Below are 57,671 nucleotides of genomic sequence, written 5' to 3' on the forward strand. Positions count from 1 at the left end.
TTCGACTGTCTGAGACACTGTGTCCATTCTCCCCAGTTTGTGGACACTGTCGGTCACTCGTGCCCGTTGCGGCCAATGATTGCATCTTCTACGCGGAACGTGGCGACGGTACAGATCGAACGCTTACGGCTGCATTCCATTCCCGTGCTGCAGTCTCGGCACGAGTGCGAAGGTGGACCCGATAGCCGATGTGCAATACATACGTCGGCCGCAGCAGCGCACCGGCAAACAGCTGCGAAGTCATGCGCTCACCGCGTACCGTGGTAACGTCACGTTTCACCGAGTCGAACAGACGCCGGCCCTGAACAGCCGGTTACTTCGTGCCAAATAGTGGAGACGTGCTGTGACTTTCCTTGGAATCGACCTCGGCACATCCGAGGTAAAAGCAATTCTGACCGATGACGCGTCGACGACGCTCGCTACCAGCGGCGTCCGTCTCGAAGTTTCGCAGCCTCATCCGCATTGGTCCGAGCAGAATCCGCAGGCCTGGTGGCAGGCGACGCTCGACGCCGTGGCCGCCCTGCGCGGCGCGAATCCAACGGCATTTGCAGCGCTGCGCGGCATCGGGCTCTCGGGACAGATGCACGGCGCGACATTGCTCGATCAGAGCGGCGATGTACTGAGACCCGCGATCCTTTGGAACGACACACGTGCATTTGCCGAGTGCGCAGAACTCGAGGCACTCGTGCCGCAATCCCGCGACATTACCGGCAATCTCGCGATGCCCGGTTTTACCGCACCAAAACTGCTTTGGCTGGCCAGGCACGAGCCCGATGTGTTTCGTGCCGCGTCCAAGGTGCTGCCACCGAAGGACTATATTGCCTGGCGGCTCTCCGGCGATTTCATATCTGACATGTCAGATGCTTCAGGTACGCTCTGGCTCGATGTCGCAAAGCGCGACTGGTCCGATCGGATGCTCGCAGCGACGGGTTTGACGCGCGCGCACATGCCTCGCCTCGTCGAAGGCAGCGCGCTCGCTGCACAGCTGAGCGACACATTGCGCCGCGATTGGGGCATTACAGGTGCCGTCGCGCTATGCGGTGGTGCGGGCGATAACGCGGCAAGCGCGATCGGCATGGGCGTTGCCGAGGCAGGAAGTGCTTTTCTTTCTCTCGGCACATCAGGCGTGCTGTTCGCAGGCACCGATCGCTTCGCGCCGAATCCCGCGCAAGGCGTGCACGCGTTCTGTCATTGTCTGCCGGATCGTTGGCATCAGATGAGCGTGATTCTGTCAGCGGCGTCGAGTCTCGGGTGGCTGTCGAAAGTCGTGGACCGTGAAGTCGGCAGCTTGCCTGATCTGGCGAGCGCGGCCAATCCCGCTACGGCGCCCATCTTCCTGCCGTATCTGAGTGGCGAGCGCACGCCGCACAACGATGCAAATGCGCGCGGCGTATTCTGGGGGCTGACGGGCGCGCATACGACCGGCGACCTCGCGTACAGCGTGATGGAGGGCGTTGCATTCGCGATGGCCGACGGCTACGCCGCGCTGCAAAGTGCCGGTACGACATTGAAGAGTGCATCGTTTATCGGCGGCGGCTCGCGCAGTCCGTTCTGGGCGAATCTATGCGCGTCGGCGACGGATATCACGATGCATCGGCATGAAGGCAGCGACGTGGGCGCTGCGTTGGGCGCGGCGCGTCTCGCGCGACTTGCGGTGACGGGCGAAGCCATCAAGGACGTATGCCTGGCGCCACCGACGCTCGAATCGTGCGAACCTGATCGTACGCTCGCACCGCTGCTAGCAGAGAGGCTCGCGCGTTATCGCAGCATTTATCTGGCGCTCAAAGCGGGGTTTGCAGCCGCGGTATGACTGCAGTAGCAGTACTGCGCGGCGCACAGCACCGTGTGCCGCGCAAGATCTTCTCAACTCAGATCATGCAGATCTTTTTGCAGCGGCGTTCCCACAGCGAAGCTCGAAAATTCGACGTTGAGTCCGCCGCGTTCCGGCGTGCAGCATACAGGTCCGACAAAATAACTGGCCGCAGCCGGAAAAGGCGCGAGCCGCAGTAGTGGCCACGTCTTCCCATCGATCGAGTACTGCATGCGCAATACGCCTCGAATGACGGTTGCCCGCATCCAGAAGCCGTCGACGCCTGCAATCGGAGAGCCGATCGCCCAGTCCGACTGACCAGCCGTCAATACGCTGCTCATCATCAGCACATCGTCGGTGAATTCGACGCCTGCTTTCATCCACTTCGATTCGTCGATGCGCACCATCAGGCCGGCCTGATCGTATAGCGCATGAAACTGCCCGCGTATACACACCTGCGCGGTGAAGTCGCCTTGCGTGCGCATGCCGAAGCAGTGGCCCGAATCGCGCATAAAGCCGTAGTGCGTCTTGCGCCAGAAGTCGGTCTTCGGATCGGTCGTCACTCGAAGCGTGTCGCCATCGAGCGACCACACCGACGGCTCATTGAACCACTCGCATTGTTCGAACACGCGATGTCTCCTTGCGGGGTCTTTGTTGTGTCGCGTGATGCTGCCGGCGTGCGCACAGGATGCCTAGCGTTCTCCGCGAGCCATGCTGGAGAATACGCCGTCGCGGCGGATCAGTCCATGAAACAGAGCCGCGGCAATGTGCACGAGTACTGTCGCAAACAATGCGAACGCGAACCACGTATGCAGCGCACGCAATAGCGCGAATAGGTCGACGTTTTGCGGCACGATTGCGGGCAAGTGATATCCATCGAACAGTGTGATCGGATATCCGCCCGCAGAGAGCATCGCCCAACCGATCAACGGCATCGCGATGAATAGCGCGTAGAGAACGAAATGCGAAGCCTTGGCCGCGAATTGCTGCCATGCAGGCATGTCCGAAGGCAGCGCCGGACTGCCGTTCTTCATACGTACGCCGACACGAATCAGCGCTAGCACGAGCAACGCAACGCCAAGCGGCCGATGCAATGCAATCAGCGTGTCATGCGCGTGCGAAACAGTGGCGACCATGCCGATGCCGATGAACAGCATCGCGAGTATCAGCACGGCCATCGTCCAGTGCAGCAGACGCGCAAGCGCAGAGAAATGGCGAGTCGAATTCGTCATGACGGGTTCCGTTCGGGTTTCGGAGTAGCGGGCGCCGCATGCAACGCTTCTTCACGCGTGCGTCGCTGATATGACACGGCATAGGCGGCCGAACGCGCAGCAAGCAGTGGATCGTCCGATGGTTTGATGCCGTCCGGCAATGCGGTCGGATCGAAGTTCACGTCGCGGCATACGCCATCGGCTTGAGGCGCGCTGCGTTCCAGTACGACGGTGCCGGCATCGATTTGTTGGCGATCGGCGGGCCATTGCAGCGTCGCATCGTTGGTCGGATCCCCCGCATTGGCGACCGTCACGATCAGATGCCAGCGCACGTTACCGTGCTTGAGCTGCTCATCGAGTTGCTTCGAAAGAAAGTCGGGATCGCTTTTTTCTTGCGGATTCACCGGAGAGTACGGCGTTTCTGGTTCGACCGACCAGCGCACTGCGTGCTCGTTTCCGTTTGCGTCGATGAAGCGGAACGCGTTGATGCTGTAGTACGCGGCATTCGCGAGACCGGACGACGCGGGGTGCGTCTTCACCCATTCCTGAAACGGCCGCGTTTCCGGATGCGCCGCATAGAACGCCCTCATCTTCGCAGGATCGGGTTTGCCCGTTTTCGGATCGGGCTTTGCGGCGAGAAGTTGCTGATAGAACTGTTCTGGCGTATGCACGGCGAACAGAGGCGTCGAGTTCATTCCTGTACGCCATTGCTGGCCGTCGCGCTGCATGAAAACCAGCGCCATGCTGCGGATCGGCACGCTTGCATCGGGTGCCGACGGATTGCTGCCCGGAATGGCGAAGCGGCCGATGACAGGCGTGCGTCCCGATGCGAGTACTTGTGCACGTGATATCGAGGCTGCGTTGCCGTTGCTGTCGAAATAGCCTTCGACGCAAAGGCCCTTTGCGTGATTGCGGCGATAGCCCGGATGCGGGCCTGCGTTGGCCTGGAACTGATCGATGATGCGGTAAGTGGTGAGGCGCGCAGGTGTCAGCCAGCCGGCTGTATAGGCGAAACCGCCGGCGAGCGCCAGGACAGCCACGCCTATCGCACCGAATCTGCACGGAATGCAACGAGGCGCTTCCGCTGGGGATTTGGGGTTCATCACAGATGCTCCTTTTCCTGTTTACGACATCGCATAAACGGTCAACAGGAACAGAGGGTGTTTATTCCACTGGGTGCGCAAAAATTTTAGTCGTGGAGAGGAATCAGATAACGGGAATAGATCCGACGGTCCGTTTGTTCATCACAGTGAAAGCGCAGCACACACCATGACGCATCGTCGTCATCTCATCTGAAGGAGCTGGAAATGAAAAAGCTTGCACTGTTGACCGTTTCGATCGCCGCACTGGTTTCGACGGCCTTCGCGTCCACCGCATTCGCTCAGGATAAGACACGCGCAGAAGTCCGTCAGGAACTGATTCAGGCCGAGCAGAACGGCTCGCCGTTCGTGACTGACGCTTCCTATCCCGACGTCGCGCCGATCTATCAGCAACAGGTCGCACATCAAAAGGCTGCTCAGGATGCCGAAGGCGTGGGCGAGGGCATGTCGGGCACGCATTCGGCCGGATCGCGCATGCCCATGACGGGCGCAGGCAAGGGTATGAATTCGTGTGTCGGGCCTGTCAGCTATTGCAGCGTCTACTTCGGCAGTTGAGCGCGATGAGGAAACGCGGGTGGCGCTTCCACGTCGACGAAATGCCGCCCATGCTTCATCCGCACAATACGTCGGTCGCGATATGCGAAGCCGGCACCGCATCGATCAGAATGACATCGCCGATCGAATTCCCGGTGCGCAACGGCAGGATCGCCTGATACGCATCGGATCGATACCATGCACGCGCGAGATCGCGATTCGGAAACTCGATGGCGATCAGGTCGCCGCGCCAGTCTCCTTCGAGCCGTTCATAGCGGCCGCCATGCAACACGAAATGACCGCAAAAAGGTGCAAGTGTCGCGTCGATACGCTTCAGGTACTCGACGATCTCAACGCCCATCTTTACTTCGTGCAAGTGTGCTACCGCAAATGTCGACATGCCGATCTCCACGCCGTTGACCAATGGGATCAGCATATCGACATCGGCACGGTGAATCGATTACCTCTGAGGTAATGCAGCGCGGTGCGGATGTTTCGCACACGAAACGTTGCTGCGTTTTGGATTCATGCGTAGATCGCGAACCATCGCCCGGCGAACAAAGCGCGATGCGGTTCTCAAGGACATTGGATGATTTTCGTGGCCCGGTGGTACGAAATGTGCATCGGCAGCGGAAAGCCATTCCAATCCACGCATCGATAACAAGGCCTTCCCAACGATGGATGCTCGCCACTCTACCGCCGCGAATTCGGGCAATGAAACGATCTCCCGCGTGACCAAGAACATCGCTCGCGATGCGCAAGCGCCACGCGAACTGAACAACCTCGAGCGCCGCGTGAGCGACGGCCTGCTGGCGAGCGAATTTCCACTCGCGTTTCAGGGCATTTACGATGTGAAGACGGGCAGGCTCGTGCGCGTCGAAGCATTGATTCGCTGGATGCATCCGGACTACGGAATGCTACTGCCCGATGCCTTTCTCGTGGCACTCGATCATCCGCTGATCGCTCTGCAACTGACCTGTTACGTGATCGACGGTGTATGCAGTGCGCTTGCAAATGCGCGGCGTCTGGGGCAACCGGTATGTCCCGTCGCTGTGAACGTGCCACCCAGCGTCGTGGCCGACGAGGCCTTTGCGGCGACTGTCGTGCAGATCGCACAACTGCACGGCATCGAACTGGACCTGATCGAACTCGAACTCGTCGAGACGGAAGACGCGGCCCATCTGCTGGCTGCGAGATCTTTGACGAGACCTTTACGGGAAGCGGGCATGCGGCTCGCCATCGACGACTTCGGCACCGGCTATTCATCGCTTGCGCTGCTGAGTACGATTGACGTCGATACCGTGAAGGTCGCGCGCGAAGTGCTCAAAGGCGTGCCGGAATGCCCGCGCGCGTCGGCGGTGGCGTCTGGCGTGCTATCGATGCTCGAACGTCTCGACGTGACGGTGGTGGCCGAGGGCGTCGAAACACAGGCGCTAGCGCAATGGCTCGCGCAATGGCCGAAGGTACTCGCGCAAGGCTTTTTCTACGCGCGCCCGACTTTCGACTATTCGAGTGTCCCTCTCCAGGAACGATGCGCTGCTTGATACGGAGTCATCCATCACACCGTGTCAATACGCGCTCTTCACGCGCGACTCACTGCTGACGTCGTTCAGAAATGCAACAATTTGCGCGCAGGATCGCGCGTGGCTAGCGTGAGAAAATCACTTGTTTTGCGAGGGAAAATGCTTGCGCGTGCAAGCAGAGACACAAATGAATGTGCAGTCGCCGACAGTTCGGCGCTGCAAATGTGCGGCAAGAGACAGCCAGTGAGGTCAGCTTGAGACACGGCGGCGCAGCCTTGCAAGCAACGCATGCGGCACATAAGAGAACGTCGCTTTGCGTATCGCGTTCGATAGGGCATTTGCGCGGTGTTTGCCGCGCCCGCCGGGCGGACCTATGTGCGCACCATGCGTGACATTCGTGAGGCACGCCGGCGGCCCAACCCCTGATGAACCGCTTGCCGCGCACGTTGCGCAGCGACGCGGATTTCTGGTCGCTGCGCATCGTCGGTGAGCACGTCGACGATCACGCGGTACGCAACCATGTCGCGCTGCCGCTGCGCATATCGAGCGATCGCGGCGCGATGCTGGTGGCGTGGTGCGGCGCGGGTGCGGGCCAGGTGGCAACGGCTGATCTGTCTGGGAGCGGTCTGCAAGCTGCGCTCGATATCGCCACTCAGCGCGCGAAGGCGAGCGCAGAAGTGTCGCTAATGGATCATCGGCAAATCGGCTGGCCGTCGAGAGCGGCAGCTACGAATCGCCTGCTATCGAGCGACCTTTGCTCACGCGGCGCGAATGCGGCGAACGTTTGCGGCATGAATGTGCGGCGACGAACATCGATAGCCGTATCGTCGAGAGAACGGCTGCGATGCAGATCACGCAAACGGATCAGATGTGCTTGACGAGCGATGGCATTCGCATCGAACAGCGTTTTCGCTTCATGCGGCCGCAGATTTCCGTTACGCTACACGCGCAAGTCGTGACTCAGGTGCGTACGCTCGGCGGCGATTATGGCATGCTCGCGCAAGGCGGCCTCGGCGTGCTCGCGCGGTTTGGCTTCGACGACGGGTCGTCTCAACATCGGCGAAATGTCGCTCGATCCGCGCATCATGTTGATGGAAGATCTCGCGCTCGACATCATGCTTCGCTTCAACGACGACGGCTATCGTCGCGAAACCGTGCAACTGATCAATGCCGGGCGCGGCGCGCATCAATTGACCTGCGCGCATACGGGCCGCGAACACGGCCTCGTGCCAAATGTCGCGACGCCGGAAGAAGTGCCGTCCGCGCTGCCGATGCGAGCCGGCGATCTAGCGCAAGCCGATGTGCTCTTCGCGCTCAATACGCGGCTCTACATCGGCAACCTCTGGTAAGTGAACTCCTCCCCGCATGAACTGCTGCCTGACGGGCATGACCCGCTTCGCGACGTTCTGGGTCGAAGGCGGCCGCATCGTCACGCCCGTCGACGCGACGCGCTTCGTCGACAGCCCATATCGCGTGCTTGGCAGCGAGCTAGAGCGGATCAGGGACGAGGCCGAGTTGCTGCTCAACGACTGGACATGGGGCGAGCGCGCGACGGGCGGCATGAGCCTACCCGGTCTGCTCGTGCGTTCTTTCGAACGGACGCTATGACCCGAACTTCGCCGATTGCGTGCGTCGCGGCGTGAGAGAAGGGGACGTTGCGCACACGCGCAGCGTCCGCTCTCTTCGGTCGGAAGAATTCATCGATTACCCCGTTGTGGATTATTTTGCATCGCTAATCAGATGACGATGCAATTGTCGCGGTACCCGACACGGTTCGCGCTGGTCTTCGTCTTCATTGTGCAGCGTGACAATACCCGAGTCCTGGCGCCGCGCTCCGTGCGCTGGCGCACATCGAATGAATACGCGCTTATGTGCGCCAGCGCACACTCGCGCGAAATCGCGGGCGCGTTTCATTGCGCATTCTCATGCGTTGCATTCGCGGATAAGGCTGTCGATACAACATGTCGATTCAGTCATGTGCATGCCGTTTCAGCTTTGAATCAAAGCGCTAACTGTTGCGACGCACAAGCTCAGTGCTTGCTGCGCGTGGCTTTGCATCGAATACACGCGATTGTTTCGCAGTGTCATATGCATGCGTGAAATTGATTCGCATTGCTTGGCGAGTTCAGCGCTGAAACGTTTTTGACGATTTACGTTCCGCTCGCGACTCGCTTTTTGCGGCAAGCCTTTTCAGCAGAAGGTTTAGCGGGGTGCTGGTACGGACTTCGCTATAAGCCTGCCCGCGCAAAGGACCGAGGCTGGTGCGCGATGCAAATAACCGGCCCTCGAAATGAGACGCTGAACTACAAGCTGCTCGCCAGGCTCGCGACCGTTGTTGCTCTCCATGCGCCATTCGCATGGAGCAGGGGTTCGCTTTGTCTGGAGATCGGCACCGACAAGCGAGGAACCATGAAAACCAAACGCTCTAGCCGACACAAGCACGCCGCAGTCAAGGCGACCGCCTTGCTGATGGTTCTGCTTGCGCGCGACTACTGCGCCGCGCAGCCGACCACTGCGTCCGGAACCACGGGGAAAGTCGCAGAAGGACAAGTCGCAGAAGGCAAGATCGACACGGAGCGCGACCAGCTCCGCAAACGCATTTTCGCGGAAGCCGGCGCAGGCGCGCCGCAGCTTGCATTGCAAGAGGCACGCGCGAGCCGCGATGCGTTCTCCGGGCACGACCTGTTGCAGATCGAAGCACTCGTCGTCGAAACGGAAGTGCACTGGGGCCGGCAGCAATCGCTCGCTTCCGATGAATCCGACCGCCTCGCGCAGACCCGATCGGCGCTCGCGCACATCGACGACGTGCTGGCGCGCACGCCATCGACGGATGAATACGCCGACGTGCGCCGTGCTGTGCTCGTCGAAAAAGTCGCCGCATTGCAGGGGCTTGGCCGCATGAAGGAAGCGACTGCGCTCTACGAAAACCTGTCGCGCTCGAACGAGCCGATGCCCGCGCGCACCTATGCAGCGGCAGGCGATGCCTACACGTATCTCGACGAGCCGCGCAAGGCCGCGCCCGCGTACGAGCATGCATTGCAGACGCCCGTCGAGCCGCTCGTGCCTTCCGTCGAACCGCATGCGTTGAAGCGCATCGACGTGCAGGAAGGGCTCTTTTTCGCGTACCTTGATTCGGGCCGCTACGACAACGCGCAGCAACTGCTGAAGCAGATTTCGGCGAGCACGCCGATTCGTGCGGATCTCGCCGATCATCCCGAGGACGTCAACGAGGACTATGGCCGCGTGAAGAAGCTGCAGGCGCAGTACCTGCTCTACACGGATCGCACGCGCGAAGGCGTCGCCGCGCTCGACGAGCTGCGCCACGAAGCGCCGTTCGATCCCGCGCTGATCAGCGCGCGCTCGGATGCATCGCTCGTGCAGCAGCGTCCGCGCGAAGCGCAAAAGGTCTATGAAGGCACGCTCGTCGATCATCCCGGCGACATCGAAACGCTCGCGGGCCTCGGCCGCACTGCGCTCGAACTGAATCAGTACGACCGCGCAGCGGAAGTGAACGCGACCTTCGGCGACCGCTTTCCCGACAACAACACGGTAAAGACGTTCCAGCGCGATTACGCGGCCTACAAGAGCCCGCAACTGATCATCGCGGCGAATGGGCAGAAGGGCAACTCGGTTCTCGCCGACAACAACTGGGGCATCGATACGCAGCTCTATTCGATGCCGCTCGCCGACTACTGGCGCGTGTTCGCGCATCAGTTCAGCGGCCGTGCGGATACGGGCGACGGCAACAGCGTGAGCCGCGTGCGCAACGGCATCGGCGGCGACTTCCGGTTTCGCGGTATCGACGCGGCGGCGGAAATCGATCGCTCGACGGGACCGCAAGCGAAAACAGGCGGCGCCGGCAGCGTGAGCTATGCGCCCGACGACCGCTGGCGCTTTTCAGCGGGCGTCGACAGCAACGTCAACACGTTGCCGTGGAAGGCCTATCAGGCAGGCGTGACGGGCCGCGCGGCGACGGGCAGCGTGCGCTACAGCGTCGACGACTACCGGTACTTCGATCTGACCTACGGCGCGTCGCGCTATAGCGACACGAACCTGAACCAGTCGTGGGTCGGCACGTGGTACGAGCGCCTCATCAACACGCCGAGCCATCTCGTGGCGACGTGGGTCGAGTTGAACACGAGCAGCAACACGCTCGCCAACACCGCGTATTTCGCACCGCACCGCGACATGACGGCACAGCTGACAGCGATGTACCAGTGGACGTCATGGCGCAACGCCGACCAGTCGCTCGCGAATCGTGCGTATGCAACGGTCGGCGGCTATCGGCAAACGGATATCGGCAACAGCATGCTGTGGGAAGTGCGTCTCGAACAGCAGTGGCAGTTCAGCGCGCACGCGTCGCTCGCGTATGGCATCGGCGTCGCGAGCCAGCGCATGGACCATACGCGCGAGACCAGCAAGCTCATTTACCTGAATCTGAACATTCCTCTGTAGACGACCATGGACAAGCTCAATCGCAGACGTTTTCTCGCATTCGCCGCGGGTCTTGCCGCGGTGCCCGCCGCACACGCACGCCTCGCGCTCGACCGGCTGCCGCCGCAGGATGCCGACGACGGCCTCACGTTTCGCGTGCTCGCAATCCACGACATCCGCGACGACCTGCATGCGGATGTCGCGACGGTCGCCGATACGTGCGCGATCAGCACAGCGACGCTCAACACGATCTTCGCGTGGCTGAAGGCGAAGGACTATCGCCCGGTGAGCGTCGATCAGATCGTCGCATCGCGCAACGGCGGGCCGCGCCTGCCGCCGCGCGCCGTGCTGCTGACGTTCGACGACGCGTACAAGAGCCAGTTCACGCGCGCATTCCCGCTGCTGCAGCAATACGGCTATCCCGCGCTGATCGGCGTCGTCACGCGCTGGACCGACACGCCCGCGGGCGACCCCGTGCGCATCAGCCACAAGTCGGTGATGCCGGCGGGCTATTTCATGAGCTGGGACGATCTGCGCGAGATGTCGCAATCCGGGCTCGTCGAAGTGGCGTCGCATACGCACGACCTGCATCACGGCGCGCTCGCGAACCCGCAAGGCAATGAGCTGCCCGCTGCGAGCGCGCATCTGTATCTGCCGCAACTGCAACGCTACGAAACCGACGAAGAGTATCAGGCGCGCGTGCACGACGATCTGAAGCAGAGCGTCGACCTGATCCAGGCACGCACGGGCGTGACGGTGCGCTCGGCCGTGTGGCCGTATGGCATGTATAACGCGGCGCTCATCAAGGCGTCGCAGGCGCTCGGCATGTCGGTGCATTTCACGCTCGACGACGGCCCGAACACGCCCGATGTCCCGCTCACGCAGATTCGCCGTTTGCTTGTCTCATACGATTGGGACGTCGGCACGCTGATCGCGCAGATGCGTTCGTCGCGCGCGTATCGCGGCGAGCACAATCCGGTGGAGCGCGTCGTCAACGTGTCGCTCGACGAGATGTACGACATCGATCCGAAGAGGAGCGAAGACAAGCTCGGCCGCCTGCTCGACCGCATCAAGGATCTCGAACCGAAGTCGGTGTACCTGAAGGCGTACTGGGACCCGGACAACACGGGCGTCGCGCGCGCGATGTACTACCCGAACCGTCACATGCCGATGCGCGCCGATCTGTTCAACCGCGTCGCGTGGCAACTGATCACGCGCGCAGGCGTGCAGGTGTATGCGCACATGCCGCTGCTCGCATTCGATCTGCCGACGGGCCATGCGGCGGCGGGCCGCCTCGTCGAAGTGGCCGCGAACAGCCCGATCGATGCGCAGCGTGGTCGCGGCGCGCGCCTGAGCCCGTTCGATCCGCTCGCGCGTCAGACCATCCAGGATCTGTACGACGACCTCACGCGCTATTCGAGTTTTAACGGCGTCGTGTTCGGCGCGGACGCGACGTTGAACGCATACGAGGACACGAGCGCGCCCGCATTGGACGTCTATCGCTCGTGGGGCCTGCCTGGCGACGTCGCGCAGATTCACGCATCCGATGAGCTGATGCAGCGTTGGGCGAAGAACAAGACAGCGTATCTGACCGCATTCACGAACCAGCTTGCCGAACGCGTGCGCGCGTATCAGGGCGGCGGCAATGTGCTGACGGCGCGCACGGTGTCCGCCGAGGCCGCGCTCGATCCGAACGCCGAGCGTAACTTCTCGCTCTCGGTTGCGGCAGCGCTCGCGAATTATGACTTCGTCGCGCTGACGGCAGCGCCACGGGCCGCCAACGGGCGCGTGAGCGACGCATGGCTCGATCGCCTTCAGCAGACCGTGATGAAGCAGCCGGGCGCGGCCGCGAAGACCGTGTTCGAGTTGCCCGCCGTCGATGCGCAGACGCAGCAGCCTGTCGAAGCCGCCGTCCTGCGCGCGCAGATGAAGCGGCTCAACGCGGCAGGCGTCGTGCATCTGGGCTATGGGCCGGACGACTTCCTGAAGAACCGGCCGGACACGACGGTGCTGCGCGATGTGATGTCGGTGCAAAGCACGCTGCGAACGAATCAGGGGATGTTGGGCTGAGCGTCGCGCGATGGTTTCGAACGCGAAGAACGAAACCCGCGCGATGCCGGCCCAGACCAGGGGACCACAATGAAAAACGTCATGAGCGTTATCTCGAACTTTGTCTTTTACTACCCGCTGTTGATGGCCTATCTGTGGATGGTGGGCGGACTGCTTCATTACGTGCTCGTCGAGCGCCGGGACGCGGGGCGCAAGTCGGCGCCGCCATTGATGTCGTATCCGAAGGTATCGGTCGTCGTGCCTTGCTACAACGAAGCGGACAACGTGCGTGAAGTGATCGCGTGTCTGGATAAGCTGAACTATCCGAACTACAACATCATCGCGATCAACGACGGCAGCCGCGACGAAACGGGCACGATCCTGAACCAGCTGGTGAGTGTCTATCCGAAGCTCGTCGTCGTGCATCAGCATCAGAACGAGGGCAAGGCGATCGGTCTCACGACGGCCGCGATGCTGTCGGATGCCGAGTACCTGATGTGCATCGATGGCGATTCGCTGCTCGACAAGGAAGCGATCGGCTGGATGCTGCGCCACTTCCTCGACGACGCATCCGTCGGCGCGGTGACGGGCAATCCGCGCATCCGCACGCGCTCGACGCTGCTCGGACGCATGCAGGTCGGCGAGTTCTCGTCGATCGTCGGTCTCATCAAGCGCACGCAGCATATGTATGGGCGGCTGCTGACAGTGTCGGGCGTGGTGTCGATGTTCAGCAAGCGCGCGCTGCAGGAAGTGGGCTACTGGAGTTCCGACATGCTGACGGAAGACATCGACATCAGCTGGAAGCTCCAGGTGCAGGGCTGGGCCGTGCATTTCGAATCGCGTGCGCTGAGTTGGATATTGATGCCGGAGACGTTTCGCGGCCTCTACAAGCAGCGTCTGCGCTGGGCCAAGGGCGGCATCCAGGTGCTCTTCAAATACGCGGGCGCGGTGCTGTCACGCCGCAACATGATGATGTGGCCGATCTTCATCGAGTACGCGGTCAGCATCGTGTGGGCGTATTGCATGCTCTTCACGCTAGTGATGATGGCAGCCACCGCGATGTTCACGCTGTCCGAAAGCTGGCGCTTCGGATTCGTGCCGCGCGGCACAGGCGTGCTGCTCTTCGCGACCTGCTGCGCGCAGATCCTGCTCGGCTGCGTGATCGACCGGCGCTACGACAAGAACCTGATGCGCTATTTCATCGATACGGTCTGGTATCCCGCAGCGTTCTGGGCGATCAGCATGATCGCTTCCGTCATCGCGTTGCCCGGCGTGGTCGTCCAGCGCCGCAGAAAGCGCGCGCGCTGGGTGAGCCCGGATCGCGGCATCCGCTCGTATGGCGGCGCATTGGCGAACGATGAGCCCATCGAGCCTCGCTTCAATGCATCGCTCGAAGCGCCGCAGACGGAGTAACACGTCGACATCAGCCAGTCGTCATCAAGCATTCGACGTGAAGCATTCGAATTGACATCTCGGAGTCAACATTCTCGACAGGGGAAAACAACATGGAATTTCCGATCATCGATGTTTCGAAGCAGTCCGTCTCGCAGTTCGCAACGGAGTGCAGCAAGGCGAAGGCCGTGCGCTACGTCGCGTGGTATCGCTTCGTGCGGCCCGTGCTCGTGCTCGGCACGTGGTTGCTGGCGGCCGTTTATATCCGCTGGTGTCTCGCGAACGCGAGCGAAGAGGAGCTGTCGCTCGATGCGTTCATGCCCGGCATCATGGGCATCGGCATTGTCGCGCTGTCGATGATCCTGTGGACCTTCGGCCGGCAGATGGACGCGATGAACACGAATCGCGTGCGCCGGATGCCCGAGACGAGCGACGTGCCGCAACCGGCGACGACGCATGAAATTCCCGAAGGCGATGCGGGCCGCTGTCTCGTTGCGTATCACGACGACGACGGCATGATCTCGCACGTCGTGACGATGCCCGAGTTCGAACGCCAGGCCGCGTGAGCGCCTGCGTCTGCATCGAAAGGACAGATACACAACATACGCACCACGGAGACCACCATGTGCGGAATTGTAGGAGCAGTGGCACAACGCGACATCGTCGGCGTTCTCACGGAGGGCCTGCGCCGGCTCGAATATCGCGGTTATGACTCGTGCGGCGTCGCCGTCTTGCAACACGGCGCGCCGCGCCGCGTGCGCAGCATCGAGCGCGTCGCGAACCTCGCGGAGCAGGTCGAAGACGCGCGGCTGTCGGGCACGATCGGTGTCGCGCACACGCGCTGGGCGACGCACGGCGCGCCCGTCACCGACAACGCGCACCCGATCTTCTCGCGCGACGAGATCGCGCTCGTGCACAACGGCATCATCGAAAATCATGAGTCGCTGCGCGACGAACTGAAAGCGCTCGGCTACGCGTTCGAATCGGATACCGACACGGAAGTGATCGCGCATCTGATTCATCACACGCGCGAGCAGGATGCGTCGCGCGATCTGCTGACGGCTGTGCAGCGTGCGTTGCAGCGGCTGCGCGGCGCGTATGCGATCGCCGTGTTCGCGAAGAACGAACCGGATCACGTGATCGGCGCGCGCGCGGGCTCGCCCCTCGTTGTCGGCGTGGGCGAGCGCGGCAACTATCTGGCGTCGGATGCCATGGCGCTGTCGGGCACGGCCGAGCACTTCATCTTCCTCGAAGAAGGCGACGTCGCGGTGCTGTCGTGCGAACGCGTGCATATCGTCGATCGCGACGGCGCAACCGCGCGCCGCGAAGTGCAGGCGCAGCACGCGAGCCACTACGCGACCGAGCTCGGTCCGTATCGCCATTACATGCAGAAGGAAATTTTCGAGCAGCCCGACGTGGTCGCCGATGCGACGGAGCGCGTGCGTTCGATCACGCCCGCGTTGTTCGGTGCGAACGCGCAGCGCGCGTTCAGCGAGATCGATTCGTTGCTGCTGCTCGCGTGCGGCACCAGCTACTATTCGGCGCTGACGGCGAAATACTGGTTCGAGTCGATCGCGGGTATTCCGACGCAAGTGGAGATCGCAAGCGAGTACCGCTATCGCGAGAGCGTCGTGAATCCGTGCGCGATGGTCGTCGTCGTGTCGCAATCGGGCGAGACGGCCGATACGCTCGCGGCATTGAAGCACGCGCAAGAGATCGGCCATCACCATACGCTCGCGATCTGCAACGTGCCGCATAGCACGATGATGCGGCTCACCGAGCTGCAATATTCGACGGGCGCGGGGCCGGAAATCGGCGTGGCGTCGACGAAGGCGTTCACGACGCAACTCGTCGCGCTGTTCGTGCTCGCCCTCACGCTCGGCAAGGAGCGCGGCCGCGTCAGCACCGACGACGAAGCGCACGCATTGCGCCAGTTGCATCATCTGCCCGCCGCGCTCAACAGCGTGCTCGCGCTGGAGCCGCAGCTCGTCGCATGGGCGCAAGCGCTCGCGCGCAAGGATCATGCGCTCTTCCTCGGACGCGGCGTGCATTATCCGATCGCGCTCGAAGGCGCGCTGAAGCTCAAGGAAATCTCGTACGTGCACTCGGAAGCGTATCCCGCCGGCGAACTGAAGCACGGGCCGCTTGCCATCGTCACGAGCGAGATGCCCGTCATCACGATCGCGCCGAACGATACGCTGCTGGAAAAGCTCAAGTCGAACATGCAGGAAGTGCGCGCGCGCGGCGGCCAGCTGTATGTGCTCGCCGATGCGGGCACGAAAATCGAAAGCAGCGATGGCGTCCGCGTGATCCAGCTTCCCGAGCACTATGGGCCGCTGTCGCCGATCCTGCATGTCGTGCCGCTGCAATTGCTCGCGTATCACACGGCCTGCGTGCGCGGCACCGATGTCGACAAGCCGCGCAATCTCGCGAAGTCAGTGACGGTCGAGTGAGCGACGAGCATGCGGATGACGTTTGCAGTGCTCGCCGTGGTGGCCGCGTGCGGCTTCGTTCCCGTTGCGTTAGCGGCGGCGGGAGCCAAGACCGGGACACATGCGGGTGCGAAGGCGGGAACGAAGGCCGCGAGCGCATCGAGCGCCCGCGCGCCGACGGGCGACTTGCGCGCCTATATGCACGGCATCGGCGCGACGACGGACGCGCGCGGCGTGACAACGGTGTTCTTCAGCAGTTCGGGCCTGCCGCCGCGCGGCGCGGGCCGCGACCGCAACTGGACACACGATGTCTACGTCGCGCGCTGGACGCCGCAGCAGGCCGCGCTCGAGCGTTCGCGCATCTTCATCAGCCGGCCTGAAGCGCAGGAGCCCGTGTCGGTCGCGCAGAACGACACGGGCCGCGTGATGGTGTCGTTCGAGGACGGCTGGAACACGCCGAATCAGGTGAGCCAGCGTTACGGCGTCTACACGTCGGACCTGAAAAGCGTGAAGCCGTATCCGAGCGACGTGCTGTCGGGCGGGCACTCGGGTCACGTCGCGGGCGTCGGCTCGCGGTTCGTCGTGTTCTATTCGAACGACTGGATCGACGGCGGCGGCGTCGACAATCTCGGCACGGGCGACGGCGTCTATGTGAAGACCTACGATGCCGACGGCGCGCTGCTGCAGGCAATCGACGTCGCGCCGCGCGTGCGCGAATGGTGGCCGATGATCGCCGGCTCGCCGACGCGCGCGCTGCTCGTGTGGCAACAGTATGTGAGCGGCGAGACCTACGCGCGGCTCAAGGTCGCGACGCTCGACCCCGCGACGGGCGCGCTCAGCGAGCCGCATGTGATCGCGGAGCGCTTGCAGTACTACACGTACGCGGCGGCCTGGGTGCCTGCGGTTGACCGCTTCGTCGTGGTGGCTACTGATGATAAGGGCAGAGGCTTCGCGCAACTCATCGACGCGAACGGCCAGACGACGGCGACGCTCGGCTGCATGCCGGCCTCGGTGCGCGAAGCGGGCATTGCCGTGGTCGGCGAGCGCGCGTTCACGCCGTCGCAGGACGGACGGCTGCTGCATCTGAAGCTCACGTCTTCGTCGATCGAACTCGCGGGCACGCAGCCTTCGCCGATCAAATGGACCTATACGGGCAGCATCGGGCTCGTGCGCTCACCGTCGGCTTTGCATTGGGTCGCGACGAGCCCCAAAGGGCTTCAGGAAGCGGACTTCGATCTGAATACCGCAACCGCGCCCGGTGACAAGGATCAGTGCCGGGAGTAATGGGCGTTGAACCGTTCTGCGACGGCATGCAACGTGTCGGGCGGAACGGTTCTGCGTTTCGGCAGCGCGGCGAGGCATCATCGGCAAAGTCGCCGCCCAGCCGTTGTGTATCGCCGTACCCGCCAGATACATTGGGACACAAAGCAGGAGAGACGTTACGGTATAAAGTCGGCATTGCAATCAGGAGCAACGCCATGACCTCCAACCTTCATCACGGCTCGTGTCACTGCGGCGCCGTCACCTTCGAAGTCGAAACCCCCGTCACGCCCGCCGCGCGCTGCAACTGCAGTCTGTGCCGGCGCAGGGGCGCGCTGATGTCGCCGTTCTTTCCCGCAGGCGCGCTGCGCATCCTTTCCGGCGAGGACAGCCTCACGCTGTACCAGTTCAACACGCACGTCGCGAAGCACTACTTCTGCAAGCACTGCGGCATCTATCCTTTTCATCAGACGCGCAAGGACCCGAACCTGTGGCGCGTGAACCTGGGCTGTCTGGACGGCGTCGATCCGTATGCGCTCGAAGCGTCCGTATCGGACGGCGCGAGCCTGTCCGTGGTCGACGACGCATAATAGCGACGACAACGGCGGGCTAAGGAGCCTCGTGTGGAAAAAACGGATCACGTTCTGATCGTCGACGACGACCGCGACATCCGCGAACTGGTCGGCACCTATCTCAACAAGAACGGCGTGCGCGCGACGCTCGCTTCGGGCGGGCGGCAGATGCGCGCGGCGCTCGCCAGCGAGCGGCCGGACCTGATCGTGCTCGACCTGATGCTGCAGGGCGAAAGCGGTCTCGACCTGTGCCGCGAACTGCGCGCGGGCGAGTTCCAGACCATCCCCATTCTGATGCTGACGGCGCTGAGCGAAGAGACCGACCGCGTCGTCGGCCTCGAGATGGGCGCCGACGATTACCTCGCGAAGCCCTTCGCCGTGCGCGAGCTGCTCGCCCGCATCCGCGCGATCCTGCGCCGCGCGCGCATGATGCCGCCCGGCAACGAACAGACGAGCACGTCGCATTTCCTGTGCTTCGGCGACTGGCGGCTCGATACGATCGGCCGCAATCTGATCGACAGCGAAGGGACGATGGTCGCGCTGAGCGGCGCCGAGTACCGGCTGCTGCGCGTGTTCCTCGATCATCCGCAGCGCGTGCTCACGCGCGATCAGCTCCTGACGCTCACGCAAGGGCGGCAGACGGAGCCGTTCGACCGCTCGATCGATCTGCTCGTGAGCCGCGTGCGCCAGCGTTTGCGCGACGATGCGCGCGAGCCGCGCTACATCAAGACGCTGCGCAACGAGGGCTATGTGTTCTCGTCGCTCGTCACGCCGGAGGACAGCGCCTGATGAACGATGCAGCCGGCCGCCTGCGCGGTCTATGGCCGCCGCGCACGCTGTTCGTGCGCCTGTCGCTGATCTTCTTCGCGGGACTGATCGCCGCGCAGACGCTGTCGTTCTGGCTGACGATGACCGAGCGCAACGAGTCGATGACGCATGTGATGGTCGGCTACATCGGCCAGGAAGTGACGAGTTCGGTCGCGCTGCTCGACCGGCTGACGCCCGCCGAGCGCGTCGAATGGCTGCCGAAGCTCGCGCGGCGCAGCTATCGCTTCGTGCTCGGTCCGGGCACGAGCGGCATGCCGCCGGATGCGACGCTGTCCCGGCAGATCGGCGCATCGATTGCCAGGGACATCGGCGCGCGCTACAACGTGACGGCCAATGCGGTGCCGGGCGAGCGCGAGCATCTCGAAGTGCATATGACGTTGAGCGACGGCTCGCCGCTCACGATCGACATGCATCCCGTGCACGGAACGCCGCTGTCGCCGTGGCTGCCGCTCGTGCTCGTCGCGCAACTGGCGTTGCTCGGCGGTTGCGCGTGGCTCGCGGTGCGTCTCGCGACGCGGCCGCTCGAACGTCTCGCGCAGGCGGCCGACACGCTCGGCCCCGACCTCGCGCCCGCCGCGCTGCCGGAGGACGGGCCCGAAGAAGTCGCGCGCGCGTCGAAGGCGTTCAATGCGATGCAGACGCGCATTGGCATCTATATGCGCGAGCGTCTGCAGATTCTCGCGGCCGTTTCGCACGATCTGCAAACGCCCATCACGCGCATGCGCCTGCGCGCCGACCTGCTCGACGACGAAGCGGAGCGCGCGCGTCTGCAAAAGGATCTGAAGGAGATGGAGCTGCTCGTGCGCGAAGGGGTCGCGTATGCGCGCACGCTGCATGGCGCCGACGAAAAGCCCTGTCGCATCGATCCCGACGCGCTGATCGAGAGCATCGTCAGCGATTATGCGGACGCGGGCGACCGCGTATCGTTGACAGGGCGCGTCGGCGAGCCGGTGACGACGCGGCCGCAGGCGTTGCGCCGGATTCTCGGCAATCTGATCGACAACGCGCTGAAGTACTCGGGCGGCGACGAAGTGACCGTCGAAATGAGCGGCGAAATGAGCGGCGAAATAAGTGCCGACCCCGCGCGCGCGCGGCATGTGTCGATCGCCGTGCTCGATCGCGGCCCCGGCATTCCGCAGTCGCAACTCGACGCAGTGTTCCAGCCGTTCTATCGCGTCGAGACGTCGCGCAATCGCGAGACGGGTGGCACGGGTCTCGGGCTCGCGATTGCGAAGCAGCTCGCGCAATCGATGGGCGCGACGCTGACGCTGCGCAATCGCGAAAGCGGCGGCCTCGAAGCGCGGCTCACGCTCTGAGGGCACGCTTCTTTTTAACGCGCGCTTCGAGCGCGTTTGAGGCGCTTCGCGGGCGCTTCCAGGACCTCGCAGACACCATAGACCTCGCAGGTGCTAAGCGGGGCGCTTCATCGACGCCCGCACGTAATCGACGAAGCGCGTCACGACGGGATCGTCGCGCTTTGTCTGCCATGCGAGACCGACGCGCCATTGCGCGGACGCATCCTTCAGCCGCAACACGCGCGCGTCGCGCAGCAGATGCTCCGCGCGCGAAGGCACGAACGCCGTGCCGACACCCGCTGCAACGGCGGCCAGCACCGACTGGATATCGTCCGCCTGCTGGATCACGCGCGGCACGAAGCCGCGCTCCGCGCACCATGCGTCGATCATGCCCGACAGCCCCGGGCCCCGGCTGCGCACGAGCGCAATGAAGCCGAGCTCGTTGAGTTCGTCGAGGTTCGCGGGCACGCGCTTCCACGTCGCGTGCGGCGGCACGGCCAGCGCAAGGGATTCTTCGACGACGGGAAACGCCGACAGTCCCGCGCTCGCGGGCATCCGGACAAAGCCCACGTCGAGCTTGCCGGTGAACATGCGCCGCGTCTGCTCCGCCGACGAAAGATCGTTCAGCGTGACACCGATGTCGGGATTGAGGCTGCGATACGCGGCGATCATGGCCGGCGCAAGCGTGAGCGCCGACAGACATAGCCCGATGCGCAGATGGCCGCGCCGGCCGCTGCTCGCTTCGCGCGCGCGGGCGAGCACGTCGTCGGCGTCGCGCACGAGCGTTTCGGCATCGGGCAGAAACGCGGTGCCGAAGGCCGTCAGGTCCGCGCCGTGACGCCCCCGCTCGAAAAGCCGCGCGCCGAGGCTTTCCTCGAGCGCGACGATCTGCTTGCTGAGCGCCGGCTGGCTCAGATGCAGCGCCTGCGCCGCACGGCCGAAATGGCGCAGGTTGGCGACCGTCAGGAACGCGCGCAGCAAGCGGATTTCCATTCTTCACCGTTATCGTTCCGATCGAATTATTCATTTTACGTATCGAATCGCCGAGGGTCCAATGGAGGCGTTCCGTCGATTCTTATCGGGTCCATCATGTCCTCTTTGCCGACGAAGACGCTGCGCGTTGCGTCGATGCTGTTCAAGTCGCGCCGTGGCGCGACAGCCAACAACGTTGCAGCCGTCGTTGCCGCGATCGAGCGGGCCGCGCGCAACGGCGTCGAGCTCGCGGTGTTTCCGGAAGCGTGTCTGACGGGCGGCATCGAAGAAATCGCTTCATCGGGTGAGCACAAGACGCGCCGCGCGGCACTCCGGGCGCTCGCGCAGGGCATCGACAGCGCGCCTATGCATGCCGTCGCGGATGCCGTCGAGCGCGCGGGCGTCGCCGCGGGTGTCGGCCTGATCGAAGCCGCACCGAACGGGGATCTGTTCAGCAGCTATGTCGTGTGCCTGCCCGGTGGCGAGCGGCACGTGCATCGCAAGCTGCAACCGGACGGCGAGCGTTATCTCGCGCGCGGCGAGCGCTTCACGGTCTTCGACACGCACTGGGGATGGCGGCTCGCGGTGCTGATCGGCGGTGACAACTATGTGGTCGAAAACGCTCGGATGGTGGCGCTGCTCGGCGCGCGGCTGCTCGTCGCGCCGCATGCGTGCACCGGGGCCAGCGACGCCGCGAGCAACGAATGGATGCGCCGCGCGTTGCCGGCGCGCGCGATCGACAACGGCATGTTCGTCGTCTACAGCAGCGGCGTTCAAGACGCGATTCAGACGGATGAAGATGCAGGCGAGGGCGGGGCGGCCGCGATCGTCGATCCGTACGGCCATCTGATCGCGCAAAACGGGCAGCGCACGCGCGGCGACGACATGATCGTTGCGGATCTCGACCCGGCGTCGATCGGCGCGAGCCCCGGGCATCGCTGGCTCGATGCGAGGCGCCCCGATCTCTATGCGCGGCTCGCAACGGGACGCGTGTGCGAGATGCCGCTAGACGCACGCGCATTCGAGCCGCGCACGGCCGGCGCGCGCGGCTCGGTGCCCGTGAGCTTCGCGATGGTGAGACGCGAGCGGCCGCACGGCTGACCGGACGCGACGCCTGCTTTCGTGATCGCATGTCGATGCAGGCTTGCGATGCATGCAAGAGGACCAACATACACACATCGATAACAGAGCGTTTTTTTCGCGCCCTATACTTAGCCGATGAATCCTCTTCGAAAGCAGGCCATGCGTCGTTTATCCGTCAGGCGGTCGCCCATTCATGGCAGGGGCGTGTTCGCGCTGTGCGCGCTCGCAGCCGGCGAGCGCATCATCGAATACAAAGGCGAAGTGACGTCATGGCGGCGCGCCGCGCGGCGCATCGAGCGCGGCGGCGACTATGGACATACGTTCGTGTTCGGCCTGTCGGATGGGCGTGTGATTGACGGCAGCGTCGGCGGCAATAGCGCGCGCTGGCTCAACCACGCGTGCAAGGCCAATTGCGAGGCGGTCGAAATCGATGGACGCGTTTTTATCGAAGCCGCCGTCGATATCCAGTGCGGCGAAGAACTGCTGATCTCGTACGGTCTGTCCGTCGACGATCCGCAAGACGAAGAAACGCGCCGCCAATACATATGCCGGTGCGGATCGTCCGCATGCCGCGGCACGATGCTCGCCGTTGCCGACGACGCGCGCGCATGACGCAGCCGCGCTTTCCTGCATTCACCTGTCGATAAAGCTGGCTGGCGATCGTTGACCATGCGTGTGCGCGCTTGGGTCCGGGGTCGCACGCATCGCCTGGGTGAACCTGTCGCCGGGCTGTCTCATCGGGCCGTCTCACCGGGCAGTCTCGCCGGGCTGTGATACAGTGCCCGCAGCGTTCCAGAGAGGCGTCCATGACAGAACGACCACGGAAGACCACGCAGTCCCCGGCTCCGACCTTGCCGGCGTTGCTCATCGAACTGGAAGCGTCGCTGCCGTGCCTGATGGCGCAGCCTGCCGCTTTCTCATCCGCGCTGGTCCGCGTGTACCGCTGCCTTGACCGCGCGAGCGCCCCGATCCGTCAGCGCGCGCCGCGAGCCGAACGGCCCGCGCGAGATAAAGCGCCGCGCGCCGACATGCCGATGTCGCTGCCGCTCTTTCCCTGAAGCCTGAACCCCCGTGCTTTTCAGCGTTCAGCTGGACACACGGGCCCGCATCGTATCTCTTTGCACCTGCGCCGCATCGATTCGGGTCGCGTTTATGGCCTGAGCGGTTCGACCGCCTGGCCAGCGGCACGCGCGCGCTGCACGCGAGGAAACGCAATCTGCACCGCGAGTCCGCGCCGCCCGATCCCCGAGCCGATGTGAATCCGCGCGTCGAAATGCGCGGCGATGCGCGCGACGATCGACAGCCCGAGTCCGCTGCCATTGCCGCTCGCCGTGGCCGCCGAGCCGCGAAAGAAGCGGTCGGTCAGCCGCAGGCGCTCTTCGTCGGAAACGCCAGGGCCGTTGTCGGAGACCGTCAACGCGACGCTTTGCGCATCGGCCAGCACGCTGATATGAACGCGCCCGCCCACGTCGCCGTATTTGATCGCGTTATCAAGCAGATTGTCGATCAGCGTGCGCGCGAGCACGCGGTCCGCATACACTTCGGCGTCGCGGTCCCCGGCCAGCACGATGGCCATCGACTTTTCTTCGGCATGAGGCGCGCGGAACGCGATCGCTTCGCCCGCGACCTCATGCAGTTTGACGGGCAGCGTCGTGACCGTCTCGCGTTCGTCGAGCCGCGCGAGCAGCAGCAGTTGCTCGGCGAGACGCGCGCTGCGGTCGACGCCCTGGACCACCCGATGCATCGCCTGTTGACGCTGCGCGCCGTCCTGCGCGGCCAGCGCCACTTGCGCCTGGACCTTGATCGCGGCGAGCGGCGTCTTCAGTTCGTGTGCGGCGTCGGCCGTGAACGCGCGCTCGCGCATGATCGAGTGTTGCAGCCGCGCGAGCAGCTGATTGATCGCGTCGACGAGCGGCTTCACTTCGGCGGGCGACGGATTGACGTGGATCGGATCGAGGTTGCGCGCGTCGCGCGTACGCACCGCCTTGGAGATCGTCGACAGCGGCCTGAAGCTATGCCCGATGCTGAACCAGACGAAGAGCGCGAGCACGGGCAGGGCGATGGCCATCGGACGCGCGATGCGGCTCGCGACGCCCGTCGTCAGATCGCTGCGCATATTGGCCGGCTCGAGCACGCGCACGGTGCGGCCCGTCGCGCTGTCGCGCAGCGCGTAGGCGAGCCACTTGTGACCGCCGATCGTCAGCCGGTGCACGCCTTCTGCCGTCTCTCCCGGTTCGATGGACGTTTTCAGCGCCACGAGGCCGGGGCTCTCGACGATCAGCTGGGCGGCCGCATCGCGCAACTCGAACAGCGCATAGCGCGGCTGCGCATCGGTGTCGTCGTAGACGGCAGGCGACGCGCGCGTGTATTCGTTGCGCACGTCGATGCCCGTCGCGGCCAGTTTCGCGAGATTGGCCGCATCGAGCTGGATCAGCAGATGCGCGAGCTGGATCAGGCGCGCGTCGTCCCATTCGTCGACTTCGCGCGTCGCGTTCGTGAAGCTCCACGCGAACATCACCGCCCAGACCGCGCCGACGCTGACGAGAATCAGCCACATCAGCCGGCGGCGGATCGACGTCGAGCGTGTTCCCGTCATGCTTTGTCCACGACGTAGCCGAAGCCGCGCACGGTGCGGATCACGTCGCCGCCGAGTTTCTTGCGCAGGTTCGACACGTGCACTTCGATCGCGTTGCTCTCGACTTCCTCGTGCCACCCGTACAGGCTTTCCTCGATCCGCGAGCGCGGCTGCGGCACGCCCGCATGCGTGAGCAGGTGGATCAGCACGGCCCACTCGCGCGCGGTGAGCGGCACGCGCGCGCCGTCCTTCGAGACCGTTTGCGCGACCGGATCCACGGTCAGGCCGCGCCACGCGATGACATCGGTGCTGCGGCCCTGCGAGCGGCGGATCAGCGCGCGGCAGCGTGACACCAGTTCGGCGAGATCGAATGGCTTGCCGATGTAGTCGTCGGCGCCGGCGTCGAGGCCGCGCACCTTGTCGGCGGCCGTGTCTCTCGCCGTCAGCACGAGCACGGGAATGTCATTGCCGCGCAGGCGCAGCCCCTTGAGCAGATCCATGCCGGAGAGCTTCGGCAATCCCAGGTCGAGGATCAGCAGCACATAGGGCGTAGTCGCGAGCGCGACTTCCGCATGCTGGCCATCGCGCGCCCAGTCGACCGTAAAGCCGGCGTTACGCAACGCGACTTCGAGTCCGCTGCCAATCAGGTCGTCGTCTTCGACGAGAAGGATGCGCATAGATGTCAAATCTGTTTTCGGTCTGTTTGATGACAGTCTATCGCGTATGGCATATGTATACGTGGCCGGCGCGGCATCGGCGGGGCTTAAGCATTTCTTCAGATTCAGCCGTTAGCATCGCCGCGTACCCGCTTGCGGCAACGGCACCGCTCCATCACGACGAGGTAGACGATGAACCTGAACGCTTTGACGCAACGCCGCGCCTACGACGGCATCGCGCGTCTGCTGCACTGGCTGGTGGCGCTTTTGATCGCCGCGCAGTTCGTGCTCGGCTGGACGATGCCGGACGTGCATCGCGATACCGTGCCCGACGGGCTGATCGCATGGCATCTCGGCGTGGGCGCGGCAATCGTCGCGGCCGTCGCGTGCCGGATTCTCTGGCGCGTCACGCACCAGCCGCCGCCTGCCGATCTGTCGCCCACGCTCGGCTTCATCTCTCGCGCGACGCATGCGCTGCTGTACGTCACGCTCGTCGCGGTGCCGCTCGCCGGCTGGGCGAATGCGTCGTCGCGCGGCTGGGCGGTCAAGCTGTTCGGCATCGTCCGCTTTCCCGACCTGACGCAGAACGGCTCGCAGACGGGCCACGCGCTCGGCGACGTGCACGGGTGGCTGGCCTGGGTGCTGTTCGCGCTGATCGTGCTGCACATCGGCGGGGCGCTCTTTCATCGCATCGTCCTGAAAGACGACGTGCTGCAACGCATGCTGCCGTAGATCCTGCCGTTAACCCGCAGTCAACCGTAAGCCGCAGGCAATATGACGCAAGGTATCTGAAACGGCTACCGCACTGAAGGGGCTTAATATTCCCTTCAGATTCGGGTCGCTACCATCGGGGTGCCATGTCCGGCGGGCTCGGGCGTGTTCGAATTCGGCGCACCGTCACGCGAACTTCACATGAGGGAGTCGGCACAGCGGGCCGGTGCGCGTCATGTAGGGCTGGCTGTGTGATGAAGCAAACAACTGTAGAGATGATCCGGGCACACGTCGTCACGGCTTCCGTTGCTGCGACGGCCATTGATGTGGCCGTCGTCAGCCTGCTTTTCTTCTGCAAATTTCCGGAGTCGATGTTCGAGACGGCCTCGTTCCGTGTGCTTACGTTCACCTTGTTGCTCGCTGTCGTTCTCGCAACGCGCCACGCGGCGCATATCGCGTTCCGCGCGGCCGTCCGGCGGCGTCATGCGCGCTTCGTCGGGCCGCAGGAGGACGCGGTTTGTGTGTCGTCCGTGTGCCCCGCGCGCAGACTTGTCATTCTTCATCTACATTTCACCGGCATGCCTTACGTTCCCGTCAACCGGACGGGTTGGTGACCGCGATCCGTGACGCGTGTCATCCGTTTATGCGCGGCTGTCGACGAGACAGCCAGCTTCTGAAGTCTGTTTGCCGGAGCAATTGAAATCATGCAGGACGCGCTGCTGCACATCTACTGGCTGCCGACGGCGCTTGCGCTCGCGGCCGCGGTGTATGCCGTCATCGCGGTGGTGGCCTCGATCGTTTCGACGTCGCGCGTCGCGGCGGCCGAACGGCGCGTCGCGCCGTCGCCCGTGAGCGTGCTGAAGCCGCTATGCGGTGCCGAGCCCAGGCTCTTCGAGAATCTCGCCACGTTTTGCGAGCAGACGCATCCGTGCTTCGAGCTGATCTGCGGCGTATCGCGCGCGGACGATGCCGCCGTCGCGATCGTCCATCGCTTGCAGACCGTTTATCCTGAACGCCAGATTTCGCTCGTGATCGATCCGCGCATCCACGGCACGAATCTGAAGGTGAGCAACCTGATCAACATGGCCGAATGGGCGCGGCACGACGTGTTCGTGATCGCTGATAGCGATATCGCGGTCGAAGCCGACTATCTGGAGCGCGTATGCGCGCCGCTCGACGATCCGCAGGTCGGTATCGTCACGTGTCTGTATCGCGCGAAGGGCATCGCCGGGTTCTGGTCGCGCGTGGGCGCGCAGTTCATCAACGAATGGTTCGTGCCTTCCGTGCGCGTCGCGCATATGTTCGGTTCGACGCGCTTCGGCTTCGGCGCGACGCTCGCGTTGACGCGCGCGACGCTCGAGCGTATCGGCGGCTTCGAGCGCCTGAGAAACACGCTCGCCGACGACTATTGGCTCGCCGGGCACGTGCGCGAGCTGGGCCTGGAAACGGCGCTGTCGCCCGTCGTCGTCGAAACGGATGTGACGGAATGCACGCTGCCCGCGCTCTGGGATCGCGAGACGCGCTGGCTGCGCACGATCCGCTCGGTGAACCGCGCGGGCTTCACGTTCCTGTTCGTGACGATCACGCTGCCGTGGATGCTGTGCAGCGCGTGGCTCGCGTTCGCGCTGCACGGCGGCGCACATTCGTCCGGCCTCGCGCATGGCGCGCTTGCGCATCCCGCTGTGTCGATCGCGCTGATCGTCGCGACGGTGACGGGAATTTCGGCGCGCGTCATCCTGCATGCGATGATGAGCGCCGAGCGCAACATTTTCTGGCGCGATCTCGCGCTGACGCCGGTGCGCGACGCGTTGATGTTCGCGCAGTGGCTCGCGGGATCGTTCGGCTCGACCGTGGTGTGGCGCGGCGTGCGCATGCCCGTCGAGGAAAAGGACAACGCGGCGGCCGTGTTCCGGCCTGAGCCCGTCAAGGCACTCGAAGTATCCGACGGCCGCTGAACGCGCTGTATCCGCAGCAGTGGCGCGTTCGGCTCAATTGAAACTCGTGGAAAACGACTATGAAGAAGACGTTATTTTTGCAGGCACCGTCGTATGACGGTTTCGATGGCGGCGCGGGGTCGCGCTATCAGGCGAAGCGCGAAATCCGCTCGTTCTGGTATCCGACGTGGCTCGCGCAGCCGGCCGCGCTCGTGCCGGGCAGCCGCGTGATCGATGCACCCGCCGATGGGCTGTCGGTGGAAGCGACGCTTGCGATCGCGGCGGAATACGAGATGGTCGTCATTCATACGAGCACGCCGTCGTTCCCGACGGATGCGCTCTTCGCCGAACAACTGAAGGCGCGCGCGCCGAAGGTGATGGTCGGCATGGTCGGCGCGAAGGTGGCCGTCGATCCGCATAATTCGCTGACGGCGAGCGACGCGATCGACTTCGTCTGCCGCGAAGAATTCGATTTCACCTGCAAGGAGCTCGCCGAAGGGCTGCCGCTCGCGCAGATCAAAGGCCTGAGCTATCGCGCCGCCGACGGTTCGATCGAGCACAACGAAGCGCGCCCGATCCTCGAAAACATGGACGAACTGCCGTTCGTCGCGCCCGTCTATCAACGCGACCTGAAGATCGACAACTACTTCATCGGCTATCTGAAGCATCCGTATGTGTCGATCTACACGGGACGCGGCTGCCGCTCGCGCTGCACGTTCTGCCTGTGGCCGCAGACGGTGGGCGGCCATCGCTATCGCACGCGCTCCGTCGAGAACGTGCTGGAAGAAGTGAAGTGGATTCGCGACAACATGCCCGAAGTGAAGGAGATCATGTTCGACGACGACACGTTCACCGACTTCAAGCCGCGCGTCGAAGAGATCGCCCGCGGTCTCGGCAAGCTGGGCGTCACGTGGTCGTGCAACGCGAAGGCCAACGTGCCGTATTCGACGCTGAAGATCATGAAGGAAAACGGTCTGCGTCTGCTGCTCGTCGGCTATGAATCCGGCGACGACCAGATCCTGCTGAACATCAAGAAGGGCCTGCGCACCGACATCGCGCGCCGCTTCTCCGATGACTGCCGCAAGCTCGGCATCAAGATTCACGGCACCTTCATTCTCGGCCTGCCCGGCGAGACGCAAGAGACGATCAGGAAGACGATCGAGTACGCGAAGGAGATCAATCCGCACACGATTCAGGTGTCGCTCGCGGCGCCGTATCCCGGCACGACGCTCTACCAGCAGGCCGTCGAAAACGGCTGGCTCGAAGAGAACAAGGTCATCAACCTCGTCAGCAAGGAAGGCGTGCAGCTTGCTGCGATCGGCTATCCGCATCTTTCGCGCGAAGAGATCTATCACCATCTCGAACAGTTCTATCGTCAGTTCTATTTCCGGCCGTCGAAGATCTGGGAAATCGTGCGCGAGATGCTGATGAGCTGGGACATGATGAAGCGGCGTCTGCGCGAAGGCGTCGAATTCTTCCGCTTCCTGCGGGCTCACGAGGCATGACGCAGCCGGGCAGGCCGCGACGCGCACTGATCGTTACTGCCGACGACTTCGGCCTGCATACGCGCATCAACGAAGCCGTCGAGCGCGCGCATCAATGCGGCGTGCTCACGGCGGCGAGCCTGATGGTGTCGGCGCCCGCCGCCGCCGATGCCGTGCGGCGCGCGCAGCGCAATCCGACCTTGCGCGTCGGCCTGCATATCGTGCTGGCCGACGGCGCGCCGATGCTCGCGACGCATCTCGTCCCGGCGCTCGTCGACAGGCACGGACGATTCGGTGACCGGATGGTGCGCGACGGCTTTCGCTTTTTCCTGCTGCCGGAAGTGCGCCGTCAGTTGAAGGCGGAAATCCGCGCGCAGTTCCAGGCGTTCGCGCACACCGGGCTGAAGCTCGATCACGTGAATACGCACAAGCACTTTCACCTGCATCCGACCGTGCTTGCGCTGATCATCGAGGTCGGCAGCGACTTCGGGTTGAACGCGATGCGTCTGCCGTATGAACCCGGCGCGCCGGCGTGGATCAGACCTTGGATAGCTCGCGTGCGCCAGCAGTTGGATAATGCAGGCATCGCGCACAACGATTACGTGATCGGCATGTCGCAGACAGGGCGACTCGACGAAGCGGCGCTGCTCGCGGCGCTCGCGCGGCTGCCGGAAGGGGTCGGAGAGATATACGGTCATCCGGCTGTGGCCGGAGACGGGGCGATCACGCCCACCATGCAGACGTACCGGCACAGCGACGAATTCGACGCGCTGGTGTCCGGGCGAGTCGCATCGGCAATTGCCTCGAGCGGGGCCATCACGGGCGGTTTCGCCGATGTGTTCTCGCAGCAGACTTACGTATGATCTAGTGATGAAGTGGCTCAAATGGTTGGGGTTGCCCGCGGGCATCGCGGTGCTGATCGCGCTGGCGCTGCACGGCGGGATGGACGATGTGCTGCGCGCGATCGGCGCGGCAGGGTTTGCGCTGTTGTGGCTCGTGCCGCTGCACGCGCTGCCGCTGCTGCTCGATGCCCAGGCATGGCGGCTGCTACTCGGCAAGCGCGCGCCGCTCGCGTATCTGTGGTGGGTCGCGACGGTGCGCGAGGCGGTCAGCCGGCTGTTGCCTGTGGCGAGCATCGGCGGCGAGTTCGTCGGCGTAAGGCTCGCGCGCTGGCGGACGAATGACGCGAGTGTCGTCGGCGCGTCGGTGATCGTCGAGGTGCTGGTGACGATGGCCGTCCAATACGTGTTCGCGGCCATCGGTCTCGTGACGATCGTCGCGCAGACGGGGCGCGACGCGATGCTCGTGACGGTCGGCGCGGCGCTCGTGCTGTCGCTGCCGTTGCCCGTCGTCGTGTTCGTGCTGCTGCGGCGCGGCGGGCTTTTTCACGCGATCGAGCGATGGTCGGCGCGTCTGCCGATGAGCGAGCATTGGGGCGTCGAGCGCATAGGCGGCGCGCGGCTCGATGCCGCCATCGACGCATTGCTGCGCGAACCCGGCCTGCTGCTGCACGCGTTTCTGTGGCAGTTCGCGGGGTATGTGCTGGGCGCGTCCGAGGTGTATCTCGCGCTGTGGATGCTCGGGCACCCCGTGTCGATCGGCGGCGCGATCGCCGTCGAGGCGCTCACGCAAGCCGCGCGCCATGCGGCGTTTTTCGTGCCGTCGGGGCTCGGCGTACAGGAGGCCGTCGTCGTGCTGCTCGCGCGGATGTTCGGCGTCGATGAGCAGACGGCGTTTTCGCTTGCGCTCATCAAGCGGATGCGCGAGGTCGTGTTCGGCTGCGTCGCGCTCGCGTCGTGGCAGGCGGCGGAGCTCGTTCGCAACCGCGTCGGCAATCGCCAGGACGCGTGGCGCAATAACCCGTCGCTCAGACCGGCCGAGCATCGCGTGCCGTCTCGCGAGTCCGTCGACCGCGAGCGTTCTTCGCGCTGATTTGACTCTGCGGATCGGCGGCGCGCAATTCGTTCGATTCGCGCAGTGGTTCAAATGGACCGAACGCGCAGCGCGCTTTCCCGAATGCGAATCGCAATCAACGAAATTCCGGAAATGTGCGAGCCGATGACGTAGGCTGGAAGCCGACTCCTTCAAATCGATACCGAACGGCTGCGCATGCCGCCTCGTTCCCCATCCCCGACACATCCCCTCGACGCGCTCAGGCGCGCCGGCCTCGCAGGCACGGCTGCGCAGGCCACCGTGCTCGATTGTCTGCAGCATGCGGAGCACGGCCACTACAGCGCGGAAGCTATTCATCGGCGTATTTCGGCGAGTGGCGAGCGGATGAATCTGTCGACTACGTATCGCGTGCTCAATCAGCTCGTCGACGCCGAACTCGTCGCGAGCGTGCCGCTCGGCAAGCATCACAGTCTCTACGAACTGAAGACGGGCGAGGCGCACGATCATCTCGTATGCGTCGTGTGCGGCCGGGTCGAGGAATTCTCCGACCCGGCGTTCGATCGCCGGCGCAACGCGATCGCAAAGAAGTTCGGGATGCGCTTCGTCGGCAAGACGCTCGCGTTGCAGGGCGTCTGCGCCAAGTGCGCGGCGCGCGCGCATCCGCCTCGCACGCGGACGTAGTCGTGCAGGGCAGGCGATGAGTCTTTCCCGCGCTGGCACGCTTGCTCACTCAGGAAAGGACTGTTCTCGCCGGGTGGATTAATCCGCGGCGTGGGAACGGCTAAAGTGATTCGTGTGCGCGGGGTCCCTTCGCGCGCGAGAGAGCTTCCCCCGGTCTCCGGCACCCGGAGACCGGGGTTTTTTTCGATTGATCCGGTATTTTGATGCGGGTAATGTGAGATCGCCTCTTGAGAACAGGCGAGCTTTTGTCGAGCCCCGCGCCGCTCCGATCACGTCCGGCCGGGGCTTTTTTTCTGCCCCGCGTTTCTGACTTGCGCATCCGCCTGCACTTTTTTCCTGCGGCATCGTGCATCGCGCATTGCTCATCGCGCTACCGCGTTGTCCCGCCTGCCTCTGTGCGCGCCTGTCCGCCGGCTGATGCCAACCCGTCGTACACTCTTCCTTCAATCATCATCGAGGCGCACCGCGAAGGGGACCACTTCATGCCGGACGATCTGCTCAACACGAAGCGCCTTCGCGATCCGGCGAACTCGGATCTGCTGCATCTGCTCGATGGCGTCGAGCAGTTCAGCGACCAGGTGTTTCCCGCCACCCAGGCGCTCTTCGAGAGTCTCGCGCTGGGCCAGGCGCCGCATACGCTGTTCATCACGTGCGCCGATTCGCGCGTGTCGCCGGAGATGATCACGCAGACACATCCCGGCGAGCTGTTCGTGTGCCGCAACATCGGTAATATCGTCCCGGCTTACGGCGAGATGCTGGGCGGCGTGTCGGCCGTCGTCGAATATGCGGTGCTCGCGCTGAACGTGCGGCAGATCGTCGTGTGCGGACACAGCGATTGCGGCGCGATGCGCGGCCTCGCAGGCACGGCCCCGATGACTGCGGAAGACATGCCGACCGTGAACGCCTGGCTGCGCAACGCGGAGACGGCGCGCAGCGTCGTGCAGGCGCGTAACGTGGGCCGCGATCAGCTCGTGCAGGCGCTCGTCGAGGAGAACATCCGGCTGCAACTGATGCATCTGCGCACGCATCCATCAGTCGCGGGGCGGCTCGCGCAACGGCGCCTCGACGTGCAGGGCTGGGTATACGACATCGGGCACGGCCGCATCACCGTCTTCAACGACGAGGACGACACATTCGAGACCGTACGTGAAGCGCGTGAGCGGCTCCAGCGGCTTGCGCGGCAGCAGGGCGGTTGAATCTGCCTGGCCTTCGATTTTCGCTGCCGCCGGCGCCCGCTTGTCCATTTACCCGCCGAGCGCCGCCGCGCGCCGTAGAAATCCCATCGCGCGCTCGTTGTCGAGATATGCGGTGTTGAAGCGGACCCAAGGCGTCGGCTCGCCGTGCGGCCGGTAGTAGCTGCCGGGCTGCACGGTGATGCCCGAGCGCGCCGCCTCGGAGACGAACACATCCGAATTCGGCACGCCGGGCACGCGCGCCCACACGAGCGTGCCGCCGCAAGGCTCGTCGAACACCTGCCAGCCTACGCTCGCGAGCAGTTCCACCGCCGTCGCGATCGCGCCGTTCACGCGCCGGCGCAGCCGCTCCAGATGCTTGCGATACGTCCCGCGTTCGAGCAGCGCGGCCACTACGCGCTCGCTGAAACGCGTGCCGCCGAGGCTCGTCAGTGCTTTGACTTCGACGAAATGCTTGACAAGCCCCGCTTCGGCCGCGATGTAGCCAAGCCTCAGCGATGACGACAGGCTCTTCGAAAACCCGCCGATGTACACGACGCGCGTCAGCCGGTCGAGTGACGCGAGACGTTGCGTCGGGATGGCCTGGAAATCGGCGTAGACATCGTCTTCTACGATCATGAAGTCGTGCTCCTGCGCGAGCTGCAGCAGCCTGAAGCCGACATGCGGCGCGACGTTCGTGCCCGTCGGATTGTGAAAGACGGTGTTGAGGAAAAAGAGCTTGGGCCGGTGCGCTTTCAACAGCGCTTCGACGGCTTCGACGTCCGGCCCCGTCGACAGACGCGGCACGCCGACCAGCTCGATGCCTTGCAGCTTGAGCAGGCCGAACAGGTTGAAGTAGCCCGGATCTTCGACGAACACCGTGTCGCCGGGTTTGAGCAGCATCCGCACGACGAGATCGAGCGCTTCGCTCGCGCTGTTCGTCACCATGATGTTCTGCGGCTCTGCCGCCACGCCGACAAACGCCAGCCGCTGCCCGATCTGCAGACGCAATTGCGGGTCGCCTTGCGGAATCGCGTAGTCGATCAGGCTGCGGGCGTCCGTGCGCGATGCCTGGCGGATCGCCTGCGCGATCCCTTCGACGTCGCGCCACGCTTCGGGAATGAAGCCGATCGACAGATTCAGCACTTCGTCGGGCCGCTCGAACTGGCGCAGGATCTGATCGGACTCGGGCGTCGCGCGGATCGCGTCCAGCCCGCGCGCGGCGCGCGGCGTCCTGTCGAACTGCTCGGCGACGTAATAGCCGGAGCCGTGCTTCGGCTGGAGCAGGCCGCGCGTGGCGAGGCGGTCGTAGGCCTCGATGACGGGAAAGCGGCTGATGTTGTGCTCGGCCGCGAATTTGCGGATGGACGGCAAACGCATGCCGACGCGCAACTCACGCGACAGGATCAGTGCCTCGACCTGCCCGACGATCTGCTCCGTGAGTGGGGTGGACGTTGCGGCGTCGAGGGTAATTTTCATTTGCCTCCCGTTCCAGGTGTTCGCGTGAATTCGCCGAACACTTTACGTAAATTGATCGAAAGTGTTCATTCCAGTCCGCGAAGTTTACCGGAACAATAGGTTCGACGAACAGAATTGTTCGCGCAGGTTGTTAGCTAAACATCGTGTTAAATCAATAGTTTGAATAGCATGCGGCGAATCCGCCAACAGCCGGTGAACACCGCCGAACACTTCGAGTGATCGTACGAAAGCAGAACTGTATTGAGAAAACTTCCGAGGCCGTGCGATACGACATGGCCCAGCAGGACCTGAGAGAAACGGCGGCCGCTAACGAGACTCCAACCGGGACCGGGCAGTCTGAAATCGACCTTTGAGCGCGCTCCCCACCGCGGGAGCGCCTGTTTTGCGTGTCGAACGTTCAGTCTGCGGCCTCGGTGCGACACTCGGGCGCGCACTCGATCACGGCGCGATCTGCCACAAGCGTTGCGCCGCAATTGCCTTGCCGCGACCTACGGCATCGGGCCGATAAACACCACGTCTGAGCCGCGACGGAGAACGGGGCTACATCTATAAGCCTGTTGCACTCATCGATGCTGCCCGCAAGATGGCTCCGGATTTCTGAGTTCCGGTGCGAAGAGCTGTTCACCTCTAGTGGGCAGCCTGTTAAGTAGTGCAAATGTGAACCGCTAAACGAAAGCGGGCTCGTGCCGCTGTCGGCCGTGCTGCTGAACGACGGCGACTTCGACGCCGTGTTCGGCGCGCCCGGCAAGGCGAAAGAAAGGGCAGGGCTCGACGTTCGGCGGCAACCGACGAGGCGCTACAGGAATGAACGCACACAACCGGAAGTACAAGGAAGGCGCCGGCTACCCTGCGCTGCTCGTGGCGCTGTGCTGGTGGGGATTGATGCCGCTGTACTACTGGCATCTGAAGGAAGTGAGCGCGCCGGAGATGCTCGCGCATCGCGTGTTGTGGTCGTTCGCGGTGCTGTCCGTGATGATCGGGCTCCGGCCCGCGTTGAGGCGGCAGCCAGGCGGTTGGCGTTCGTTCGCGCTCGCGCTGTTGCCGGCCATGCTGCTGTCGGCGAACTGGGTCGTGTATATCCTCGCGTCGGTGACGGGCAATGCGTTGCAGGCGAGTCTCGGCTATTTCCTGAATCCTCTGCTGTCGGCGGCGCTGGGCATCGTATTTCTGAACGAACGGCTTAACGGTCTGAAGTCTGCGGCGCTTGCACTCGGGCTGGCCGGCACACTCGTGCAGTGCTACGCGCACGGCGGCGTGCCCGTGTTCGCCGTGATGCTCGCGGTGACGTTCTCGCTGCTCGGCCTGGTCCGCAAGGTGTGGCCGACGAAGAACGCGATCGTCAGCACCTGGCGCGAGACCGTCGTCATGATGCCGTTTGCGCTCGGCTACCTTGCGTTCCTGTCGTCGGGTCATGCGCTCGCGTTCACGTCGTTCGGCGCGGGTGCTGCGATGCTGATGATGCTCGCGGGCCCGCTGACAGTCGTGCCGCTCGCGCTTTACGCGTACGCCATGCCGCTCGTGTCGCTGACCGAGTCCGCCGTGATGCAATACGTGACGCCGACCGTGACCTTCATCCTCGCACTCACTGTTTTCCACGAACGGCTGACGACGGTCGATCTGACGGGCTACGGGCTGATCTGGTGCGGGCTCGCGCTGGCGACGTATGCGATGGTGCGGCGGCGTCCCGTGAGGGCATCGCAGACGGCCCGCCAAGGGGCAGAGACGGGAGCACGGAACGTGTCCATTCTCGCTGCGCACAAAAAGACGCCAGCTTCCGCTGGCGTGAATAGGTTCTGGCATTCCGAGGGCCGTCCAGAACCTGAGAGACGGTGTGAAAAGTCCGATGCATGATCGCGTGAGCGGGGCGCCGGATGCGGCGCGAAACGGACTCGTCATTATCGAATCTGACCGCATCGACAGCGCGGTCAACACAGCGCCAGTCTACCCCAGTTCACGAAACAAACCCTGAAAATATGCGAATTGGGTATGGGATCCGCGTGCGCTCCCGCACTCGGATCGCGTGAATCGAATGCCGTTGTCGCGGGCGCGAATTCGTGATGTGTGCCCCGTGCCGCGCGTCGCAAACAGGCATTTAGCGGCGTCTGAGCGATCCGGGAAAAGGTAATATAATCAACTGTTAAACAGGTCGCGACCGTGGCGGCGACGGCTGCTCGCGGCGGACGGGAGAACAATGAGCCGCGGGCGAAGCAGTATCGGGAGGGCGTGGCTGCCATTGGCGTGCTGTTCGGTTCGGGCTTGCCGTTCTTGCGTCGGATGGCCACGTGCGGATCGTCCCTTTGATCGTTCTGGCGCTGGTCCCGCTGATCGTTTTGGCCGGCTATCGTTGGTTCCCAATCAGGCTTGCATCGAAGAACATGTCGCGCGCCGCGCCGCGTGCCCTCGCAACGCGTGCCCGCGAACCGATCGAGTCTTCCGCCGTGCTGCTGCCGTCACTGGCACTACTGGCATCACGTTTTGCATCGCAAATTTCATCCGGATATCACAAGGCTCGCGCTGAGCCAGGCTATTTCATGACAAGTTCTCCCGGCTCATACGACGACGAGCCGTTTGCATCGATGACCGAAGCCGGCACGCACGCCGATGCTTACCGCATCCGGCCCGCGCCCGGCGGCGTGCGGCCGTCTGCGCATGCATCCGTGCGTTCGTCCGCGCGCTGGATCGCGCCCGGCGAGCACGTGGAGCTCGGCGGCATCGCGGTCGAGGGAGGCTTTTTCTACGCAGGCGACGTGCAGCGCTCGCACGCCGATTCGATTGAAGCATGCGTGATCGACGCGCGCTTCGATTTCGCTCGCGAGGGCGCGGACCCGAGCGAGAGCCTCGGCAGCACCGCGCTCAGCTACGGCGGCCTCACGCCGGCGCAGCGCCGCACGTATGTCGAATGGCTCGCGTCGGACCGGCGGAAATCGGACGTCCACACCGGCTATCTGTTCTTCTATCTGTACGGGCTGGAGCGGCGCGTGCTCGTCGACGGCGCGGCGGGCAAGGTGCGCGGCGACGAATTCAACGCAATCGCGAAAGAACTGCGACGCCTGCTGAATCTCGACGCGAACTACGCATGGCAAAAACACGTGCGCGGTCTGCTCGATGCGCTTTCGCTGATGGCGTCGCGTCATACGCGGATGTATCTGCAGCCCGCGCCGGACGGCCTGGCGACGGGTTATCAGGTGCCGCTGAACGTGCGCGTCGCGTTCGGCCAGGCGGCGCTCGACCAGCATCCGCTGCCTGCTGACTGGGCGCTCGCGTGGGTCAAGCTCGATCCGATGATGGTGCGGCGTACGGCCGTCGCGCGCTGTCCCGAGGAATTCGATCGCGTGTTCATGTGCCAGTATCGCGAGCGTTTCGGCGACGGCATGATCCTGCCCGCGAACCGGACGAAGCTGGACGCGTCGCCGCAGCCGTCGTTCCGCGCGCTGAAGAGCGTGCCCGTGCCGGGCTTTCTGGTGGGCCTGCCCGATATCGCGGCCGTCAACGGCACGCGCAACAAGCTGCAACTGCTGATGCACGAGAGCGCTGCGACGCTCGATGCGTACAGCCGCTATCTCGGTCGCTATCCCGAAGCGCAGGGCACGCTCGAAGCGACGCTGATGCTGCCCGCGAACATGTGGCCGCAAGCGACGCACGATGCGATCGACGCGCTCGCCGACGAAATCGAGCATGAGACCGCCGTCAGCACATTCGGCGCGGTGCTCGCGCGTTTCAGATCGGGTGGCAAGATGACACGCGACAAGGCCGTCGTGTTCACGACGGCGCTCGCCGAAGCGGGCATCGCCGTCGAACCCGACGTGCGCCTCGGCGCGCGCACGCCGAAACCGACGGACGCCGTCGCGCTGTTTGCAATCGAGCCCGACGCGGCCCCGCTGCATACCGACGACGCGTATGACGTCGCAACGATCATCGTCGATCTGGCCGCGACGGTCGCACGCGCGGACGGCGATGCGACGCAGCGCGAGACGGCCGTGATCGAATGGCAGATCGAGCAGTGGCCGCACCTGTCAGCGCAGCAGCGCGCGCGGCTGAAAGCGCGTAATCTCGTGCAACTTGCGCAACCGACGGCCGCTGCCGGGCTGAAGAAAAAGCTGGAGCCGCTGTCGCTGGACGTGAAGGCGACGATCGCATCGTTTCTGGTGCATACGGCGAACGCGGACGGCGTCGTGTCGCGAGACGAAGTCAGGCTGCTGGAAAAGGTGTACCGGATGCTCGACATCGATCCGCAGCGCCTTTATACGGATCTGCATCAGCACGCGAGCGGCGCGCCGGCATCGGCGGGGACCGCGAACGCGAGGGCACATAGGCACGCCGATACGCAGAAGCACGCCGCGCCAAAGCCGGCGTTCGCGCTCGACGCGGCGCGTATCGCCGCGCTGAAGGAGGAAACGGCGCGCGTATCGTCGATGCTGGCGGACGTATTCGTCGAAGAGGCGCATGGAACTGCCGCAGCGGCGCACAGCCAGGCTATGGAAGCGAAGCCGCCCGTACCCGTCGAAGTGAACCGGGAGCAAACCGTCCGCGAAGAGGAACGCGAAATGCTGGCCGAACCGGCAGCGTCGGCGCCTGATGTGCGGCAAACGTCTGAAGCAATGCGGTCTGAAGCAACGACGTCCGAAGCAACGCGCAACGACGACGAAACGCAAGCCCCACTTCTCGGCCTCGACGACGCGCACTCGTCCTTCCTGCGCCTGCTCGTGACGCGAGCATCGTGGACGCGCGCCGATCTCGCCGCCGCCGCGTCGCATCTCGAACTGATGCTGGATGGCGCGATCGAACAGGTAAACGAGGCGTCGCTCGACCGTTGGGACGAGCCGCTCACGGACGGGGACGATCCCGTCGAAATCAATCAGGAAGTCGCACAAAGGTTGGCTGCATGACAACGATTCGCCCCAGGGACCGCGACGCGGTCCTGCAATCCCTGCGCGCCGGCGTCGTGCCGCGCATCGGGCAGCATCTGATCCAGGTCGGCCGCGCGCGCGAACTCGAGGCGCTGCTGAAGGATGTCGAACGCGTTGCGGACGGCGGCTCGGCGTTTCGCATCGTCGTCGGCGAATATGGCGCGGGCAAGACGTTTTTCCTGAATCTCGTGCGCGCGATCGCGCTCGAAAAAAAGCTCGTCACCGTTCATGGCGATCTGAATCCGGACCGGCGTCTGCATGCGTCGGGCGGCCAGGCGCGCTCGCTGTACGCGGAGCTCGTGAAGAACATGGCGACGCGCACGAAGCCCGAAGGCGGCGCGCTCGCGGGCGTGGTCGAGAAGTTCATCGGCCAGGCGAAGACGGAAGCGAAGGCGACGGGCCGCACCAGCGACGAAGTGATCCGCGCGCAGCTTTCGCAGTTGACGGAGATGGTCAACGGCTACGATTTCGCCGACGTGATCGCCGCATACTGCCGCGGCTTCGACGAAGGCAACGAGAAGCTGAAGAGCGATGCCGTGCGCTGGCTGCGCGGCGAGTTCACGACCCGAACCGACGCGCGCCAGGCGCTCGGCGTGCGCACGATCGTCGACGACGCGAACATGTACGACCAGCTGAAGCTGCTCGGCCGCTTCGTGCGGCTCGCGGGCTATAGCGGCCTGATGGTGTGCCTCGACGAAATGGTGAACCTGTACAAGCTCGCAAATCTCCAGGCGCGCAACGCGAACTACGAACAGCTGCTGCGCATCCTCAACGATTCGCTGCAAGGCACGGCGGAAGGGCTCGGCTTCGTGCTCGGCGGCACGCCGGAGTTTCTGCTCGATACGCGCCGCGGCCTGTACAGCTATGCGGCGCTGCAATCGCGTCTCGCGGAGAACGCGTTCGCGACGAACGGGCTCGTCGACTACAGCGGCCCCGTGATCCGCCTCGCCGCGCTCACGCCGGAAGACTTCTACGTGCTGCTCGACAAGCTGCGCGTCGTCTACGCATTCGGCGACGCGAGCAAGGCGCTCGTGCCCGAGGAAGCGATTCCCGCGTTCATGGCGCACTGCGCGACGCGTCTGGGCGAAGCGTACTTCCGCACGCCGCGCACGACGATCACCGCGTTCATCAATTTTCTCGCCGTGCTGGAGCAGAATCCGTCGGCGGATTGGCGCGAACTGATAGGCAGCATGGAGATCGAGCGCGACACGGGCGGCGCGGCCGACATCGTCAACGACGCCGCTCCCGACAGCGACGATGAGCTCGCCAGCTTCCGGCTCAACTGATTCGCGCAGCTTCGATCTGCTCGACGAGCGCATTCGCCGCTGGATCTGGCGCGAAGGCTGGACCGAACTGCGCGACGCGCAGGAACGCGCGGTGCCCGCGCTGATCGACGCCGATCGCGACGTGATCATCGCGGCGGCCACGGCGGCAGGCAAGACGGAAGCCGCGTTTCTCCCCATTCTTTCGAACCTGCTGCGCGACGAACCGTGCAGCGGGTCGGTGCTCTACATCAGTCCGCTGAAGGCGCTGATCAACGATCAGTGGTCGCGGCTCGACGATCTGTGCGAAGCGCTGGAGATTCCCGTCACCGGCTGGCATGGCGATGTATCGTCGGGCCGCAAGCAGCGCTTTGTGAAGAAGCCCACAGGCGTGCTGCTGATCACGCCCGAATCGCTCGAAGCGATGTTCGTCACGCGCGGCGCATCGCTGGCCGCGACATTCGGCGCGCTGCGCTATGTCGTCGTCGACGAGCTGCACGCGTTCATCGGCTCCGAGCGTGGCATGCAGTTGCAGTCGCTGATGCAGCGTGTCGAGCGCGTGTCCGCGCGCAGCGTGCCGCGCGTCGGCCTGTCGGCGACGCTTGGCGACATGCGCCTCGCCGCCGAATTTTTGCGGCCACGCGCGGCGCAGAACGTGCAGATCATCGAATCGGGCAGCGCGGGCCAGGAACTGAAGATTCTGATCAAGGGCTATGTCGAGAAGCCGCCGCGCATTCACTTCGAGCCCGATATTGAGCATCCCGGTCTCGAAGACGTCGTGCCCGGCAGCACCGTCGATGTCGCGAATCACATGTATAAGGCGCTGCGCGGCTCGAACAATCTGATCTTTCCGAACAGCCGCCGGCAGGTCGAGCTTTACGCCGACCTGTTGCGCCGCGCGTGCGAACGCGACGGCTATCCGAACGAGTTCTGGCCGCATCACGGCAGCCTGTCGAAGGAATTGCGCGAGCAGACGGAACAGGCGCTGAAAGCGGGCGACCGGCCCGCGAGCGCCGTCTGCACGACGACGCTCGAACTGGGCATCGACATCGGCGCGGTAAAGAGCGTCGTGCAGGCGGGCGCGCCGCCGTCGGTGGCGAGCTTGCGGCAGCGGCTCGGACGCTCGGGGCGCCGTAAGGGCGAAGCGGCGATTCTGCGCTGCTATTGCGTCGAAGCCGAATTGCACAGCGGCGCCGATCTGTCGGACCGGTTGCGCGAAAGCCTCGTGCAGTCGGTGGCGATGGTGAATCTGCTGCTGCGCGGCTGGTTCGAGCCGCCGCGCGCGGGCGGCATGCATCCGTCGACGCTCGTGCAGCAGGTGCTGTCGATCATCGCCGAACGCGGCGGCGCGACGGCGAGCGAACTGTGGGACATGCTGGTCGCGAACGGCCCGTTCGGTTCGATCGACAAGGCGACGTTCGCTGCCATCCTGCGCAGCCTCGGCGCGAAGGATCTGCTCGTGCAGGAAGCGGGCGGCTTGCTGTTGCACGGCGTGGCGGGCGAGCGGCTCGTCAACCACTACGAGTTCTATGCGTCGTTCACGACCGACGACGAGTTCCGCATCGTCGCCGGCGCGAAGGTGCTGGGCTCGCTGCCCGTGTCGCGACCGTTGACGGCGGGCCAGGGCATCGTGTTCGGCGGTCAGCGCTGGCGCGTGCAGGAAGTCGACGCGGGCAAGAAAACCGTCTACGTAAAGCCGGATCAGGGCGGCGTGCCGCCCGTGTTCGACGGAGGCGGCTCGCTCGTGCACGACGAGGTTCGGCGCGAGATGTTCAATGTGCTCAACGATGCAGAGCCCGTCGTGTTCGTCGATGCGACGGGCCGCGAATTGCTCGAAGAGGCGCGGCGCTTTTTCGCGTCGAACGAACTGGCCTCGCGAGTCGTCTTCACACACGGCGGCAGCACGATACTCGCCACATGGTCCGGCGACTGGATCAACGATGCGCTCGTCGTGCTATTGCGCGCCGAAGGACTCGACGCATGGAACCAGGGGCCGACGGTCAGCGTGCGCACGTCGGGCGCGGAGCCGGTGAAGGACGCGCTGCAACGCATCGCCGCGCTGACGCCCGCGCAGACCCGCGACGCGTTGCGCGCAATCGGCAACATCGACAACGAGAAGTGGGACTGGACCCTGCCCGACGATGTGAAGCGCAGCGCGTATGCATCACTGCGTCTCGACATGCCGGGCGCGCAGACGTTGGCGCGTCGGCTTGCGGCGGGATGTACATGACGCTCCTGAGCCTCGCGCCTTGCGAGACTTGCGAGCGGAGCAAAGACGCAAGAAAGAACGCCTGGATGCACGCACAACCAAGTGCAAGAAACCGAATTAAGCGGTAGCATACTTTTCTTTGCCCGCACCGTATGGCTTGCGCAGAATCCGTGTTTCAGCGGAGTTTCAGCCGGCTTGCGGTTTTTGTGTGCGCGGCGCACTCCACATCATCGCTCCCCATGTCGAATCATCCTCAGACGAGGCGTCCCCTCGTCATCGCGTCCGTGATGGCGTCGATGGCGATGGTGGCTATCGAAGCCACCATCGTATCGACGGCCATGCCGCAGATCGTCACGCAACTCGGCGGATTGCGCCTCTATAGCTGGGTCTTCTCGTCCTTCCTGCTCGCGCAGACGGCGATGACCGTCGTGTTCGGCAAGCTCGCCGATCTGTACGGCCGCAAGCCGACCGTGCTCGTGGGCATCGCGATCTTCCTGATCGGCTCGCTCGGCGCGGGCTTCGCATGGTCGATGCCCGCGATGATCGTGTTCCGCCTGATCCAGGGGCTCGGCGCGGGCGCGATCCAGCCGGTGACGCTGACCATCGTCGGCGACCTGTATCCGGCGCGCGAACGCGGCAAGATCCAGGGCTATCTCGCGAGCGTATGGGCGATCTCCGCGGTGATCGGGCCGATGGCGGGCGGTCTGCTGATCCGCGATCTGTCGTGGTCGTGGATCTTCTGGATCAACGTGCCGATCGGCGTTCTCGCGGCATATGGTTTCTTCTCGTACCTGCATGAGGAGAAGCGCCACCAGCGTCCATCGATCGACATGCTGGGCGCGTTGCTTTTCACCGTCGCGATCGGCGCGCTGATGATGGCGCTCACGGATGCCGGCTCGGAGAACGACGGCCGCGCGCTGTTCGAAGTGGCGCTCTTCGTCGTGAGCAGCGCGTTCTTCGTGTGGCACGAGCGGCGCGTTCCCGAACCGATGATTTCGTTCGCGCTGTGGAGCCATCGTCCCATCGCCGCGTGCAATGTCGCGACCGTGCTGTCGGGCATGGCGCTGATGGGGCTCACCACGTTCCTGCCGATGTACGTGCAGGGCGTGCTGAACCAGTCGCCCGTCGTCGCGGGTCTCGCGCTGACGATGATGATGGTCGGCTGGCCGTCGGGCGCGACCTTCGCCGCGAAGGCGTTTCATCGGCTCGGGCTGCGGCGCACGCTGGTCGGCGGCAGCTTCTTTCTGCCGCTCGGCGCGATAGCGTTCGCGGTGCTCAATCCGCAAAGCTCGCCGGTGCTGGCGGGCGTCGGCTCGCTCGTGATGGGCCTTGGAATGGGGATGGTCAGCGTCAGCTCGCTGATGCTGATCCAGGAGATCGTGCAGCCGATGCAGCGCGGCTCGGCGACCGCGTCGAACCTGTTCGCGCGCAATCTGGGCAGCACGCTCGGCGCGGCCATTTTCGGCGCGGTGCTGAACTTCGGGCTGAGCCATTTCAAAGGCATGTCGATCACATCCGACCAGTTGCGCTCGCTGCTCGACGCGACGCCCGGCGCGGCGCAGGCGGCGCTCGCGGGCAACGAGATGGTGCGCTCGGCGCTGCATCACTCGCTGCATCTGACGTTTCTCTCGATCTTCGTGATCTGTCTGGGCGCGGTGCTGTCGGTGATGGTGGTGCCGCCCATCAAGCTCGGCGGACAGCCGCGCGAAACGTCGGCGGCTGCGCATCTGACGGAGATGTGATTTTCTTTGGCTTTGCGCTTGGTGGCCTGGCCGTTTTGTCAGGCGTTCTGTCACGCGTCGTCACGATGCATCGGTGGAGCGGGGCGTTTGCCCGACGGCATCGAGCGCTGCGGCCATCTGCATGAAGCCGTCGTCAGGCGGCCGGCTCGTTTCGCCCGCGGCCTGCACAATCCATTGATTGAACGCGCGCATCGCGGGTGTTGCCGGCTTGCCTTTTTGCCACGTGAGCCAGTAGCTGCCCGCCTGCACGTCGATGTCGAATGGACGCACGAGACGGCCCATCGCCAGATCGCGCTCGAACATCGACGCCGGCGCGAGCGCGACGCCGGCGCTTTGCATCGCCGCTTCGACCATCAGCCGCGACGAATCGAACACCGGCCCGCGCACGGGACGCGGCGCGAGACCCGCGGCGGCGAACCAGTTCGACCAGTCGTCGGCGCGATACGAGCGCAAAAGCTTTTCGGCGGCGAGATCGGCGGGCGAGCGCAATCTCTGCGCGATTTCGGGCGCGCACAGCACCGATAGCGGCGCATCGAACAGCTTCAGCGCGCGCGAGCCGGGCCAGGTGCCATCGCCGAAGCGGATTGCGAAGTCGAGACCTTTCGCAGCGAGGTCGACGAGATTGTTGTTTGTCATCATCCGCAGTTCGACGAACGGGTGCGCGTCATGAAACGACTTCAGGCGCGGCATCAGCCATCCCACCGCGAACGTCCCGACTGCGCCGATCGTCAGCACCTCATGAAAGTGGCCGCCTTCGAACTGCCGCAGCACGGCCTCGATGCGGTCGAACGCATCGCTGAGCACGGGGCGCAGCGCGAGTCCTTCATCCGTGATCGCGAGTCCGCGCGGCAGGCGCTTGAAGAGCGTCGCGCCGAGCCTTTCTTCGAGCATCCTCACCTGCTGGCTGACGGCCGCCTGCGTGACGTTCAGTTCGAGCGCGGCGCGCGTGAAGCTCAGGTGCCGGGCGGACGATTCGAAGGCGCGCAGCGCGTTCAGTGGCAGATACGGTCGCATGATCGAGTCATAAGATTTTCTGGGGTATGGGCCAATTTATCATCGTTTGTCAGCGGGACGCCGAAACGCGATAGTGGCGGCTCTTCAAGGAGACGCAATGATGATGCGGCGACGGTTCACGACGATGGTATGGGGCAGTGCGATAGCTGAGGTTGCATCTCGGGTGTTGGACGTGGGAAGGGCGGCGCGACCCGTCGCGGCTGCGATGCTCGGCGCGTTGTGCGCGATGCCGGCGGCGAGCCATGCGGCCGATGCGGTGCCTGTCCGGGTCCAACGCGCGGTCGACGAAGCCATCCGCCCGCTGATGGCGAAGGACAGGATTCCGGGCGTTGCCGTCGGCATCGTCGATGCGGGCAAGCCATGGGTGATCAACTATGGCGTCGCGTCGACGCAAACCCACGCGCCCGTCACGAACGACACGCTGTTCGAACTGGGCTCGGTGAGCAAGACGTTCACGGCGACGTTGACGGCGTGGGCGCAGGTCGATCATCGGCTGGCGCTGTCCGATAGCGTCGGGACGTATCTGCCGTCGTTGCGCGGCAGCCCGTTCGGCCGCGTGAGCCTGCTCGATCTCGGCACGCATACGCCGGGCGGCCTGCCGCTTCAGGTGCCCGACGATATCCACGACGAAAGCCAGTTGATGAGCTACTTCAACGCGTGGCGGCCCACGTACGCGCCGGGTACGTATCGCACCTACGCGAACCCTGGCATAGGCACGCTCGGCCTGATCGCGGCGAAAAGCATGGGACAGGATTTCACGGCGCTGATCGAGCGGCGGCTTTTTCCCGCGCTGGGAATGAAGAACAGCTTCATCGACGTCCCCGTCGATCGCGCGGCCGATTACGCACAGGGTTACACGAAGGACGGCAAGCCAATCCGGATGGCAGGGGGCGTGCTCGCGCCGCAAGCGTACGGCGTCAAGTCGACGGCCGCCGACATGCTCCGTTTCATCGACGCGAACATGGGTCTGCTCAGGCTCGATGCGCAACTGCAACGCGCGATCACCGATACGCACACCGGCTACTTCGCGGCAGGGCCGATGACGCAGGATCTGATCTGGGAGCAGTACCCGTATCCCGTCGCGCTGAAGTCGCTGCTGGAGGGCAACGGCCCGTCGATGGCCCTGAACGCGACGCCCGTGACCGAAATCAAGCCGCCTCTCGCGCCGCAGCACAACGTCTGGATCAACAAGACGGGCTCGACCAATGGCTTCGGTTCATACGTGGCTTTCGTTCCGGCAAGGCGTCTCGGCATCGTGATTCTCGCGAACAGAAATTTTCCGATCGAAGACAGAGTGGCCGCGGCGTACAAAATCCTCACCGCGCTCGATGGCGCAGAACGCTGACGATGTCCGTTGACGCCGATCACCGGCTTTGCTCTTGCAGCGCATTGGATGCGACCACATGACACAGTAATTAGCCATCCGTATTATTTGAGAAGGCCATCCCCGGTGCGACAATGATCTTGAGCGATTAACCGACACCGTACGAGGAGTGGCCATGTTTCCCGAGTATCGCAATCTGATCTCGCGCCTGAAGAACGAAGACGCGCATTTCGCCCGGCTGTTCGAGCGGCACAACGAACTCGACCATCAGGTTCGCAACATGGAGACGGGTGTCGCGCCTGCCGATAGCATCCGTATCGAAGCCCTCAAGAAAGAAAAGCTGCGGATCAAGGACAGTCTGTACGCCATCCTCAGAAAGGCCAGCGCCGCCGCTTGACGGCCCACGGTTGCATGAAGAGATGTGAGGGCCGGCATGCGCGCGCAAACGACGCACGGCGACATGCATGCGGTTCGGAGTTCAACGCCAACGGGAGGCAATGAAGTTGACAGCGCAGCATGACAATCCAGACGTACCGATGCAGCAAGCGCCTTCGACGGCGCACGCGGCGCATGAACCCGGTGCGCGCCGCGCATCGCGCGGCGACGTGATACCCGGGCATACGGCGAAATCGGCTGAGCTTGCGCAGACGAGCCACGCCGTCGCGGCCGCCAACGACCTGCTTGGGAACAGCGTGCAAGCCGTGCTCGAAGCACACGCGGGGCAACGCCAGGACCAGCGCGGTGACACATTGATCCATACCGTCAAGACGCTGATGGACGGCATGTCCGCCGACGAAGTGAGCGCGTTGCGCGGTCTCCTGCTGGAAGGCAACCCGGCGACGTGGTCCGCAACGAAGAGCCGCCACCCCGACGACGAACTGTCGCCCGCATTGCGCGAAGGCGGCTATCCGTATCTGAACCTGATGTCACGCAGGGCGTACGAGAAGCAGAAGTACCGCTTGCAGGTCGAGCTATTGAAACTGCAGGCGTGGGTGCGCGAAACGGGCCAGCGCGTGATGATTCTCTTCGAAGGGCGCGACGCGGCAGGCAAGGGCGGCACGATCAAGCGCTTCATGGAGCATCTGAATCCGCGCGGCGCGCGCGTGGTTGCGCTCGAAAAGCCGACGGAACAGGAGCGTGGGCAGTGGTATTTCCAGCGCTATGTCCAGCATCTGCCGACGTCGGGAGAGATCGTGCTGTTCGACCGCTCATGGTACAACCGCGCGGGCGTCGAACGGGTGATGGGATTCTGCTCGCAAACCGAGTACACCGAGTTCATGCAGCAGGTGCCCGCGTTCGAGCGGCATCTCGCGCAAAGCGGCATCCACATCGTGAAGTTCTGGTTTTCGGTGAGCCGCGAAGAGCAGGCTCGGCGCTTCAAGGAGCGCCGGGTGCATCCCCTGAAGCAATGGAAGCTCAGCCCCGTCGATCTGGCGTCGCTCGACAAATGGGACGAGTACACGCAGGCTAAGGAGGCGATGTTCACGCATACGGATACCGCGGACACGCCGTGGACGGTCGTGCGTTCCGATTGCAAGAAGCGCGCGCGTCTCAATGCAATGCGCTTCGTGCTGCACAAGCTGCCGTATGCGAATCGCGACGTCGACGTGATCGGTCCCGTGGACCCGCTGATCGTCGGACGGGCGATGTAGCGGTGCAGTAGGCATCGCCCTGAGGCAACCCGTGATGCGCGCGCCGCGATCGATACATCGGCGGCACCGCATCGCATACATCGTTCAGCGCGCGTTATCGCGAGCATACGGCATCGACGGCTTGAAGCATCTTGCCGAAGAACGCATCCGCGAACTGCGAATCGAGCCAGCGCACGATCAGCGCGATCCGTCGCTCCGGCTCGATCCACATGAACGAACTCCCCGCGCCGACGCCGAAGTAGCTCGACTCCGGCACGCTCGGGAACACGCGCCGTCCTGTATTGAGCCACACCAGCGCGCCATAGAAGGGCGCGAGTGCGCAAGGCGTGCGCATCCGCGCGATCCATTCGCTCGACAGCACGCGGCGCCCATTCGCGAGGCCATCGTCGAGCAGCATCTGCGCGACCTTCAACTGATCGTTTGCGCTGATCGACATGCCACCGCCCCAGTGCGAGCCGCCCGGCACCGACTGCACGCGAGCGCCGCCGATCTCGACCCACGCATCGTCATAACCCACCCACTGCCAGTTCTCGCTCGCGCCCACGGGCCGCATGATCGACTCGCGAAATACGTCGGGCAAAGGCCGTCTGAACAGATGCAGCAGCGCGAGCGACAACTGGTTGATGCGCACGTCGTTGTATTCCCAGTACGTGCCGGGACGCTGCAACTGGCGCAAGTCGCCTTTCCTGCCGTCGGGCGGATCGCCGAACGTGACTGCGCGAAAGTGATCGGCCTGATCGGACAGTCCGAAACACGTGCCTTGCCATTCGCTCGTCTGTTGCAGCAGGTGCGTCCATGTGACGGGCGCATTGTGCGCGTCGTCGAAACCGATGCCCGGCACGCGCACGCGCACGGGCTCATCGGGATCGGGCAACAGGCCGCGATCGTGCGCGACGCCGGCGAGCAGCGCCAGATACGTCTTCGCGATGCTGAACGTGAGATCGGCGCGATCCGGCTCGCCCCACGTCGCGAGCAACCGGCCGTCGACGGCCATCGCGCCCGACACCGGCCCGCGATCGTGAATCGGCCCGAGCAGCCGGTTCCAGGGCGGCGGATCGTTCACGTGCACGCCGAACTTGCCGTCGGCGTTGCGATCCCATGCGGATTCGTGATCGACGGAAAACTGGATGGCGTCCCGGACTTCCTGTGGCAAATCGTGTTGCATGCGTGCCTGTTTCCTTGCGTATTCGTGAATGTGCGTGATGTCGAGTCAAGCATGCCGACCGATCGTCCCCGCGCGTCGATTCGTTCAATGCGCGTTGAGCTTCGCCCGGGCCCAGACGAGCGTCAGCAGGCTCACGATGGCGGCGAGCATCAGATACAGTCCGGGCGCGAGATTGTTGCCCGTCAGCGCGATCAGCGACGCGACCGCGAGCGGCGTGAATCCGCCGAACACCGTCGTGCCGATGTTGTAGCCGATCGCCATGCCCGTCGTGCGCGTGCGGGTCGGGAAGAGTTCGGCCATCAGCGCGGGAATCGGCGCGAAGTAGGTGGCCTTCAACAGCGCGACCCAGGTAACGGCGGCGAGCAGCGTCGGCAGCGACGGATGCGCGTTGATGAACATGAACGCCGGATACACCGTCAGGAAAAACAGCACGCCCGCGCCGAGCATGATGCGCGTGCGGCCCGCCTTGTCCGACCAGTGGCCGACGCACGGCGTCAGCACCGTCACAATAAGCCCGGCGACCAGCGTCGCGATGAAGCCCGACGACGGCGCGAGGCCGAGTTGCCGCGACGCGTAAGTGGGCATGTAGAGAAGGATGTACTGCGCCGTCGTCGTCAGCACCAGCGCGCCGATCGATACCAGCACGCGCGACTTCTGCGTCGCGAGCAGTTCGCGCACGGGCGATTCGGCCTTTTCCATCCGCGCGAATTCGGGCGTCTCGTCGATCCGCCGGCGGATATACAGGCCGACAGGCCCGATCAGCATGCCGAACAGAAACGGAACGCGCCAGCCCCAGCCTTCGAGTTGCGGCTGCGTGAGCATGCCCGTCAGCACCGCGCCGAACGCCGATGCGAGCAGCGTGCTCGCGCCCTGGCTGGAGAACTGCCAGCTCGACATGAAGCCGCTGCGCTGCGGCGCGTGTTCGATCAGGAACGCGGTCGAACTGCCGAACTCGCCGCCCGCCGAGAAGCCTTGCAGCAATCGCGACAGGAAAATGCCGACGGGCGCGAGAATGCCGATCGCCGCATAAGTCGGCATCAGCGCGACCATGCCCGTGCCGATGGTCATCATCGCGATGGACAGCGTCAGCGACGCCTTGCGTCCCTTGCGGTCGCTGTACGAGCCGAGCACGAGCGCGCCGATGGGGCGCGCGAGATACGACAGCGCGAACGTGCCGAGCGTGAGCAGCAGCGACATCGTCGCGTTGTGTACGGGGAAGAACAGTTTCGACAGCGTGGTCGCGAAGTAGCCGTACGCGATCAGGTCGTAGAACTCGAGCGCGTTGCCGATCGACGTGGCTATGATCAGACGCGAGACGCTCGCGCGCGACGGCGCGTGCGTGGTGGCCTGCGCGCCCTCGGTCGCGTGATGCGCGGATACGGAGTCAATGCTCATTGCGACGTCCTCATGCAAGGGTTGTCGAAACATGCGGTGCGGGATTGGATGCGTCGATACCCGTCGCGCCGAGGTCCCAGAAAAGACCGGCCATGATGCGCAGCCCGTCGCGCACGACGGGGCCGAGCAGATGTTCGTTCGGCGCATGCTGCGAGCAGCCGGGATACGAGTGCGGCACCCACAGTGTCGGCATGCCGAGCACGTCGGCGAAGACATCGTTGGGCAGCGTGCCGCCGAGGTTCGGCAGCAGCACGGGCTCTTCGCCCGTCGTCTGACGCAGCGAGCGCAGCGCCCACTGGACCCATGCGTTGTCGGGATCGACGCGTGTTGCGGGCGCGCCGCGCTCCACTTCGAGGTCGACCATGCCAAAGCCGTGCGCATCCAGATGCCGACGCACGATCGATTCGAGGTTGCGCCAGTCCGTGCCGACGACGAAGCGGATCTGCATGTACGCGATCGCATGCGGCGGAATCGCGTTGACGGGCTTGTCGGGATTGCCCGTGCGGAACGCGAGTACTTCGAGATTGTTCCAGCCGAACACGCGCTCGGTCGGCGTGAGGCCGGGCTCGCCGTAATCGGCATCGACGGCCGGCTCGCCCGGATTGCCGCCCACGGCGATATCGGCGAGCGCGCGGCGTACCGCATCGGGAATGGGCGGCGGGCGCAGTCCTTCGACGAGAATCTTGCCGTTCGCATCGACCATCGACGCGATCGCGCTCGCGAGCACGACGCCCGGGTTGCGCAGCAGACCGCCCCAGTTGCCCGAGTGATGGCCGCCGTCGCGCAGCTTCAGTTCGAGCTTGAAATTGACGAGGCCGCGCGAGCCGAGGAAAAGGGTGGGGCGGTGGGCGGAAAGACGCGGACCGTCGGAGGCGATCAGCACGTCGGCGGCGAGTTCGTCGCGCAACTGCGTACATAGTTCGTGCAGGCCCGGCGAGCCGACTTCCTCGCCCGTCTCGAACAGCAGCTTCAGGTTGAAGCCGAGCTTGCCGCCGCGCGCATCGAGCACGGACTTCAGCGCGGCAAGGTTGATGCTGTGCTGGCCTTTGTTGTCGGCGGTGCCGCGGCCATACCAGCGCTCGCCGTCGACGGTCACGTCCCACGGCGTCAGGCCGTCGCGCCACTGCGCGTCGTAGCCGCGCACGACGTCGCCGTGGCCGTAGCTGAGCACGGTCGGCAACGCGTCGTCTTCGTGCCGATGCGCGATCAGAAATGGGCACGCGCCTTTGGCGGGATTGTCGACGACGCGGCAGGCGAAGCCCCATTGCGTCAGAAGCGGCGTCAGTTCGTCGTCGAGATAGCCGCGCAGGCGCTCGCCGCTGTCGGCCTCCTGGCTCTCGGTGCGATACGCGACGCGGCGCCGGAGGTCGTCGAGAAACCGGCCCGAGTCGTACTGGCCAGCCGCGTTTTGAATGGCGATGTCACGGGTCAACAGCGTGTCTCCTCTGCGGGTTTGTCGAAAGCAGTTGAGCCGATCGTGCGGTCGCCGATATTTCTGCACAATTACAATATTTGCCACGAATCGTTGCCGAAACGGCAAAGCACACGACCATCGACATGGACAGCACTGCACTGCGTTACTTTCTGGAGGTGGCCCGCAGCGGGTCGCTGAGCAAGGCATCCGAGCGGCTGTATGTGGCCGTGTCGGCGTTGAGCCGGCAGATCGGCAAGCTCGAAGAGGAACTGGGCACGCCGCTTTTCGAGCGGCGCCCGCGCGGCATGGTGCTGAGCGACGCCGGGCGGCTGCTCGCCGAGCATGCGCGGCGCAGCCTGCTCGAAAGCGAGCGCGTGATCGACGAGATTCGCGGGCTGAACGAGGGCGGCCGCGCGACGATACGCGTCGCCAGTTCGGAAGGCGTCGCGCCGCATTTTCTGCCCCAGGTGTTCGCGCATTTTCTGAAGACGCATCCGTCGACGCATTTCCAGCTGGACGTGTCGGCGCCATCCGTTGCGACGCAGCGGGTGAGAGAAGGCACTGCCGATATTGCCGTGTGCTTCAGCATCGCGCCGGAGAAGGAGATCAACGTGCACTATTCGCAGCGCGCGCCGATCTTCGCGCTCGTGCGGCGCGGCCATCCACTTGCGGCGCGCGAATCGGTGTCGCTGCGCGATCTCACGACGTGGCCGCTCGCGATGGACAACCAGGGCGTGACGATCCGGCAACTCTTCGATATCTCGTGCAGCCTCGAAGGGCTGATCTTCGAGCCGGTGTTCGTGAGCAACTATCACGCGGCGTTGCAGAGCTTCGTGCGTCTGACCGACGCCGTGACGCTGACGGGCTATCTGACCGTCAGAAGCCGTCTGAACGCGGATGGACTCGCGGCCGTGCCGATCACGAACCCGGAGCTGCATCAGCGAACGCTGCAGGTGCAGACGATGGCGGGACGCACGTTGCCGCATACGATGCAGGCGTTTGTCGAGCTGCTGACGCGAGCGATCGAAGAGCCGGCGATTGTCGATTGATGGAAAGGTCATCGCATCGCGTTCCCCTTCGTTTGCCTTCAGCCTGAGTTAAGGACGTTCCTGCAACTCGCGCTACCGTCGGCCGCACTCGCGCATCGCGGCATCCCAATCGGACATACGACCCCGTCACCGCTCCCACGCCAGGGTATACCCAGTTCGCAAGCCAATTTGCGCACACCCCTATTGCGCAAATAAATTTGCGAGAAGATACTCAGCGCAAATCGGCTTGCTGTCGTTGCCGGTTTCCCGTCGTTCCCGATTTGCCCTCGTTCAACCAACGCAGAAGGTGTCGTCATGAAACTCGTAGCAAAGCTCGCCGCGGCCGCACTCGTCGCCATTTCCGTCCTGGGTCATGCGGCGCGCGCCGAGACCCTGCTGGTCGCCTGCGATACGGCGTTCGTGCCGTTCGAATTCAAGCAGGGCGACAAGTACGTCGGCTTCGATATCGATCTGTGGGCGGCCATCGCGAAAGACCTGAAGATCGACTACAAGCTGCAGCCGATGGATTTCAGCGGCATTCTGCCCGCGCTGCAGACGCACAACGTCGACGTCGCGCTCGCAGGCATTACGATCAAGGACGAGCGCAAGAAGGTCATCGACTTTTCGGACGGCTACTACGACAGCGGCTTCACGCTGATGGTGCCCGTCGCGAGCGCGATCAAGGGCCCGGACGATCTGAAGGGCAAGTCGCTTGCGATCAAGACGGGCACATCGTCGGCGGATTACGCGAAAGCGCACTTCGCGGGCACCGACCTGCGCCAGTTCCCGAACATCGACAACGCGTATCTCGAGCTGCAGACGGGGCGCGTCGACGCGGCCATGCACGACACGCCGAATGTTCTCTATTACATCAACACGGCAGGCAAGGGCCATGTGAAGGCGGTCGGTCCGCAGATGATGGCGCAGCAATACGGCATCGCGTTTCCGAAGGGCAGTGCGCTCGTGCCGAAGGTCAATGCCGCGCTCGCGAAGATCAAGGCCGACGGCCGGTACGCGGCGATCTACAAGAAGTGGTTCGGCGTCGAGCCGGCGAAGTCCTGATAAGCGGTCCTCGGGAGAGAAGTCATGCAGTTCGATCTGTCCGTCGTCGTCGATGCGCTGCCCGCGCTTTTGCAGGGCGCGCGGCTCACGGTGCTCATTACCATCGTGGGCCTCGCGGGCGGCATGCTCGTCGGCTTTCTGTTCGGCCTGATGCGCGCTTACGGCAGCGCGCTCGTGCAAAAGATCGCGTTCGCGTATGTCGAATTCGTGCGCGGCACGCCGATCGTCGTGCAGGTGATGTTCATCTACTTCGCGCTGCCTGTGCTGCTGAACGTGCGCGTCGATGCAATGACGGCCGCCGTCGTGTCGATCGTCGTCAACTCGGGCGCGTATATCGCCGAGATCGTGCGCGGCGCGTTTCTGTCCGTGCCGCGCGGCCTCAAGGAAGCGGGCCTCGCGCTCGGCATGCCGATGTGGCGCGTGCTGGCGTTCGTCGTCGGGCCCGTCGCCGTGCGGCGCATGACGCCTTCGCTCGGCAACCAGTTCATCGTGAGCCTGAAGGATACGTCGCTCTTCATCGTGATCGGCGTCGGCGAGCTGACCCGCCAGGGGCAGGAGATCATGGCCGCGAACTTTCGCGCGGTCGAAATCTGGACGGCCGTGGCCGTCATCTATCTGTGCATGATCGGTGTGCTGACGTTCTGTCTGCGCACGATGGAAAAGAGGATGCGGATACTATGAACGCGCTCGCCAACATGGTGGAATTCAAGCAGGTGACGAAGCGCTTCGGACAGACGACAGTGCTCGACGGCGTCGATCTGGACATCCGCGCGGGCGAGGTCGTGGTGCTGATCGGTCCGTCGGGTTCGGGCAAGTCGACGCTCCTGCGCTGCATCAATGCGCTGGAGCATATCGACGGCGGCGATCTGATCGTCGACGGCATCAGCGTGCGGGGCGGGGCGAAGAAAGTCCGCGAGATCCGCAGGGAAGCGGGCATGGTGTTCCAGCAGTTCAACCTGTTTCCGCAAATGACGGCGCTCGAGAACGTCGCGTTCGGTCCGCGCCAGGTGCGCGGCACGGGCAAAAACGAAGCGCTGGCGCTTGCGCGCGAACTCCTCGCGAAGGTGGGCCTCGCGGGACGTGTCGATCATTACGCGAGCGAGCTGTCGGGCGGACAGCAGCAACGCGTGGCGATTGCGCGCGCGCTCGCCGTGAAGCCGAAGCTGATGCTGTTCGACGAGCCCACGTCGGCGCTCGATCCCGAACTGCGTCAGGAGGTGCTGCGCGTGATGCAGTCGCTGGCGGAAGAGGGGATGACGATGGTCGTGGTCACGCATGAGATGGCGTTCGCGCGCAAGGTCGGCACGCGGCTCATCTTCATGGAGCACGGACATATCGCCGTCGACGGACCGCCCGCCGAACTGCTCGACAATCCGCCGAATCAGCGTCTGCGTGATTTCCTTCAACACGTCGAATAATTTCGCACACATGCCAGCACTCGGTTTCATCGAAATTTCCGGTTCGCCTTATGAGGCGGGCCAGGCGTTAGGGCGCTTCGGCGCCGACGCCGTGCATCGTCATCTGGTTCATACGCCCGCATGGCGCAACGTGATGCAATGGCGCGGCACGCCAATGGCAGCCGCGATGGCGGCGCACGTCCGGCAGCGGTTTCCGCGCATCTGGTCCGAGTTGCAGGGGCTCGCCGACGGCTTGCGCGTGTCGTTCGACGAAGTCTTTCTCTGGAACTGCCGTGGTGACGTCTGGGCGGCGTCGCCCGATGGATGCACGACGGTGCAGTTGCCGTTTGCCGCGGATAAACGCATCAGCCACAATGAAGACGGCGATCCCGGTTTCGCCGGACATTGCGCGCTTGCGGCGTGCCGTATCGACGGCAGTCCGGGGTTTGTGGCGTTCGTGTATCCGGGCTCGCTGCCGGGGCATACGTTCGCCGTGACGGACGCTGGCCTGGCGATGACGGTCAACAACCTGCGGCAGCGCCAGGTCGAGGCCGGCGTGCCGCGCATGGTGCTCACGCGCGCAGTGCTGGATGCGCCGAGTGTCGATGCCGCGCTTGCCGTGGTGTGCGACAACCCGCGCGCGGGTGGTTTCCATCTGACGCTCGGGGCTTGCGCGAGTCCTGCGCTGCTGAGTGTCGAGTTCAGCGCGCATGGCTTTTCGGCGCGAGAGATCACGCAGCCGTCGCTGCATGCGAATCATGCGATCCATCCGTCGATGCGCGATTTCCCGCAGGTCGTCACGGATTCGTCGCGCGACCGGCAGGCACGCGGCGACGCGTTGTTGAGCGCAGCGCGCGATGAGGGATGCAAAGCGGGCCGCGCGCCTGATCCGCTTGCGATTCTCGCCGATACGCACGGCGCGTCGCTGCCGATCTATCGCGCCGACCCCGCCGACCCGGACGACGAAAACACGCTCGCCACCGCCGATATCGTGATCAGGGCATCTCACATAGAATGGGA

At 64.3% G+C, this 57,671-nt stretch carries 48 protein-coding genes and 2 pseudogenes (1 of these 50 running past the window's edge); 37 read left to right on the plus strand and 13 right to left on the minus strand.

Features of this window, described 5'->3' with window-relative positions; translation table 11 throughout:
* The first annotated feature begins 343 nt into the window (after nucleotides 1–343).
* A complete protein-coding gene (gene xylB, locus AABE10_RS16965) occupies nucleotides 344–1,810 on the plus strand; it encodes a xylulokinase (RefSeq protein ID WP_342934446.1) in 1,467 nt (488 codons plus the stop codon).
* 53 nt (nucleotides 1,811–1,863) lie between these two features.
* On the opposite strand, the gene AABE10_RS16970 is transcribed toward xylB, so the two are convergent.
* The 3 genes from AABE10_RS16970 to AABE10_RS16980 form a co-directional block, all read right to left on the minus strand.
* Entirely contained in the window at nucleotides 1,864–2,439 is a 576-nt protein-coding gene (locus tag AABE10_RS16970) for a DUF1349 domain-containing protein (RefSeq protein WP_342934447.1), read from the minus strand.
* 63 nt (nucleotides 2,440–2,502) lie between these two features.
* Complete coding sequence (locus AABE10_RS16975; protein WP_342934448.1) at nucleotides 2,503–3,042, minus strand: cytochrome b; 540 nt, start codon at nucleotides 3,040–3,042, stop codon at nucleotides 2,503–2,505.
* Nucleotides 3,039–4,127, minus strand: coding sequence for a catalase family peroxidase (locus AABE10_RS16980; protein WP_428983340.1), 1,089 nt, complete (start codon nucleotides 4,125–4,127; stop codon nucleotides 3,039–3,041). Before AABE10_RS16980 ends, AABE10_RS16975 begins: the two co-directional genes overlap by 4 nt.
* Before the next feature lie 201 nt (nucleotides 4,128–4,328).
* Between AABE10_RS16980 and AABE10_RS16985 the strand changes: the two genes are divergently transcribed.
* On the plus strand, nucleotides 4,329–4,676 hold the full coding sequence (locus AABE10_RS16985; RefSeq protein ID WP_342934450.1) for a DUF4148 domain-containing protein: 348 nt from the start codon (nucleotides 4,329–4,331) through the stop codon (nucleotides 4,674–4,676).
* Nucleotides 4,677–4,731: 55 nt separating this feature from the next.
* On the opposite strand, the gene AABE10_RS16990 is transcribed toward AABE10_RS16985, so the two are convergent.
* Nucleotides 4,732–5,091: a DUF1330 domain-containing protein gene (locus AABE10_RS16990; RefSeq protein WP_428983341.1), complete on the minus strand. Its 360-nt coding sequence runs from the start codon at nucleotides 5,089–5,091 to the stop codon at nucleotides 4,732–4,734.
* Nucleotides 5,092–5,386: 295 nt separating this feature from the next.
* Between AABE10_RS16990 and AABE10_RS16995 the strand changes: the two genes are divergently transcribed.
* The 12 genes and pseudogenes from AABE10_RS16995 to AABE10_RS17050 all read left to right on the plus strand — a co-directional run bounded on the left by AABE10_RS16995 (nucleotide 5,387) and on the right by AABE10_RS17050 (nucleotide 20,461).
* Nucleotides 5,387–6,199, plus strand: coding sequence for an EAL domain-containing protein (locus tag AABE10_RS16995; protein ID WP_342934451.1), 813 nt, complete (start codon nucleotides 5,387–5,389; stop codon nucleotides 6,197–6,199).
* Between the two features lie 404 nt (nucleotides 6,200–6,603).
* Nucleotides 6,604–7,232: pseudogene (locus AABE10_RS17000) on the plus strand (TldD/PmbA family protein); the annotation flags it as partial.
* Nucleotides 7,213–7,786 (plus strand): annotated as a pseudogene (locus AABE10_RS17005) (metallopeptidase TldD-related protein); the annotation flags it as partial. The pseudogenes AABE10_RS17000 and AABE10_RS17005, both read left to right, overlap by 20 nt.
* 801 nt (nucleotides 7,787–8,587) lie before the next feature.
* Nucleotides 8,588–10,633 carry a poly-beta-1,6 N-acetyl-D-glucosamine export porin PgaA gene (gene pgaA / locus AABE10_RS17010; protein WP_342934452.1) on the plus strand — a complete coding sequence of 682 codons (2,046 nt, stop codon included), beginning with the start codon at nucleotides 8,588–8,590 and terminating at the stop codon, nucleotides 10,631–10,633.
* Between the two features lie 6 nt (nucleotides 10,634–10,639).
* Nucleotides 10,640–12,682: a poly-beta-1,6-N-acetyl-D-glucosamine N-deacetylase PgaB gene (gene pgaB, locus AABE10_RS17015; RefSeq protein WP_342934453.1), complete on the plus strand. Its 2,043-nt coding sequence runs from the start codon at nucleotides 10,640–10,642 to the stop codon at nucleotides 12,680–12,682.
* A gap of 81 nt (nucleotides 12,683–12,763) precedes the next feature.
* Entirely contained in the window at nucleotides 12,764–14,074 is a 1,311-nt protein-coding gene (gene pgaC, locus AABE10_RS17020) for a poly-beta-1,6-N-acetyl-D-glucosamine synthase (protein ID WP_342934454.1), read from the plus strand.
* A gap of 92 nt (nucleotides 14,075–14,166) precedes the next feature.
* Nucleotides 14,167–14,619, plus strand: a complete 453-nt coding sequence (locus tag AABE10_RS17025; RefSeq protein WP_342934455.1) for a hypothetical protein — start codon at nucleotides 14,167–14,169, stop codon at nucleotides 14,617–14,619.
* Nucleotides 14,620–14,676: 57 nt separating this feature from the next.
* Nucleotides 14,677–16,506, plus strand: a complete 1,830-nt coding sequence (glmS, locus tag AABE10_RS17030) for a glutamine--fructose-6-phosphate transaminase (isomerizing) (RefSeq protein ID WP_342934456.1) — start codon at nucleotides 14,677–14,679, stop codon at nucleotides 16,504–16,506.
* 9 nt (nucleotides 16,507–16,515) lie between these two features.
* On the plus strand, nucleotides 16,516–17,769 hold the full coding sequence (locus AABE10_RS17035; protein WP_342934457.1) for a hypothetical protein: 1,254 nt from the start codon (nucleotides 16,516–16,518) through the stop codon (nucleotides 17,767–17,769).
* 194 nt (nucleotides 17,770–17,963) lie between these two features.
* The gene (locus AABE10_RS17040; protein WP_342934458.1) at nucleotides 17,964–18,335 is read left to right on the plus strand and encodes a GFA family protein; all 372 of its coding nucleotides are present in this window, start codon (nucleotides 17,964–17,966) and stop codon (nucleotides 18,333–18,335) included.
* A 33-nt stretch (nucleotides 18,336–18,368) separates the two neighbouring features.
* A complete protein-coding gene (locus tag AABE10_RS17045) occupies nucleotides 18,369–19,106 on the plus strand; it encodes a response regulator (protein ID WP_342934459.1) in 738 nt (245 codons plus the stop codon).
* Nucleotides 19,106–20,461 (plus strand): HAMP domain-containing sensor histidine kinase, encoded by a 1,356-nt coding sequence (locus AABE10_RS17050; protein ID WP_342934460.1) that lies wholly within the window; start codon nucleotides 19,106–19,108, stop codon nucleotides 20,459–20,461. Before AABE10_RS17045 ends, AABE10_RS17050 begins: the two co-directional genes overlap by 1 nt.
* Before the next feature lie 93 nt (nucleotides 20,462–20,554).
* On the opposite strand, the gene AABE10_RS17055 is transcribed toward AABE10_RS17050, so the two are convergent.
* On the minus strand, nucleotides 20,555–21,433 hold the full coding sequence (locus AABE10_RS17055; protein ID WP_342934461.1) for a LysR family transcriptional regulator: 879 nt from the start codon (nucleotides 21,431–21,433) through the stop codon (nucleotides 20,555–20,557).
* Between the two features lie 96 nt (nucleotides 21,434–21,529).
* On the opposite strand from AABE10_RS17055, the gene AABE10_RS17060 reads away from it, so the two are divergent.
* The 3 genes from AABE10_RS17060 (at nucleotide 21,530) to AABE10_RS17070 (ending at nucleotide 23,553) form a co-directional block, all read left to right on the plus strand.
* Entirely contained in the window at nucleotides 21,530–22,513 is a 984-nt protein-coding gene (locus AABE10_RS17060; protein ID WP_342934462.1) for a nitrilase-related carbon-nitrogen hydrolase, read from the plus strand.
* A gap of 141 nt (nucleotides 22,514–22,654) precedes the next feature.
* Nucleotides 22,655–23,107 (plus strand): SET domain-containing protein, encoded by a 453-nt coding sequence (locus AABE10_RS17065; RefSeq protein WP_342934463.1) that lies wholly within the window; start codon nucleotides 22,655–22,657, stop codon nucleotides 23,105–23,107.
* 194 nt (nucleotides 23,108–23,301) lie between these two features.
* Nucleotides 23,302–23,553: a hypothetical protein gene (locus tag AABE10_RS17070; RefSeq protein ID WP_342934464.1), complete on the plus strand. Its 252-nt coding sequence runs from the start codon at nucleotides 23,302–23,304 to the stop codon at nucleotides 23,551–23,553.
* A gap of 92 nt (nucleotides 23,554–23,645) precedes the next feature.
* On the opposite strand, the gene AABE10_RS17075 is transcribed toward AABE10_RS17070, so the two are convergent.
* Both AABE10_RS17075 and AABE10_RS17080 read right to left on the minus strand, forming a co-directional pair.
* Complete coding sequence (locus AABE10_RS17075; RefSeq protein WP_342934465.1) at nucleotides 23,646–25,091, minus strand: ATP-binding protein; 1,446 nt, start codon at nucleotides 25,089–25,091, stop codon at nucleotides 23,646–23,648.
* The gene (locus AABE10_RS17080; protein WP_342934466.1) at nucleotides 25,088–25,747 is read right to left on the minus strand and encodes a response regulator transcription factor; all 660 of its coding nucleotides are present in this window, start codon (nucleotides 25,745–25,747) and stop codon (nucleotides 25,088–25,090) included. Before AABE10_RS17080 ends, AABE10_RS17075 begins: the two co-directional genes overlap by 4 nt.
* 171 nt (nucleotides 25,748–25,918) lie before the next feature.
* On the opposite strand from AABE10_RS17080, the gene AABE10_RS17085 reads away from it, so the two are divergent.
* Nucleotides 25,919–26,458 carry a cytochrome b gene (locus AABE10_RS17085; protein ID WP_342934467.1) on the plus strand — a complete coding sequence of 180 codons (540 nt, stop codon included), beginning with the start codon at nucleotides 25,919–25,921 and terminating at the stop codon, nucleotides 26,456–26,458.
* A gap of 212 nt (nucleotides 26,459–26,670) precedes the next feature.
* On the opposite strand, the gene AABE10_RS17090 is transcribed toward AABE10_RS17085, so the two are convergent.
* A complete protein-coding gene (locus AABE10_RS17090; protein ID WP_342934468.1) occupies nucleotides 26,671–27,000 on the minus strand; it encodes a hypothetical protein in 330 nt (109 codons plus the stop codon).
* A gap of 141 nt (nucleotides 27,001–27,141) precedes the next feature.
* On the opposite strand from AABE10_RS17090, the gene hpnI reads away from it, so the two are divergent.
* The 6 genes from hpnI to AABE10_RS17120 all read left to right on the plus strand — a co-directional run bounded on the left by hpnI (nucleotide 27,142) and on the right by AABE10_RS17120 (nucleotide 33,625).
* Nucleotides 27,142–28,392 carry a bacteriohopanetetrol glucosamine biosynthesis glycosyltransferase HpnI gene (hpnI, locus tag AABE10_RS17095; RefSeq protein ID WP_342934469.1) on the plus strand — a complete coding sequence of 417 codons (1,251 nt, stop codon included), beginning with the start codon at nucleotides 27,142–27,144 and terminating at the stop codon, nucleotides 28,390–28,392.
* A 59-nt stretch (nucleotides 28,393–28,451) separates the two neighbouring features.
* Complete coding sequence (gene hpnJ / locus AABE10_RS17100; protein ID WP_342934470.1) at nucleotides 28,452–29,876, plus strand: hopanoid biosynthesis associated radical SAM protein HpnJ; 1,425 nt, start codon at nucleotides 28,452–28,454, stop codon at nucleotides 29,874–29,876.
* The gene (hpnK, locus tag AABE10_RS17105) at nucleotides 29,873–30,718 is read left to right on the plus strand and encodes a hopanoid biosynthesis-associated protein HpnK (RefSeq protein ID WP_342934471.1); all 846 of its coding nucleotides are present in this window, start codon (nucleotides 29,873–29,875) and stop codon (nucleotides 30,716–30,718) included. The genes hpnJ and hpnK overlap by 4 nt, the downstream gene beginning before the upstream one ends.
* Before the next feature lie 4 nt (nucleotides 30,719–30,722).
* Nucleotides 30,723–31,787 carry a lysylphosphatidylglycerol synthase domain-containing protein gene (locus AABE10_RS17110; protein WP_342934472.1) on the plus strand — a complete coding sequence of 355 codons (1,065 nt, stop codon included), beginning with the start codon at nucleotides 30,723–30,725 and terminating at the stop codon, nucleotides 31,785–31,787.
* Nucleotides 31,788–31,964: 177 nt separating this feature from the next.
* Nucleotides 31,965–32,429: a Fur family transcriptional regulator gene (locus AABE10_RS17115; RefSeq protein ID WP_342934473.1), complete on the plus strand. Its 465-nt coding sequence runs from the start codon at nucleotides 31,965–31,967 to the stop codon at nucleotides 32,427–32,429.
* A gap of 482 nt (nucleotides 32,430–32,911) precedes the next feature.
* Nucleotides 32,912–33,625, plus strand: a complete 714-nt coding sequence (locus tag AABE10_RS17120) for a carbonic anhydrase (RefSeq protein WP_342934474.1) — start codon at nucleotides 32,912–32,914, stop codon at nucleotides 33,623–33,625.
* Nucleotides 33,626–33,673: 48 nt separating this feature from the next.
* On the opposite strand, the gene AABE10_RS17125 is transcribed toward AABE10_RS17120, so the two are convergent.
* Nucleotides 33,674–35,080 carry a PLP-dependent aminotransferase family protein gene (locus tag AABE10_RS17125; protein WP_342934475.1) on the minus strand — a complete coding sequence of 469 codons (1,407 nt, stop codon included), beginning with the start codon at nucleotides 35,078–35,080 and terminating at the stop codon, nucleotides 33,674–33,676.
* An 804-nt stretch (nucleotides 35,081–35,884) separates the two neighbouring features.
* Here AABE10_RS17125 and rarD point away from each other — a divergent pair.
* The 5 genes from rarD (at nucleotide 35,885) to AABE10_RS17150 (ending at nucleotide 45,200) form a co-directional block, all read left to right on the plus strand.
* On the plus strand, nucleotides 35,885–36,931 hold the full coding sequence (gene rarD / locus AABE10_RS17130; protein WP_342934476.1) for an EamA family transporter RarD: 1,047 nt from the start codon (nucleotides 35,885–35,887) through the stop codon (nucleotides 36,929–36,931).
* Between the two features lie 680 nt (nucleotides 36,932–37,611).
* Nucleotides 37,612–39,966: a TerB N-terminal domain-containing protein gene (locus AABE10_RS17135; protein ID WP_342934477.1), complete on the plus strand. Its 2,355-nt coding sequence runs from the start codon at nucleotides 37,612–37,614 to the stop codon at nucleotides 39,964–39,966.
* Complete coding sequence (locus AABE10_RS17140; protein ID WP_342934478.1) at nucleotides 39,963–41,273, plus strand: ATP-binding protein; 1,311 nt, start codon at nucleotides 39,963–39,965, stop codon at nucleotides 41,271–41,273. Before AABE10_RS17135 ends, AABE10_RS17140 begins: the two co-directional genes overlap by 4 nt.
* The gene (locus tag AABE10_RS17145; protein WP_342934479.1) at nucleotides 41,245–43,479 is read left to right on the plus strand and encodes a DEAD/DEAH box helicase; all 2,235 of its coding nucleotides are present in this window, start codon (nucleotides 41,245–41,247) and stop codon (nucleotides 43,477–43,479) included. The genes AABE10_RS17140 and AABE10_RS17145 overlap by 29 nt, the downstream gene beginning before the upstream one ends.
* Before the next feature lie 218 nt (nucleotides 43,480–43,697).
* A complete protein-coding gene (locus AABE10_RS17150) occupies nucleotides 43,698–45,200 on the plus strand; it encodes an MDR family MFS transporter (RefSeq protein ID WP_342934480.1) in 1,503 nt (500 codons plus the stop codon).
* A 60-nt stretch (nucleotides 45,201–45,260) separates the two neighbouring features.
* Here AABE10_RS17150 and AABE10_RS17155 read toward each other — a convergent pair whose 3' ends face one another.
* Complete coding sequence (locus AABE10_RS17155) at nucleotides 45,261–46,214, minus strand: LysR family transcriptional regulator (protein WP_342934481.1); 954 nt, start codon at nucleotides 46,212–46,214, stop codon at nucleotides 45,261–45,263.
* Nucleotides 46,215–46,419: 205 nt separating this feature from the next.
* On the opposite strand from AABE10_RS17155, the gene ampC reads away from it, so the two are divergent.
* The 3 genes from ampC (at nucleotide 46,420) to ppk2 (ending at nucleotide 49,190) form a co-directional block, all read left to right on the plus strand.
* Nucleotides 46,420–47,559 carry a class C beta-lactamase gene (ampC, locus tag AABE10_RS17160; protein WP_342934892.1) on the plus strand — a complete coding sequence of 380 codons (1,140 nt, stop codon included), beginning with the start codon at nucleotides 46,420–46,422 and terminating at the stop codon, nucleotides 47,557–47,559.
* Nucleotides 47,560–47,713: 154 nt separating this feature from the next.
* Nucleotides 47,714–47,935: a YdcH family protein gene (locus tag AABE10_RS17165; RefSeq protein WP_342934482.1), complete on the plus strand. Its 222-nt coding sequence runs from the start codon at nucleotides 47,714–47,716 to the stop codon at nucleotides 47,933–47,935.
* A gap of 139 nt (nucleotides 47,936–48,074) precedes the next feature.
* Entirely contained in the window at nucleotides 48,075–49,190 is a 1,116-nt protein-coding gene (gene ppk2 / locus AABE10_RS17170; RefSeq protein ID WP_342934893.1) for a polyphosphate kinase 2, read from the plus strand.
* Between the two features lie 94 nt (nucleotides 49,191–49,284).
* On the opposite strand, the gene AABE10_RS17175 is transcribed toward ppk2, so the two are convergent.
* The 3 genes from AABE10_RS17175 to AABE10_RS17185 form a co-directional block, all read right to left on the minus strand.
* Nucleotides 49,285–50,355: a serine hydrolase domain-containing protein gene (locus AABE10_RS17175; RefSeq protein WP_342934483.1), complete on the minus strand. Its 1,071-nt coding sequence runs from the start codon at nucleotides 50,353–50,355 to the stop codon at nucleotides 49,285–49,287.
* A gap of 84 nt (nucleotides 50,356–50,439) precedes the next feature.
* A complete protein-coding gene (locus AABE10_RS17180; protein ID WP_342934484.1) occupies nucleotides 50,440–51,750 on the minus strand; it encodes an MFS transporter in 1,311 nt (436 codons plus the stop codon).
* A 10-nt stretch (nucleotides 51,751–51,760) separates the two neighbouring features.
* The gene (locus AABE10_RS17185) at nucleotides 51,761–53,182 is read right to left on the minus strand and encodes a M20 family metallopeptidase (RefSeq protein WP_342934485.1); all 1,422 of its coding nucleotides are present in this window, start codon (nucleotides 53,180–53,182) and stop codon (nucleotides 51,761–51,763) included.
* Nucleotides 53,183–53,307: 125 nt separating this feature from the next.
* Here AABE10_RS17185 and AABE10_RS17190 point away from each other — a divergent pair, with 125 nt between their 5' ends.
* The 5 genes from AABE10_RS17190 to AABE10_RS17210 form a co-directional block, all read left to right on the plus strand.
* A complete protein-coding gene (locus AABE10_RS17190; RefSeq protein WP_342934486.1) occupies nucleotides 53,308–54,213 on the plus strand; it encodes a LysR family transcriptional regulator in 906 nt (301 codons plus the stop codon).
* Between the two features lie 294 nt (nucleotides 54,214–54,507).
* A complete protein-coding gene (glnH, locus tag AABE10_RS17195) occupies nucleotides 54,508–55,254 on the plus strand; it encodes a glutamine ABC transporter substrate-binding protein GlnH (protein WP_342934487.1) in 747 nt (248 codons plus the stop codon).
* 24 nt (nucleotides 55,255–55,278) lie between these two features.
* Complete coding sequence (gene glnP / locus AABE10_RS17200; RefSeq protein ID WP_342934488.1) at nucleotides 55,279–55,935, plus strand: glutamine ABC transporter permease GlnP; 657 nt, start codon at nucleotides 55,279–55,281, stop codon at nucleotides 55,933–55,935.
* Nucleotides 55,932–56,672: a glutamine ABC transporter ATP-binding protein GlnQ gene (glnQ, locus tag AABE10_RS17205; RefSeq protein WP_342934489.1), complete on the plus strand. Its 741-nt coding sequence runs from the start codon at nucleotides 55,932–55,934 to the stop codon at nucleotides 56,670–56,672. Before glnP ends, glnQ begins: the two co-directional genes overlap by 4 nt.
* A gap of 10 nt (nucleotides 56,673–56,682) precedes the next feature.
* Nucleotides 56,683–57,671: the 5' portion of a C45 family peptidase gene (locus tag AABE10_RS17210; protein WP_342934490.1), read on the plus strand. The gene runs 88 nt beyond the window's last position; only the first 989 of its 1,077 coding nucleotides appear in the window; its start codon is at nucleotides 56,683–56,685; its stop codon lies off the right edge, out of view.

It is taken from the genome of Paraburkholderia diazotrophica (assembly GCF_038900755.1).
GTDB lineage: Bacteria > Pseudomonadota > Gammaproteobacteria > Burkholderiales > Burkholderiaceae > Paraburkholderia > Paraburkholderia diazotrophica_A.

Coding starts and splice junctions, on each gene's coding strand:
- AABE10_RS16975 (WP_342934448.1), bottom strand. CDS start 3,042: ATGACGAATTCGACTCGCCATTTCTCTGCGCTTGCGCGTCTGCTGCAC.
- AABE10_RS16985 (WP_342934450.1), top strand. CDS start 4,329: ATGAAAAAGCTTGCACTGTTGACCGTTTCGATCGCCGCACTGGTTTCG.
- AABE10_RS16990 (WP_428983341.1), bottom strand. CDS start 5,091: ATGCTGATCCCATTGGTCAACGGCGTGGAGATCGGCATGTCGACATTT.
- pgaA (WP_342934452.1), top strand. CDS start 8,588: ATGAAAACCAAACGCTCTAGCCGACACAAGCACGCCGCAGTCAAGGCG.
- pgaB (WP_342934453.1), top strand. CDS start 10,640: ATGGACAAGCTCAATCGCAGACGTTTTCTCGCATTCGCCGCGGGTCTT.
- pgaC (WP_342934454.1), top strand. CDS start 12,764: ATGAGCGTTATCTCGAACTTTGTCTTTTACTACCCGCTGTTGATGGCC.
- AABE10_RS17025 (WP_342934455.1), top strand. CDS start 14,167: ATGGAATTTCCGATCATCGATGTTTCGAAGCAGTCCGTCTCGCAGTTC.
- glmS (WP_342934456.1), top strand. CDS start 14,677: ATGTGCGGAATTGTAGGAGCAGTGGCACAACGCGACATCGTCGGCGTT.
- AABE10_RS17035 (WP_342934457.1), top strand. CDS start 16,516: ATGCGGATGACGTTTGCAGTGCTCGCCGTGGTGGCCGCGTGCGGCTTC.
- AABE10_RS17040 (WP_342934458.1), top strand. CDS start 17,964: ATGACCTCCAACCTTCATCACGGCTCGTGTCACTGCGGCGCCGTCACC.
- AABE10_RS17050 (WP_342934460.1), top strand. CDS start 19,106: ATGAACGATGCAGCCGGCCGCCTGCGCGGTCTATGGCCGCCGCGCACG.
- AABE10_RS17055 (WP_342934461.1), bottom strand. CDS start 21,433: ATGGAAATCCGCTTGCTGCGCGCGTTCCTGACGGTCGCCAACCTGCGC.
- AABE10_RS17060 (WP_342934462.1), top strand. CDS start 21,530: ATGTCCTCTTTGCCGACGAAGACGCTGCGCGTTGCGTCGATGCTGTTC.
- AABE10_RS17065 (WP_342934463.1), top strand. CDS start 22,655: ATGCGTCGTTTATCCGTCAGGCGGTCGCCCATTCATGGCAGGGGCGTG.
- AABE10_RS17070 (WP_342934464.1), top strand. CDS start 23,302: ATGACAGAACGACCACGGAAGACCACGCAGTCCCCGGCTCCGACCTTG.
- AABE10_RS17075 (WP_342934465.1), bottom strand. CDS start 25,091: ATGACGGGAACACGCTCGACGTCGATCCGCCGCCGGCTGATGTGGCTG.
- AABE10_RS17080 (WP_342934466.1), bottom strand. CDS start 25,747: ATGCGCATCCTTCTCGTCGAAGACGACGACCTGATTGGCAGCGGACTC.
- AABE10_RS17085 (WP_342934467.1), top strand. CDS start 25,919: ATGAACCTGAACGCTTTGACGCAACGCCGCGCCTACGACGGCATCGCG.
- AABE10_RS17090 (WP_342934468.1), bottom strand. CDS start 27,000: ATGAAGAATGACAAGTCTGCGCGCGGGGCACACGGACGACACACAAAC.
- hpnI (WP_342934469.1), top strand. CDS start 27,142: ATGCAGGACGCGCTGCTGCACATCTACTGGCTGCCGACGGCGCTTGCG.
- hpnJ (WP_342934470.1), top strand. CDS start 28,452: ATGAAGAAGACGTTATTTTTGCAGGCACCGTCGTATGACGGTTTCGAT.
- hpnK (WP_342934471.1), top strand. CDS start 29,873: ATGACGCAGCCGGGCAGGCCGCGACGCGCACTGATCGTTACTGCCGAC.
- AABE10_RS17115 (WP_342934473.1), top strand. CDS start 31,965: ATGCCGCCTCGTTCCCCATCCCCGACACATCCCCTCGACGCGCTCAGG.
- AABE10_RS17120 (WP_342934474.1), top strand. CDS start 32,912: ATGCCGGACGATCTGCTCAACACGAAGCGCCTTCGCGATCCGGCGAAC.
- AABE10_RS17125 (WP_342934475.1), bottom strand. CDS start 35,080: ATGAAAATTACCCTCGACGCCGCAACGTCCACCCCACTCACGGAGCAG.
- rarD (WP_342934476.1), top strand. CDS start 35,885: ATGAACGCACACAACCGGAAGTACAAGGAAGGCGCCGGCTACCCTGCG.
- AABE10_RS17135 (WP_342934477.1), top strand. CDS start 37,612: ATGACAAGTTCTCCCGGCTCATACGACGACGAGCCGTTTGCATCGATG.
- AABE10_RS17140 (WP_342934478.1), top strand. CDS start 39,963: ATGACAACGATTCGCCCCAGGGACCGCGACGCGGTCCTGCAATCCCTG.
- AABE10_RS17145 (WP_342934479.1), top strand. CDS start 41,245: ATGAGCTCGCCAGCTTCCGGCTCAACTGATTCGCGCAGCTTCGATCTG.
- AABE10_RS17150 (WP_342934480.1), top strand. CDS start 43,698: ATGTCGAATCATCCTCAGACGAGGCGTCCCCTCGTCATCGCGTCCGTG.
- AABE10_RS17155 (WP_342934481.1), bottom strand. CDS start 46,214: ATGCGACCGTATCTGCCACTGAACGCGCTGCGCGCCTTCGAATCGTCC.
- ampC (WP_342934892.1), top strand. CDS start 46,420: ATGCTCGGCGCGTTGTGCGCGATGCCGGCGGCGAGCCATGCGGCCGAT.
- AABE10_RS17165 (WP_342934482.1), top strand. CDS start 47,714: ATGTTTCCCGAGTATCGCAATCTGATCTCGCGCCTGAAGAACGAAGAC.
- ppk2 (WP_342934893.1), top strand. CDS start 48,075: ATGCAGCAAGCGCCTTCGACGGCGCACGCGGCGCATGAACCCGGTGCG.
- AABE10_RS17175 (WP_342934483.1), bottom strand. CDS start 50,355: ATGCAACACGATTTGCCACAGGAAGTCCGGGACGCCATCCAGTTTTCC.
- AABE10_RS17180 (WP_342934484.1), bottom strand. CDS start 51,750: ATGAGCATTGACTCCGTATCCGCGCATCACGCGACCGAGGGCGCGCAG.
- AABE10_RS17190 (WP_342934486.1), top strand. CDS start 53,308: ATGGACAGCACTGCACTGCGTTACTTTCTGGAGGTGGCCCGCAGCGGG.
- glnH (WP_342934487.1), top strand. CDS start 54,508: ATGAAACTCGTAGCAAAGCTCGCCGCGGCCGCACTCGTCGCCATTTCC.
- glnP (WP_342934488.1), top strand. CDS start 55,279: ATGCAGTTCGATCTGTCCGTCGTCGTCGATGCGCTGCCCGCGCTTTTG.
- glnQ (WP_342934489.1), top strand. CDS start 55,932: ATGAACGCGCTCGCCAACATGGTGGAATTCAAGCAGGTGACGAAGCGC.